We start from the raw sequence: 57,671 nt of genomic DNA, 5'->3' as shown, positions 1-57,671 counted from the left end.
CCTCTCTTTGAATAAAAGCAATTTCTTGTTGCATAATTACACCTCATCTCCAAGTTCTAGTTTATTTTTTAGAGTACGCTTTATTTAACAAAAACTCAAGTCAAATGCGCAAAGTTTTTCAAATATTCATTATTTTAGTATAAGTCGGGTTGTTTTACGTACCCTATACGGATGGAAAATGGAGTCCGAGGTAACGTAGAGAGGTTCCACGTGCCCAAAAAAGGTGGAAAATGAAGAATCCGGTCACGTAGAGCGGCGAACAGTGACTAGCGCTGTTCGCCGGAATCATTTAATGTGCATGTACACTCGTTTCTTCCAACCAATACGCTTCCCTAATATTAATCTGCTTACGAATTTTGCGGGTGATATCTATTGTGATTTCTCCCTCTTCATACAAATTCTGAATTTCATCCCGTTCTGCTTGGAAGGCTTTAGCTCGCAACTCTCTTTGTATATGGATGTATTGACTGGAATCCACACCTTTTTTCGCAAGCCTAAATTTCATCATCATTTCATTATATTCTCCGATAATGACCATATTGATATGTTCATTTTCAGAATTCATATGTTCCTTTAAATACCGAATGGCGGCTTTGGCCATGTTGACTTTTAGTTGGATGAGCTTTTTCGCCTTTACCTGGCGATCTTTAAGCCGTTCCTTATTTTTGGGCAAAAAGAGCTGAAAAAGCTTGTACAAACCTCTTTTAATCAATGTCCAAATGAACAATCTTCTAAAGTGCAATCGGTTTGTAACGGCGAGTCTCATTCTATGGATATGTTCTTCAATTAAATACGCAGTTTCTCGGTCAATCTGTCCAGCCTTTTTCAATTGTTCAATGTAGTGGACTTCTGCATCAAGGGCCTTCATACGAATTTCCGTTTCCACTAACTTCAGCCTCTGGGAGTCTTCATCACTTACGTTATTTAGGCGATTTCGGATTTGATTATATGCTGCGATAACCGACACTGCGGATTCACGGTTGTCATCATTCATCAATTCCCGGATCGATCGAATGGCAGCATCAATTGTCCGGAGCATAGCCGACCTCTCCATTTCTTCTCTCAGATCTTCCGTATTTCCTTTTTCCGTCCTTGCAAGAATTGGCAAGAAAATGCTCGCTACAATTAGCGTGACCAATATAACTCCGGCGGCAATAAAGATGATTAACGCACGGTCAGGAAATGGGCTGCCATCAGCAAGAACATATGGAATGGTAAAGGCACCGGCTAGTGTGACAGCCCCTCTTACACCAGAAATAGTAATGATGCCAATAGCTTTCTTAGAAGGCATTTGTATATTCTTTTTAAACAGCCTTCCCCACTGCCACGCTGCAGTAATCCATAGGAAGCGAAGCAGTAATAGTGCAGCCGTAATAATCATGATATATTTGCTTACTTCCCAATTATTAAACAGCGGATTTTTAAAAATTTCATTTGTGACACTTGGAACTTGCAAGCCTAACAATACAAATACTAATCCGTTCAAAATATAGATCAGTACTGTCCATGTACTTTGAGAAACTACTTGCAGCTGCATGGCAGGTGATCGATCTCGATCACGGTATATCGTATGGACAATGCCGGCAGCGACGACTGATAAAATGCCGGAGAGATGAAAATGCTCAATAATGTAAAAAATCACGAATGGGGTGAGGAGCTGAATAAGCATGTGGATTGTCACGTCCTCCATACCCAGCCGTCGAATAAAAACCTTCAAGCGAATAATTAGGAAGGCAAGAATAGCCCCGCCCGCCAAACCGCCAATAGCTATGACTAAAAAGCTCCAGCTTGCCTCTGCTAATGAAAAAACGCCAGTCACGGTTGCGGCTACGGCAAATTTAAACGCAACTAAGCCAGAGGCATCGTTCATCAACCCTTCCCCTTCAAGTAGATGCATAATCGTTTTCGGTATCTTCACCCTGCTTGAAATGGCTCCAACGGCAACGACATCTGTTGGGGAAAGAATGGCCGCCAATGCAAAAGCTGCAGGCAATGGAATTGACGGTATTAGCCAATGAATTAAATATCCGATGGCGAATACGGTAACAAACACAAGTCCAAGTGCAAGCAATAAAATCGGTTTTCGCAATTTCCATAATGCTTGTCTTGAAACATTTTTCCCATCATGAAAAAGTAAGGGGGCAATAAACAGAACGAAGAACAATTCCGGCTCCATCGGGATATGAATGCCTAGCGGGAGTGAAGCAAGCAAAACCCCCAGTGCAATTTGAATAAGCGGTACAGGTATGTAGGGTAAAAAGTGATTGATGAAGCTAGACAACCCGATAATGGCGAGCAGTAATAGTATAAGTAGAAAAAATTCCATGGCGTGTCTCCTCTCTATTGTATATTGTGTAATATCTGTATTATTTTACACGATATAAGTGTAATATTCTTTAATTTCAAATCGGAGGCCTTTTTTAAAGGGATTTTCCAAAAAGAAAAAGAATTCATAGGATGGAGTGATTTTATTAAAAAAAAGGAGTGGAAAGTTTGACGATAGATAATCAAACATTGTATGTAATTGATCAAAAAGATGGTTTGGGGCTGGAATTCAGTAAGTTAGTGTCGATGATGAACTATGCAAGAGAGACCACGATAGATGCAGTGAAGGATTTAACGGTCGAGGAGTTAGATTTTCTTTATGATGGGGAAGCCAATTCAATTGGAATGCTGTTAGCGCATATGGCTGTTGTCGAAAAGGCTTATCAGATTGAAACCTTTGAGAATCGGGATTTGACTGATGACGAAATTATCCGGTTAAGTCCAGGATTGGAATTAGGCAGCCTCGGGAGGGAACAGTTTAGAGGGAATACGATAGAGTTTTACCTCCAGGATTTATCGGAGGTTAGGAATATGACCATCGAGAAATTTAAAACACTGCCGGACAAATGGTTATTTGAACAAACCCCGTTCTGGTGGAATCGCCCTGCAAACAATTATTTTAAATGGTTTCATGTGTTCGAGGATGAACTAAGCCATAGAGGCCAAATTCGGATTATCAAAAAATTGATGAATAAGGTGTAAGGGTCCCAATATGTAAAAAAAGCTGAAAGACAAATGGGGTTTGATTGTTTTAGCTGCAAAAGAGCATGAACAGATTACAAACCATCTCGTGGAATTAGAAGAATTCCATTAATACCTACTTGACAATAACCATAAATTCTTTTATCCTTCGTATATAAAACTAAACATAATACTAATTTCTCGTATAACTCCAATGATATGGTTTGGAGGTCTCTACCAGGAACCAATAAATTCCTGATTACGAAGAAGATACATGCATTTGTATTTTCTTCGTAGTCAGGAATTTTTTTTGCATAATTTAAATAATAAATTGGAGGTTACAATCCATGAATATAGCAACATTACCTAAAATTGAACTTCACTGCCACTTAGATGGCAGTCTTAGACCTGAAACAATCATTGAGATTGCAATGAGAGAGGGAATTCCGTTACCTTCCTTTGATAAAGAAGAGATTCAAAAAGAGTTGATCGCGCCATTAGAATGTGAATCTCTAGATGAATATTTGGAGAGATTCACGATTCCGAATTTGGTCATGCAGTCCAAGGCGAATCTCAGAAGAATCACATTTGAGCTTTTTGAGGATGCAGCTCTGGAAAATGTGAAATATATGGAGGTTCGATTTGCGCCGTTACTTCACACTGCCAAGGGATTAGGTGTAGAAGAAATTATTCAAAGTGTATTAGATGGCATGAAGGATGCTGAAAATCAATATGAGATCAATGGAAACTTAATTCTGTCATGTATGAGAACGATGTCTGCTGCGAGTGCCTTTGAGGTCGTTGAAAAGGGGAAAAAATTCCTTGGAAAAGGAGTTGTAGCCATCGACTTATGTGCTTCTGAGGAAGAAGGATTTTGCGGAAGGTTCGTCGAACCAATCGCCTTAGCAAGAGAATATGGCTATAGAGTAACGATTCATGCGGGAGAAACAGGCATTGGGGAAAATGTCTTGGAAGCAGTAAAACTGTTAGGTGCTGAAAGAATAGGACATGGCGTTTTTATTAAAGACTGTGAAGAGGCCTATAACATTGTTAAGGAAAATAATGTGACCCTCGAAATGTGCCCAACAAGTAATGTACAAACAAAAGCGGTGAATCGTTTTTCCGAACATCCGATTTACCCTTTCCACAGGGATGGCATCAAGGTAACGATCAATACGGATAACAGAACGGTTTCAGATACAACAATGGCGAATGAGTGCAACATCATCTTCAATGAATTTAACCTATCCGATGAAGATTACCAACAGATTTACCTAAACAGTGTAGAAGCAAGCTTTGCCGATGCTGAGACAAAACAAAAACTGAAAAGCTATTTGGCGGCTGATAAAGGTTAACAAAAAATGGCAAAGGGTGCCTGACACCCTTTGCCATTTTTGTAACTTTTAAATGTGGTAAATGTCCTATACCGCCGGGTCTCTACCAAGTTCTGCTTAGTTTAGCCAACTGAGTGCAGCAGGAAGTTGGTTAAGAACAGGATGGATATGATAAACATTGATACGGTAAGCTGTTTTTGCTTATTTGTAAATAGCTTTACTAGCGGGTAAGCGATGAATCCGAAGGCTATTCCATCGACAATGCTGTATGTTAATGGAATCATAATAATCACGAGAAAAGCCGGAAATGCTTCGGTAAAATCCGTAAAGTCGATATTTGTTATATTTGTCAGCATTAATCCGCCTATAATAATGAGAATAGGTGCGATTGCTGTATTGGGTACTAGTTTAATAAAAGGCATAAAGAAAAGGGATGCTAGCATCAATAAACCTGTTACAACAGAAGTTAAGCCCGTTCTTCCACCTGCCGTAATACCTGCTGCTGTTTCAACCGTTGAAACAGAGGGACTTGTTCCGAAAAATCCACATACAATGGTGGAAATGGAAATGGCTTTTAATGATTTGCCGTTTTTTTCAGGTGCTTGAAGCATTCCGTTCACTTGGGAATGAAGCAGGCCGATATTCTCAAAAACGAGCACTAAAACCAGTGAAAAAGCCGCCGTCCAAAATGGAATGGTTGCCATTTTTCCAAAATCAGAACTCAGAAACACATTCTTGTAGTCCCCGAAGGAAATAAAGCTTGTATCCATTCCTGAAAAATGAACAATCCCAAAAAAGTAGGATATAATCGTGCCGGCTATTATGCTGATCAAGAAATTCCCCGGTACTTTCTTCAAAAACAAAAATAGCGTGAGGATCAGATTAATGATCGATGCCAGAACAATCGGTGACGATAAATTACCGAGCGCAACAAAGTTTGTTGGATTTCCGACAATAATTCCACTCTTTTGCAGGCCAATAAAAGCAATAAATAAACCAATTCCGACTGAGATCGATTCTTTTAATGACGATGGAATCGCGTTTGCTAGAATGCCTGATAATTTTGTAAAGGCCACAATCACAAAGAGAATCCCTGAGACGACAACGGCTGCTAAAGCTTCCATATAATTTAGCCCCATTGAACCGACAATGGTATACGTAAATAATGCATTAATCCCCATTCCCGGAACGAGAATTAAAGGTGCATTTGCCATAAACGCAACTAGTAAACAGCCAATTAGCGAAGATAGTACGGTTGCGATAATCCCAGCTTCAAGTGGTATTCCTGCATCCTTAAGGATATTGCCATTGACAGCAATAATATAGATGATGGAAAAAAACGATGTTAACCCTGCTATAACCTCCTTTTTTATGCTTGTTCCGTGTTGCTTAAGTTTGAAAACTCCCCTCATATTTGTAATCACACACTTTCGTGTTGCCCTCTCCCACCCGCATTAAGCTTATTTTTTATATTCACTTATGCCGTGAACTATTATAACACAGAAAACAGTGAAGTTTAGATTGGAAAACACAGGCAAATCCGTATTTTTGCGATTTCATATAGAAAGAAGTATCGTTTTTCAAAAGAAATTAGTGTACATTTTTATGGACGGCTTTTTTGCATTAAAAAGGATGGAATAGAAAGAGGTAATGTTTTGAAAAATACGGAACAGTGGTCATCAAAGATTGGTTTTATTTTAGCAGCAGGCGGTTCCGCCATTGGGCTTGGAGCGATTTGGAAGTTCCCATATATTGCAGGTGTAAGTGGGGGAGGGGCATTCTTTTTTATTTTTATACTGTTTACATTATTTTTGGGCCTTCCCTTGCTGATAGCTGAATTTGTAGTAGGACGGAAAACACAGAGGAACGCCATAGAAGCCTATAAAGAACTCGCACCGCATTCGATCTGGCATTGGATTGGTTACTTAGGAATTGTCACCTGTTTTATTTTGCTCTCATTTTATAGTGTGATTGGCGGGTGGATTATTAGTTACATATGGAAGGCAGTTACAGGGCAGTTGAATGGGTTGGACCAGTCTGGGTATGAACAGTTGTTTGGCGAGACAATCTCAAATCCGGTTACTAGTGTTGCCGTGCAGTTGATCTTCATGCTCCTCACGATTATCGTTGTAGCAAAAGGGGTTCAAAATGGGATCGAAAAAGCAAGTCAGATCATGATGCCGGTTCTTTTTATCCTTTTTATCATCTTGATTATCCGCTCTTTATCACTAGAAGGTGCGATGGAGGGCGTTACCTTTTTATTTAAGCCGGATTTCGGGCAAATCACACCGGAAACAATTCTGTTTGCCTTAGGACAATCGTTCTTCGCCTTGAGTGTAGGTGTTTCGGTGATGGTAACGTATAGTTCCTATTTATCAAAGGAAGAAAGTTTATTTCGTTCTGCTTTTTCAATAGTAGGAATGAACATTTTTATCATTGTCTTGTCGGGTCTTGCGATTTTCCCAGCAGTATTTTCATTTGGGTTAAAACCAGACGCCGGTCCTGTTTTATTATTTAATGTTCTGCCAAATGTGTTTAATCAAATGCCGTTTGGAATGGTCTTTTTTGTCGCATTCCTAGTGTTATTCTTATTTGCGGCTCTTACATCAGCCTTTTCAATGCTGGAAATCATTGTTTCGGTTATCGCAAAAGGTGAATCAAAGAAGAGAGCCAAATGGTCGTGGATCATTGGAATTGCTATTTTTATTTTTGGCATTCCATCCGCACTATCCTATGGTGTTTTAAGCGATGTTCTAGTGTTTGGCAAAACGATCTTCGATGCTGCGGATTACTTAGTAAGTAACGTACTAATGCCGATTGGAGCGTTATTAATTTCAATTTTTGTGCCAATGAAAATAAAAAAATCAGCACTATATGAAGAATTATCATTAGGAGGCGGACTGCCTTTAAGCTTATTCCGGATTTGGTTCTTCCTCATCCGCTACGTAGCCCCCATCGCCATTTTGTTTGTTTGCTACCATGTCATTAGGGGATAAGGTGACAGGCACCATTAATAATACAGGGGTAGGGAAAAGGGTGACAGGCACCATTAATGGTGCCTGCATGTTGTAATCTTATCCGCGGTACATTGTCCACTTTCCGATATCCTTAAATCCAAGTCTCTTATAAATACGGCCTGCTTCAGGGTTATCGTAGAATAGACAAAGTGTTTTGCCTTCGTCTAGGACATCCTTAAATAATTTTTGCATGATAGCTGTTGCCAGGCCTTGTCGGCGGTAATCTTTCCGGGTGCAGACGCCCACAATCATGGCTGACATGGAATTTTCCGCTGTGGTGGAAACACAGGAAGTAATGATACCGTGATCAACGGTATAATAGGTTCTTGCTGTGTTAGATTCCATTGCTTGAACAAATATCTCTCGTGCATCACTTCTGACATGAAATTCTTCAATCGATTCACGAAGTTTAATAATTTGATCTACATCCTCGATAGTAGCCTGGTTAATGGCGATGTCATGATCTTTGGCACCAAGAAATTCATCTGTGAGGCATTCTGCAAAGAATGTTACCTGCTTCTTACCTAGCAGCAGGTCATCGAAGGCTGCGAATTTTTCCACGATATCGGACTTTCCGGTTAATAGAACAGGCTGGTTGTACCGTTTCATAATCGAAACAAAGCCCTCTGTATCGAATTCGCCTTTTGCATATGGAATAAAAGATTGGTGAAACCTTAGAAGAACAGCTTTAATCGTGTTCTGTTCATCAAACTCTGCCCAAATTTCCTGGAATTCCGAAGTATATCCGAATACTTCTAAATCCCCTATGATAAAAAGATTAATAGACGGCTCCTCACTTAAAAAAGTGAGAACTAGTTGGTGATCCTTTTCTGTAAGCTTTCTAATCATTCGACTCATTCCCCCTCGCCTTTAAAATAGAGTATACATACAATACGGAAATTTCAAGACCTTTTTAATATTCTATTTTATTTCACTTTGGGAGAAAATGAGGGGAAATGGAATGAATTAAGAAAACAAAAAAACTTTAAATAAACCATTTTAACAAGGTTAAAAAGATATATCCTTATGACATTTGTTTTCCAGAAATCTTTCCCGCATGAAACATTATTCTCTCTAGTCTACTTTTATAAAACGATGCAATAAGGTTGCTCTAGACCCACCCATATTCGAGTTGTTATCATATGGATGTACTTTGGTGGGAGGCATTAAGGATGGAAACCGAAAAATATCAAAATCTAAAATTAGGTGAACGGGGAGCAATCATAAGCATGATTGCTTATATATGTTTATCGATCCTAAAACTAGCAATAGGATATATGAGTGATTCTGCTGCTTTGAAAGCAGATGGTCTAAACAATACAACCGATATTATTGCCTCTTTTGCTGTATTTATCGGACTCAAGCTTTCACAACGACCGCCTGATGGCGATCATGGGTATGGCCATTGGAAAAGCGAAACGATTGCCTCAATGGTTGCCTCTTTTATCATGATCGCCGTTGGAATAGAAGTGTTGATTGATGCGATAACCTCTATGTTTCAAGGAGGAAAAGAGTCTCCAGATAGGATCGCTGCTTATACAGGCCTTTTTTCCGCAATCGTCATGTATTTTGTTTATCGTTACAATAAAAAATTAGCTGCAAAAATTAATAGTAAATCCGTGATGGCAGCTGCAAAAGATAACATTTCCGATGCGTGGGTCAGTATAGGAACAGCTCTAGGGATATTTGGTTCCCAATTACATATGCCCTGGCTGGACACAGTAACGGCAATGATTGTAGGACTCTTAATCTGTAAAACAGCTTGGGATATCTTTAAGGAATCGTCTCATGAACTTTCAGACGGATTCGATGAAAATAAGATTCAACTTTATCAAGAAGTCATTACAAAAGTTGATGGAGTAAAAGGCATAAAAGAAATTAAAGGGAGAAACTATGGTAATAACGAAGTCATCGACGTAGTTATCATAGTTCAATCTACTTTAGATATTCGCGAAGCACATGATATTGCTACACACGTTGAAAAAGTCATGATTAAAGATTACGGAGTCTACGATGTACATGTTCATGTAGAGCCGAATTAGATTTACAAAAAGATCCCTTAGGCTTAACAGGGAAAAACCTCTCACATTAATTGAAACCAAATCAGTTATTATTCGTATAACTAGGACAAAGATTTTAAGGAGAGTGTGTAATGTTCCTAGCAGAACTTCACCCGGAGGAGAAAGAAGCGTTTCTTGAATTGGCTGCATTGATTGCCAATATTGATGGAAACCTATCTGTATTTGAAAATTCTATCCTTAACAAATATAAAAAGGAAATGGACCTTGAGGACTATAAAATAAAGGGTTTGGCAATAGAGGATCTTCTCAAGATATTCAAAACAGAACGTTCCAAAAATATCGTCTTAGTAGAACTCTTTCAATTAATCTATTCGGATGGGGTTTTTGCTGAACAAGAAAGCAAATCTGTTCAGCTAATAAAGGAGCACTTCGGATTTGATACAAATGAATATGGAAGTTTCAAAGATTGGATTGTTAAGATAAAGGAATTATCGGTATCTCCGGAAGAACGATAATACACATACTTTTTTTGTCTCACCCTTAGAGCTCGCCGATCGGCGGGTTTTCTTTTTTGCAAAAACTTACTTCGTTAATATTCATAATTTGTAGAATTCCTCGGTGTTAGATAAAATAGATAGAATAACTATAGGATTTTATTGGTTTTCAGAATCGTATTAGAAATATAGGAAAACAAAACGAAAAAAAGCTGGGATGTCTACATAATAATGAAAAGCAGGAGCGAAGATGATGACAAAACGAGTAGTGATTACAGGGATTGGAGCGGTCACTCCTTTAGGGAATGATGCTTATTCGACATGGGAACAGATTAAAAATGGTTTGTCAGGTATCGGTCCGGCAACAAGTTTTGATGTGGATAAAGTTGATGTCAAAATCGCAGGGGAAGTAAAAGGTTTTGCGCCCGAAGAATTTATCGATTTGAAAGAATCGCGAAGAATGGGGCGGTTTAGTCAATTTGCTGTTGCTGCAAGTAAAATGGCTGTAAACGATGCGGGCATTCAAATCGGTAAGGATATTCAACCTGAGCGTGTCGGCGTTTGGATTGGATCGGGAATTGGCGGTCTTGGTGAGTTTGAGGAACAGCATAAGAAATTTATCGAAAAAGGCCAAAGAAGGGTGAATCCATTTACCATACCGATGTTTATCCCGGACATGGCGGCAGGACGGGTTTCGATTGAACTTGGGGCAAAAGGAATCAATAATTGTTCGGTAACGGCCTGTGCTTCCGGAGCTAATTCTATCGGCGATGCCTTCCGCGTCATCCAAAAAGGGGATTGTGATATGGTTGTTGCCGGTGGAACAGAAGCCACCATCACAGAGATGACCATTGCAGGATTCTCCAATATGACCGCCCTTACGAAAAATCCAGATCCGAAAACAGCAAGCCGACCTTTTGATAAAAATCGTGATGGGTTCGTCATTGGGGAAGGGGCCGGTATTGTTATTTTAGAAGAATTGGAACATGCCTTGGCTCGTGATGCAACCATATATGGTGAATTAATCGGGTACGGAGCTACCGGAGATGCCTATCATATTACAACACCTGCACCTAATGGTGAAGGTGCCCAGAGGTCGATGAAATTAGCATTAGAAGATGCCGGAATTTCGCCAGAACAAGTGGACTATATCAATGCGCATGGCACGTCCACCCATTATAATGATTTATATGAAACACTTGCTATCAAAGAAATTTTCAAAGAACATGCCTATCAGCTATCTGTTAGTTCCACGAAATCGATGACAGGGCATTTGTTGGGAGCGGCTGGTGCCATTGAAGCTATCTTTTCTCTATTAGCGATCAAGGACGGAATCATTCCTCCAACCATTAATTATGAAACACCGGATGAAGAACTTGATTTAGATTATGTCCCGAATGTAGCAAAGAAGAAGGATGTCCAAGTGGTTTTATCCAACTCACTAGGATTTGGCGGTCATAATGCCACATTGATTTTTAAAAAGTTTATCTTATAATCTGCCAGGCAAGTTAGGGACGTTCTTATAGGGCGACAGGATTGCGAGATATGAATACTACTTCTAGGAGAGACGAATGGATACGAAAGAACAATCATTATTGAAATATTATTATGTAAAGTTGATGGACAATTCATTTGATGAGAAAGATGTCTATGCTTTTTTACAATTAATCCGCAATCGGAGCCAAGAGATTCGTAGTATTAATGAGCTTACCGATTTTGTTGTGCAGCGGGAGCAGTATACAGGTTTTATCAAGGAATACATATTTGATTCGAGAAAAAAGTTTGAGAGCCTCGGTAAGACGAACACGGCACTTAGGATTGAAGATGTTTTTTCCTTCAAGGAAATGAGAAATGGCATTAACAAAGCTTTAGAGGAATGGCAGTTACAAGGGCTAACAAACGAGCAGATGAATAATATTATCACTTGCCTTATTTCCATCCTGCAGCAGATCCCTATCATGAATGATGACAGAGAGATTGGGAAACTCTTTTTTGCCATCTCTAGTAAACAGATTATCTTGATGGCAGAAATAGAAGTTTATCAAAATATGTTCAAGAAGACCAATGCTGTCTTCCCTGTTCTGACTGCTAATAATAGTTATCTAGATATGAAAAAGCAGGACCGATTTGATACGCCATATCTATTTACAGACAAGGTAATCGAAATCATTAGTCATGAAGGAAAGCTGGATATAGTAATTCCGGATTAAATTTGCATTCATTGAGCGCGTCTTTTTATTGGAACAGCTTTGTTATTACCAAATAATTTGGGGTATTGGATTGTGATATGGTGAACTATATCATAAGCTAGGAAGGTTGATGCATCAAAGTTCCTTATTCGCAGGAATGCTTTTTGTCTACATTGTTTTAGAAGGAGGTCTCTCAATTTTCAGAGAGACCTCCTTTTTTTGAACGCTCAGCATCAGATTCGTAATTTCCAGAAAAAACTCAAAAGAAACAATATTTACCTATTATTAATATTTATATGCATCAGAATTAACATTCCGCTGAGATAATAAAATTTGTATCTCTTAATGAAAGGAGTTTAGTAAGGTACCAGAAAAAATTAATTTCTAAGTTGAGAGGAGTTTAATAGGAGTGATCAGAAAAAAAGAATCAAAATCAAAACTAATTTCAGTGCTTTTAGCAGTACTTATAGCTGTTGCTGGACTTGTAACGCCTAGGCCAGCATCGGCAGCAACACCTGCAGGAATTCCGTCACAAATTGCCATGAGTATAGGCGGGGGGGCAGAAGCAGGTAAAACGGCGATGAGTTTTAATTGGGTAACTGATCCAACGGTGAACACTTCAGAAATCATTTATGATACATCACCAAACCTGGATGATGGTGTAAAGAAAAGCGCAACAAAGACTACTCCAGTTGCCACAGATATTTTTCCAGAGAATAGGCGGACTGACTTTAAAGCTATCAATTCCTTTAATGTTGTGATTCAGGATCTTACTCCTGAAACAAAATATTATTATAAAGTTGGTAACGCTAGCGACGGATATAGCGCTATCGCTAGTTTTACGGCACCTGCGGATTCTGCTGCAAACAAGCCGTTTTCTTTTGTTATCACCCCGGATACACAGGGAACATCTGTTAGTTCGTTTGATAACACTAACAAGTTATACGACTATATTAAGGAGAATGAACAGGATGCTGCATTTCTTCTTCATATGGGTGATGTTGTAGAGGATGGGCATGTTTCAGATCAATGGCAGTTATTCTTTGATGCAGCTCAAAACCTTTTAGATAAGCTGCCAATCATGGCAACTCCAGGTAATCATGATGGTGCATCCTATGACAGAGATTTTGTGCAGTATAAAGCAAGATTTAACCATACGTCTTTACATAAACCAGACGGGTTGTCTTCAGCTGCTGATGGGACGGTCTATTCCTTTGAATATGGAGATGCCTTGTTTATTTCTCTTAATTCTTTTGCTTCTTCCACTGACAAAGATATCCAATGGGAGTTTTTGGAGAAAGAAAGTGCAAATACCTCCAAGGCATGGAAAATAGTATATTTTCATGTTCCACCCTACGATCCAGGTGCAAGTCACTATAATATGGACAATGTAATTGGTAAAAAGCTGACCGATGCAGGCATCGATTTGGTATTCCATGGACATGAACATGCCTATGCCAGAACCACTTTAAAGACAACCTCTACTACAGCAGGCACAGGAAGCATTGAAAAGGCAAAATTCGGCGAAGCACCTACCTATGTAATAGGGGGATCGGTTTATAACTACGGTTACAGCCTCGACAACCGTGACACGTCTTGGAATGATTATTTTTATGACCTTCGCATTGATAAAACAGGTACAGGCGGCGGTAAAATTTATGCACCAGGTGTGTACAGCAAGGTAGAGGTTACCAGCAATGCGATAACCTATAAAGCGTTCTATAAAGCAACAGGCTCTGAGAATCCTTTCCGAGTCATCGATAACTTTACGATTACAAAATCAGAGGAAAAGATTACCCAGCCGACAGGCGGCGGTACGGAACCAACCTCTGTAACCTTCTTGTATGATTCATTTAAACAAGAGGAAGGCAAGTATATCGCACGCTTTAACTGGGTAACACCAGTAGCAACAAAAACAACGCAGCTCTATTATGCTAAAAAATCAGACTTTGAAAGCAATGGCGGAAAGTTTACAAATTTTGTTGGAGGAACAAATAACACGGTAGACCTCTCGAACGCCATTTCAAATGCTAACTACAATGGTGCTGGGACTGCGTACTCTGTTGCGCCAGTTCAAAGCCATAAGGCAGAGACGGCCGTACTGGAGCCTGGCACGGAATATGTATATTCTGTTGGTGACGGTGGAATGAATGTTACAAACGTAGAATCACCAGCTAGTTTTAAAACACCTGACAGCAATCTTGATACATTTAACTTTAACTGGGTTACTGACGTACATGCAGCACCTGATTCTAGTCACAATGACAAAGCTCTTAAACAAGCATTTACTGATTTCCCGAATGCTGCATTTATTCTGAGCTCGGGTGACCAGGTTTCTTATGCATTCGATACCAATCAATGGGATACTTTTTTTGGGGCAAATGCTGATAAGTTTGCGCGTGTACCATTGTATCTAGGAACTGGAAATCATGAGTACGACGGTGCAGGTAATAGTTGGGCTCCGAACAGCAGCTGGGACTCGGTAGACCCGACATTGCAAAATCTGTTTGGACGCTACAATCCACCTAAAAACGGTGCGTCATTTTATGGCGGTGGAGACGGTACTGAAAGAATGGTATCCGGCGTGGACAAAAAGCAATTTGAGTCAAGCAACTACTATTATGTTTATGGCGATACACTTTTCATGATGATGGATTATCAGGATCAAAGCAGCAAAGAGCAAATAAAGGCTCAGCAGGACTGGATGAAGTCCGTCGTTAAACAAAACCCTACAAAGTGGCGTGTTGCTGTTATGCACAAATCACTTTTCGGATATCGTATGGCTAACCCTGTGGCATCCTGGACAACCGCTTTTGATGAAGCTGGAATTGATGTGGTGCTTTCAGGACACGACCATATATATGTCCGTACAAAGCTATATGCAAATGGGTCAAACATTGAACCACAAACTTATGGTAACGGAACAACCTATATCACAAGCTATTCTGGAAATAACGACAGACGCGGACCTTATTTCGAAAGTAACAAAAGGGACCCCGAAAAGGTAGCCTATGTCGATGTTAGGCCAATTGGTCTAGGATTTTCGAATATTTCTATTTCACCAAATGAAATCAGAGTAACAAGCAGAGGATACGATAAAGAAGGGAACTTGGTTACAGGGGATGGCAACGCACTGGTTACCAACAAACCACGTACCCATAATTTAGCATCATGGAATTATCCGTCAGTCCCGGAAGATGTTAACGAATTGACCATTACAGATGTAGCCATCACAGGGATTGCAAAAGAAGGTCAAACCCTGAATGCAGCTATTACTCCATCAAGCGCTACCGCTTCTTTCAGATGGGAACGATCAACGGACGGTACGACTTGGACAACCATTGCAGGAGAAACATCATCACGCTATACCATCAAAGAGGAGGATGTAGGTTCATATTTACGCACCGTAGCCACGGGAACAGGTTTTTATAATGGAGTAGCAACAAGCTCTGCTACAGCTAAAGTCACACCTCTTGCCGGTAGTGGCACAGCAACAGTAAAAATCGGAACAGCAAGTGAATTGGTTGCATTATCTGAAGGTTTTGGCACGTCCGCCTATCCGATTGACGGAAAATACGAGTTATCTGCTGATATTGATATGAAAGATGTCACATTCTCAGAAATTGGCGGAGGCACCGCGCCAGCTCCATTTTTAGGAACATTTAATGGAAATGGACATACAATTAGTAATTTGAAAATATTAAGCAGTAACAATAATACAGGATTCTTCTCTTATATAGGTACTGGCGGCAGAGTTGTAAATCTTAAGCTAGAAAATGTAGATATTACAGGAAAGAATAGTACTGGCAGTATTGCTGGGGTATCCACAGGCACTATTGAAAACAGCTATGTAGATGGAAAAGTAACCGGTGGCAGTAATACAGGAGGTATAGTAGGTTTGCTACATGCGGGTACTTTGCAAAATTCCTCCTCAACTGCAGCAGTATTTGGAACTACAGTTGGAGGTTTGATTGGAGGCACGAATTGGAACAGTTCAGGTTCGCCTATTCCTCAAAAGGATACGACAACGGGAAAAGTTATTCTTAATAACTTTGTAGCAGGTACTGTCACAGGGCCTGACGGAGGTCAATATTTCGGTGCTGTTGTAGGTGATATGGGCGGTTCATCAGGTAGTCTGCTCAAAACCTTTAATGGAAATGCTGTGTTAAATGCAGTAAATGAGGCAGCACCTGGTAAAATAGCAGGCTACTGGTCTGGCAGCAGGCCGATTATCGACACAGACCAAATGAACTACTATAACAGTGACAAGTTAAGCACAAGTGGACTGCCATCAGGAATCGTCGCTGCATTTGCCGGAAAAGCGGCATCTGATTTTACACAAAAAGCTACGTTTGAGGCCTTGGGTTGGGACCTTACAGACATATGGGAATGGGATGCAACGAACAATGTACCTGTTCCTAGAAAGATAAATATTGGCGGCGGTGAAGAAGATAACTTTGTAACTATTATTGCATCTGCAGGTTCGGGCGGGACAATTTCTCCGCAGGGATATGTTTTGGTCGAACGTGGTCAGAGCCAAAAGTTTACATTCACTCCTAACGAATATTTTGAAATTGAAACTGTAAAAGTTGACGGAGTGGAAAATCCTGAGGCTGCTGCAGCAGGCGAGTATATCTTTGACAATGTTACCGACGTACACACGATTGACGTCACCTTCAAGCTTTCGGATTCCACTTCTGGCGTTGCTCCAAGCCTTGTTTCAAAAAATGCATATTACAACAGGGCAGTTGAAAAACATATTTGGGTAACGGTAGACTTTGGTAAAGGCGCTTTGGGAATTCAACCTGCAAACTGGCGGAAAGCGGTAAAAAGCGTCAAGATCATGAAGGATAATGAATTGGTTCTTGATGCCGCCGGCTGTTATTGGTTCCCAAGCACAGGCTATGGCGCACCAGAGGATAGGCTTGAAATTGCTTATGACGACATAATGAAGCTTCCTGAGTATGATAATTTAGTTGCGGGGACATATGACCTTGTTATAACCTTTGCAGACTTAAATTCTTCTGAATACACCATACCTTTGATTGTAGAAGATGGTATTGTCTCTTCTTTGACTGTAGATGGAGGAATCATTACGGTAGACGAAAATGAGGTAAACAGTCCGGCTAAGATTAAAAAGGATTCGCAAGTTACTGTGAAGGCTGTTGTTCCAAGCGGACAAAGGTTTGTAAAATGGACTGCGAAAGGACTTGAAAATGAAAGTTATACGGCAGATCAATTTACATTTACGATGCCAGCAAATGAGGTTACATTAAAAGCTGAGTATGAAAACATACCAAGCAGTGACGATAGCGGAAAAGGCTGGGTTTCTAAAGCTGGCAAGTGGTATTATTATGATCCTCAAACAGGTATGATGAAAACCGGCTGGTTATTAGACGCTGGCAAATGGTATTACCTTGATTCAAATGGTGCGATGAAAACTGGCTGGGTTAAATCCGATTTCACTTGGTATTACATGGAAAATAGTGGTGCGATGAAGACCGGCTGGTTATTAGACGCTGGCAAATGGTATTACCTTGATTCAAGTGGTGCGATGAAAACTGGCTGGGTTAAATCTGGTTTCAATTGGTATTACATGGAAAATGGTGGTGCGATGAAGACCGGCTGGTTATTAGACGCTGGCAAATGGTATTACCTTGATTCAAGTGGTGCGATGAAAATAGGTTGGGTAAACCTTGGTTCCACTTGGTATTACTTAGAAAGAAATGGTGCGATGAAGACCGGCTGGGTATTAGACGCTGGCAAATGGTATTACCTTGATTCAACCGGTACAATGAAAACTGGCTGGGTACTGGTAGGCACAAAATGGTACTACTTGTATGCGAGCGGGCAAATGGCAGCAAACACAACGATTCAAGGATATAAGCTTGATTCAAATGGTGCTTGGATAAAATAACTTTGTGATTGAATTCTAGTGCTTGGCCCTAATGTATTAAGGTGCAAGACCCCCGACGCGTTAAAGATTTATCGCGTTGGGGGTCTTCTTTTAGGTCACGTTATCCAATCAAAAATGTATACGAAATATCCTAGTAAGTATAAAATAGGACAGTTAGCATTTTGTTAAAGTGTTTTAGGAAGGGGGGAAATTATGTTAAAAGCATATTCTTGGCTAACTTTTTGTGTAGTGGTTTGGGGAAGTAATTTTGTATTTGGAAAGATATTAGTCCAAGACTTTTCCCCAACTCTGTTAACCATGTTAAGGCTTTTGTTTATTGTACTGTTTTTAATGGGATTATCCACATACAAAAAACAAGTTAAACGTGTGAATAAAACAGATTTACTTGCGGTGTTTTTTCTTGGGGTTATTGGTGTATTTATAAACCAATGGTCTTTTTTTGTAGGATTACAAACAGCTGATCCAACTACATCTGCCTTAATTTTAGCAACGACTCCTATTTTAACTGGCCTTTTAGCAGCTATCTTTTTAAAAGAAAAATTAACCATTCGTATGTTGATGGGGTCTGTTGTGGCAATCGTAGGGATCTACTTTGTGGTAGCAAAAGGCAATATATCTTCTTTGCATATCGATAAAGGTTTATTATGGATTGTTGTAACGATGATCACCTTCGCTATTATGATTATTATGACGAGACTCCTCTCTCAAAGAATAGATCCACTCTCCATTACTTTATATTCGAATATAGTAGGCTTCCTTGTGTCGATTCCGTTTGCTTTTATCCTGGACTCGCCCTTACGAATCAGCTTTAATATCTCTGATTGGGCTTTACTGATTGGAACTGCTGTTGTTGTTCACGGTATAGCTACATTAATTTGGAATAACAACATTAGACATGTTGATGCTTCAAAGGCTTCCATATTATCAAATTTAGAACCTTTTGTAGCAATGATAATGGGATTGATTTTGCTCTCTAAACCAATAACCGGTGCAGAAATTTTAGGATCTTTATTTATTGTCGGAGGAGTAGTACTGTCTACGTATCAACGGAAAAGGCTTTATAGTGATGGTACATAACCGTTTGGGAGAACCAAGCGGTTTTTTCTATGGAATTTTTTCAAAAAGACATTTCTAAATTTTCAGTTAACGTGGTATAATCCAATTAGCTGAAGAAGTTCCTGCAACTTTTTAAAAAAGTGAAGCATTTATTACATGCGGATGGAGGGCAGTATGCAGAGTTTTGAAAGATTGATAAAGGAAAAATACGATACATTGTCTCCCGGGCAAAAAAAAGTGGCGGAGTATTTGATTCAGAAACTGGATGAATCAGCATTTAACACAGCAGCCATGATCGGCCGGAAGGTGGAAGTTAGTGAAACGACTGTGATTCGCTTGTCCTATGCCTTGGGATTTAACGGTTTTAGCGAGATGCAGCATATAATTCAGCAACAAATTTTAACCAACAGCTTGAATCCATTCGGAGCGGATTCGAAAAATGTACATCAAGATGAAGGGCACAGCTCTCCTTTTTCGGAAATCTTGGAAAAGGAGATTCTTTCCCAGCGGCAAACCTTTCGGCAGTTGAATGAAAAGGAACTGTGGAAGGTCGTTGAGGTGTTAATGAAAGCGGAGCGAATTTTTATTTTGGGAATGGGTGCCTCCTATGCCCCAGCCTATTGGTTTTCTTTCCAGCTCCATACACTTCGGGATCAAATCACTCTTTGCCCAACAACTGGGGATATTTATGAACGGCTGGTAGATTTAAATGAAAACTCCGTCCTATTTGTTATTTCGTTTCCACGATATTCGAAGGACGCACTAAAGATTGCGGAAAGTGCTAAAAAACAGGGTGTTCCATTAATCTGTGTAACAGACCGGCTATTGTCACCTGTTGGCCGCATTGCCGATTTTACACTGACAACAGAAGAAAATTCAGAATCGATGGCACATTCTATTACACCTGCCATCAGTTTACTAGATTTTATCATCGCAGGAATAACGGTGAAGGATCGTGAAAGAATCCAAGCTAGACAACAGAAGTTAGAATCACTCTACACCAATTACGGTGTTTATGTGGAATGATCGGAGGGACATCATGTGTCAACTTGATGATTATGTAAACGAGAAGGACAAAGAGATTCAACAGACATACGCTGACCTGCATCAGCTGGCCGAGCCTAGCTGGCAGGAACGAAAGACCTCTGCCTATATTCAGGAGGCCTTAACAAGAGCGGGTATCACATACAAAACCTTCAATGGTCATTTTGGCATTGTTGCTGACATTCCAGGTGAAAGTGATGAGGTAGTTGCCCTGCGTGCCGATATGGATGCCCTTGTGCAGGAAGTTAAGGGAGAGGTGCAGCCCAATCATTCATGTGGTCATGATGCCCACAGCACCATGGTATTACATACAGCATTGGCTTTTGCGGCATGCAGGCCTCGTCTAAAGAAATCGGTACGATTTATTTTTCAACCTGCGGAAGAAAAAGGGGAAGGCGCTCTAAAAATGGTAGAGGAAGGCGCCCTAGATCATTGCCGCTATTTATTTGGAGTTCACCTTCGTCCTTGGATGGAAGTACCAATGGGGAAAGCTTCCCCCGTCATCATTCATAGCTCTTGCGCAACCATATACGGGGTGATTAAGGGACAGCAAGCGCATGCCTCTCGTCCACAGGATGGCAACAATCCGATCGAAGCAGCCTCCTTCCTTATTCAAGCCTTGCAAAATATTCGTTTAAAGAGTCCTGATTCTTTTTCAATAAAGATGACGGGTTTAAAGTCAGGCGGTGACTCTTCAAACGTGATTCCCGAGAAGGCAGAATTTATTTTAGACTTGCGTGCAAGGACAAATGCAGCGATGGAAGAGTTGAAAGTCAAAACGGAGGATTTATTGGAGAAGGTTGGCCATTTGACGGGTACTGCGATAAGTGGAAATGTAACAGAATTTGTTCCTGCTGCAACAACGAACAAAGAAGCGACGAATCTAGCAGTAAAAGCCATTGCCGCTGTAATCGGTGAGGAAAATGTAGCAGATCCTTGTGTTTCACAAGGTGGAGAGGATTTTCATTTTTATACCCTTCAGAAACCGGATTTAAAAGGAACCATGATTGGATTGGGTTGTGACCTGCTGCCAGGTCTTCACCATCCGGAGATGCAGTTCAACAAAGAGGCGCTTCTTTATGGAACAAAAATTTTAGCAAATCTGCTATATCAAGCAGCTTCATTGGAAAACAAAAATGAAAAATAGAAGTGAAATAAAAATGAAAAAGTTAATGATTGGAGCAGGGTTGATCTAGCGGAACTGTTCAGTGATTCGAAAAGCGACCGGTTAAAAAGCTTCCTAAAAAGGGTCGTTTAATCAATTTTAAGGAAGGGCATGATTATTTTCTATGGAAACAATATCTATAAAAATGTTAACCAGCCCAGAGGACTTAACGCTAGTTAAAAACCTGGAGAGTCTTGTTTGGGCTGATGAAGACCCTGTACCAGTGAGCCATTCCATTGCTGTTGTGAAAAATGGCGGAATGGTCATTGGAGCATTTAGCGATGATCAATTAATAGGCTTTCAGTACAGTTTTCCAGGATTTGATGGCACCAATGTCTATCTTTGCTCCCATAGTATGGGGATTCACCCTGACTTTCGAAAAATGGGCATCGGGGAAAAATTAAAATTAAAACAGCGGGAAGAGGCCCTGAAAAAAGGGTACAATCTCATCGGGTGGACGTATGATCCTTTGGAAACCGTAAACGGATATTTGAATTTAAGCAAATTAGGAGGGGTTTGTACCCAGTACATTGAGAATTGTTACGGGGATATGCCGGACATTCTTAATGCAGGCATGCCATCCGATCGTTTCTTAGTTGAATGGCGTATTACAGAGGAACCAGTATCCGGCCATTTGGAAGTGAACGAGAATGGTGATGGTCCATTACTAATTAATGTAGCTATTGATGAACAGGGATTCCCAGTGCCGGAGTCTGTCCATCTTAATTATGGAAATGATGCAAATGTCTTATATGTACCTGTGCCGAGTCATATCCAGGCCATTAAAACCGACCGGATGTCGGCAGCATTAGAATGGAGATTAAAGACGCGGGAGGTTTTCAGCCATTACCTGAACAAAGGGTGGATGGTTACTGCATTACGGAAAAGCCAGAAACCTTACCTCTATTATTATATTTTACAAAAAAGGGATTGAGGGATAAGTAAGATGGAAATTCAGCGAATTGTGTTAAGACATATGAAAATGGACCTTTTGCATCCATTTACCACAGCTGTAGGAACAGAATATGATAAAGATTTTATTTTAGTAGAAGTGAAAACTAAGGATGGAATTTCCGGGTGGGCAGAATCGGTTGCAGCAATTGATGCTACCTATAAGGAGGAAACGGTCAAGACAAATTGGCATATGATGGAGGATTTCCTTATCCCGCTGCTTTTCAAAGAGCCAATTTCCCACCCGGATGAAGTGTTTGAACGGTTCCATCATGTTCGGGGAAACTATATGGCAAAGGCTGCCCTTGAGGGAGCCATTTGGGATGCTTATGCCAAACAGCAAGGAATAAGCCTGGCAAAGGCTTTAGGGGGAACAAGGGATAAAATCGAAGCCGGCATCAGTGTAGGAATTCAGGATTCCGTCGATGAACTGTTACATATGATTGACGGCTATTTAGAAACGGGATATAAGCGGATTAAGGTGAAAATTCAGCCTGGTTGGGATCTCCATATTTTAAGGGAGATTCGCATAAGATACCCTGATATCGCTTTAATGGCCGATGCCAATACGGCCTATACTCTTGAGGATATCGATACACTTAAGGCAATGGATGAATTTAATTTAACGATGATTGAGCAGCCTTTGGGGTTTGATGATATTGTGGACCACGCCCAGCTGCAAGCACAAATCAGAACGCCTATCTGTTTGGATGAAAGCATTCACAGTGTCGAAGATGTGAGAAAAGCCATTTACCTTGGCAGCTGTAAAGTCATCAACATCAAGATTGGCCGTGTCGGTGGATTATCGGAATCCAAAAGAATCCACGATTTATGTGAAGCGAACGGGATTCCCGTCTGGTGCGGAGGAATGCTTGAATCTGGTATCGGTAGGGCGCACAATATAGCCATTACAAGCCTGTCTAATTTTACGCTTCCGGGTGATACGGCTGCCTCATCACGTTACTGGAAGGAAGATATCATCGATCCTGAGGTAACGGTGGAAGACGGAATGATTACCGTACCAACACTGCCTGGAATCGGTTATGAACCAAACCGTGACCGAATTGACCGTTATACCCTTTACAGCCGAACCTTTCATGCGTAAACCCATAGTGCCTGACCCCCGACGCGTTAAAGCTTTACCGCATTGGAGGCCAGGCGCTATTATTCAATAGTTATGTTTAATTTTTTCATCCGGTACTGCAGGCTTTGCCGGCTTAATCCAAGTAAAATTGCTGACTTAGAAATATTGAAGTAATTCTTTCTTAATACACTCTCAATATAGGATTTTTCAAAAAGATCCATTTTCTCTTTTAGTGGGGCAGTATAAGTCCCCTGGTCTTTTAAAAATGTATCTATAGAAAAAACGGGCGTTACTCTGTCCTTTACATGCATTTTGCTTCGGTATTGAAAGGGTAAATGTGAGTACATAATGGTTGCTTCGTCGTCCATCATGATGTTCATGGCCGCCTCAATGATATGCTCGAGTTCGCGGACATTTCCGTGCCAATCATATTCCTCAAAAGATTGTTTTACTTCATCAGACAGCCCTTTTACCTCCATTTGAAACAGTTCATTATACTTACTAATAAAATACTTGACAAGTAATGGAATATCTTCCTTACGATCCCGTAGTGGAGGAATAAAAACTGTCACAACTCCAAGGCGGTAATATAAGTCTTTTCGCAGCCGGTTGTTTGTAATCGCATCGATTGGGTCCTCATTCATATTGGCTATTACCCGGACATCCACTGGCGTATCCTTAGTATCCCCGACACGGCGAATCGTTTTTTCCTGAAGAACACGCAGCAACTTTGCTTGCAGATTTAAATTTAACGAGTTAATTTCATCAAGTAACAAAGTGCCGCCATTTGCCTGTTCAAATAAACCAGGTTGATCAATCGCACCTGTAAAGGCGCCACGTTTCGTGCCGAAGAGAAGGCTTTCGATTAAATTATCAGGCAACGCCGCGCAATTTTGGGAAATATATGGACCGGAAAAACGATTGCTGCCATTATGAATACTTTGAGCAAACAGCTCTTTCCCTGTACCTGTCTCACCGACAATTAGCACATAAGAAGAGGTGCGTGTTGCCCTCTTGGCGTTTTCAATGACATCCGTTATCGCGGCACTCCCGCCAATAATGCTATCAAAAGTAAACCTCAATGCCCCATTGCGATTGATATTTCCTTTTATTAACCGTTCCAACTTTGTTACATCATGGGCAATTTCAACAGCGCCCTGAATTTGATCATTTTCAAAAATAGGAATCGTATTGTTGAGTGTCGTAATTTCTCGGCCTTTGTTATTGAAATACGTTTGCTTTACATTACTTGTTACTTTGCCTTCCTGAAGTGCTTTTACAAGCGTACTGGATTGGTCCTCCTTAAACATAAAGACGTCCAAGAGGTTTTTATTCATAACGTCCTGACTATCCATGGCCTCCATCTGCATCATTTTTTTATTATAAATAATTGTTTTTCCCGTTTCGTCTACCGCATGAACACCGACATCCACTTCGTCTAAAATTCGTTGATACATCTGGTTAACAAATTGCAAATAATCTGCCGTCTCTTTTGAATGTTCCACGCTGATTTCATGCCCCTTTTCAAATACTATATAAAACTATTTAAACATTAAAAACTTTTTAACGCAAAAAATATTTGCATGAATGTAAAAGTAAAAAATTCTGCGCAAAATTATTTTGCAGTAAGTGAAAAATACCTTGAAGAATAAGCTTTTTTATTTTGGCACGGTACTTGCATCTTAAATTAATGGAATTTAAAACAAGGGGGTTAATACGTGAAACCATATACACATGAACCATTTACTAATTTTGCAGATGAAAAAAATAAACATACATTTCAAGAAGCATTAAACTATGTTCAATCACAATTAGGTAAAGAATATCCAGTCGTTATTGGCGGGGAACCGATTACAACAGACAAAAAAATTACTTCTATTAATCCAGCGAACAAAGACGAAGTCATTGGCCGCGTTTCCATGGCAGACCAAGAGTTGGCTGAACAGGCAATGCAGGCTGCCTTAACTACCTTTGAATCTTGGAAAAAGTGGAAACCAGAACATCGTGCAAATATTATCTTCCGTGCTGCTGCAATCATGAGACGCAGGAAACATGAATTTTCTGCCTATCTTGTAAAAGAAGCTGGAAAGCCATGGAACGAAGCGGACGCCGATACAGCAGAAGCAATCGATTTTCTTGAGTATTATGGAAGACAAATGCTCCGTATTAAAGATGGTTTTCCAGTTAATAGCCGTGAAGGCGAATTTAATCAATTCCATTACATTCCACTAGGAGTCGGAATTATTATTTCACCGTTTAACTTCCCATTAGCGATTATGGCCGGAACAACTGTTGCCGCGATTGTTTCGGGAAACACGGTTCTGTTGAAACCTGCTAACTCGACACCTGTAGTGGCTGCAAAATTTGTAGAGCTTATGACAGAAGCGGGACTTCCGAAAGGTGTGCTTAATTTTGTGCCGGGAAGCGGTGCAGAAATTGGTGACTACCTTGTGGATCATCCGAAAACACGTTTCGTCTCCTTTACAGGTTCTCGCGATGTCGGCTGCCGCATTAATGAACGTGCAGCAAAGGTTCACCCAGGGCAAATTTGGATTAAGCGGGTTATTGCAGAAATGGGCGGTAAGGATACGGTTGTTGTCGACAGCGATGCCGATTTAGAGTTAGCTGCAAAAAGTATTGTTTATTCTGCTTTTGGTTTCTCCGGTCAAAAATGTTCTGCAGGCTCTCGCGCCGTTGTTCATCAAGATGTTTACGACGAAGTCATTGAAAGGGCGGTTGCCTTAACGAAGACACTCACACTTGGAAACCCGGAAGCTCTTGAAAACTATATGGGACCAGTTATTGATGACAAGGCATTTAAGAAAATCATGAATTATATCGAAGTTGGCAAACAAGAGGGCAGATTGATGACCGGCGGTGAAGGCGATGATTCGAAAGGTTACTTTATCCAGCCGACGATTTTCGCTGATCTTGATGAAAAATCACGCTTGATGCAGGAAGAAATTTTCGGACCGGTGGTGGCTATCTGTAAAGCACGTGACTTTGACCATATGATGGAAATTGCCAATAATACTGACTATGGTTTAACCGGTGCCCTTATTTCTAATAATCGTGAACATATTGAACGGGCTAGGGAAGAATTCCACGTTGGAAATCTGTATTTTAATCGTGTCTGTACCGGTGCCATTGTCGGCTATCAGCCATTTGGCGGCTTTAATATGTCTGGCACAGATTCAAAAGCCGGCGGTCCTGATTATTTGCTGCTTCATATGCAGGCAAAAACAACTTCTGAAACATTATAGGGATTTTTCCGAAAGGGGTCTTCTTCCTTGAAGTCCTTACTTTTGGGAAAAATAAAGAAGGGAGCTAACATAATGACTATGAAAACAGCAAAAACAACTGAAATCATTGAACAAACAGAAAAATTCGGTGCGAATAACTATCATCCGCTGCCAATCGTAATTGCTAAAGCAGAGGGTGTTTGGGTAGAAAGCCCGGAAGGTACCCGCTACATGGATATGCTTAGTGCCTATTCCGCTGTTAACCAAGGGCATCGTCATCCAAAAATTATTCAAGCCTTAAAAGATCAAGCGGATAAGGTGACACTTACTTCCCGTGCTTTCCATAACGACCAACTTGGTCCATGGTATGAAAAGATTTGTCAATTAACCAATAAAAACATGGCGCTCCCAATGAATACAGGGGCAGAAGCCGTTGAAACTGCCCTTAAAGCTGCCCGCCGCTGGGGTTATGATGTTAAGGGAATTGCCGATAATCAAGCAGAAATCATTGCTTGCACCGGTAACTTCCATGGCCGGACAATGGGGGCTGTTTCCTTATCGTCTGATCCAGAATATAAGCGCGGCTTTGGTCCGATGCTGCCGGGAATTAACTTAATTCCCTATGGCGATCTCGGGGCGTTAAAAGCAGCTATTACACCTAATACTGCAGCATTTTTAATCGAGCCAATCCAAGGCGAAGCGGGGATTATCATTCCATCGGCAGGATTTATTAAAGCCGCATTTGACTTATGTAATGAAAACAATGTCTTGTTTATTGCCGATGAAATTCAAGCAGGTCTGGGTCGTACGGGTAAAATGTTTGCGTATGAATGGGAAGGAATCAATCCTGACATGCTGATATTAGGAAAAGCACTTGGCGGTGGTGTATTCCCTATTTCTTGTGTCGTAGCGAATGCTGATATTTTAGGCGTATTTAACCCAGGATCACATGGTTCAACTTTTGGTGGAAATCCACTTGCCTGTGCTGTTTCGATTGCAGCACTTGAAGTGCTTGAAGATGAAAAACTAGCAGAACGCTCGCTTGAATTAGGAAACTACTTCCTTGAACAATTAAAATCAATCAATAATCCAATTATAAAAGAAGTTAGAGGCAGAGGCCTGTTTATTGGCGTTGAACTAACAGAGGAAGCAAGACCTTATTGTGAGCAGTTAAAGGATGAAGGACTGTTATGTAAAGAAACCCATGATACGGTGATTCGCTTTGCGCCGCCGCTTATAATTGCAAAGGAAGAAATTGATTGGGCTGTTGAAAAAATTAAACAGGTTTTGGCTTATAAATAAATAATCTTTGACAGTACCTGTTTTGCATGCTATTATTGCAAATAATTCAAAACATTTTTAAAAATTAAAAGCTCTTATGAAGAGAGGCGGAGGGACTGGCCCTATGAAGCCCAGCAACCATTTAACAAATTTGTTAAAAAGGTGCTAATTCCAGCAAGGCATATTGCTTTGGCAAATGAGAGGGATGACAAAGGATTCGCAAGTCTCTCTATGTACCATTAGAGAGACTTTTTGTTTTTCACGAGATAAATGGTTCCAAATCTGTTTTTAAAAACTTTATATCAAAAGCTTCAGGTGCTGTGTAAATGATTTACACGGCTTAAAAGGGAAGACCGGTGAAATACCGGCACGGTCCCGCCACTGTAATGGGGAGCGACTTATCGAACTGCCACTGTTTCATATTGAAATGGGAAGGGATAAGAAGCGATGAACCAAAGTCAGGAGACCTGCCTGTTGTATGCACTTATACTCTACGAGGATATAGGGGGGTGAGGAATACGTGTTGAGGAATCCAGAAGGTCTCAACTCTAGTTAACTATACGTATGAATCTCTCTTTTTATTTTGAAAAGAGAGATTTTTTTAGTTGAGGACCAAAACACAAAGGGGAGAAAAACCATTATGGAAAAAGTATTAAGTTCAAATTTAGGGTACCCAAGAATTGGTGAAAAACGCGAATGGAAACAAGTACTGGAACAGTTTTGGGCAGGTAAAGTAGGCAAAGAAGCCTTCTTAAAGCAAATGGAGGAGATTCGCCTGCAGCAGCTTGTGAAGCAGCAGGAGCAGGGAGTGGACTTGATCCCGGTTGGAGACTTTAGCTTATACGATCATGTGCTAGATACGGCCGTTATGTTCGGTTTAGTACCGAGACGATTTGAATACAGCGGCCGGAAGATACCACTTGAAACCTATTTTGATATTGCTCGAGGAACGAAAGATGCAGTTGCATCTGAAATGACCAAATGGTTTAATACAAACTACCATTATATAGTTCCAGAGCTTGCTGAAACAGCGCCTGCTCTTGTTGAAAACCGCCCGCTTCAATTTTACCAAGAGGCGAAACAAAAACTTGGTATTCATGGAAAACCTGTTATATTAGGACCGGTTACATTTGTAAAGCTATCAAAAGGCTATAACAAAAGTGAGTTTAAAGCAGTTGTCGAACAATTTGTCCCTCTTTATGCTGAAATTTTACGCGAACTAGAGGCAGAAGGCGTAGAATGGGTACAATTCGATGAACCGATTTTAGCTGCTAGTATTTTAAAAGAAGAGATTGCTATATTTAACGAAGTCTACCAGGCATTGCATGATGCAGCACCCAACGTAAAGGTGATCTTGCAAACTTATTTTGAAAGTATCGAGCATTACGAAGAGGTCATTTCACTTCCTGTTCAGGCAATTGGACTGGATTTTGTACATGATGAAGGTCAGAATCTTGCTGCCTTGAAAAAATACGGCTTTCCAAAAAATAAGGTCCTTGCAGCTGGAGTAATTGATGGTCGCAACATTTGGCGTACGAATCTTGAGGAGACATTTTCAATTCTTACAGAGATTACCGAGGTTGTTCCCAAAACAAGTCTAATTGTTCAGCCGTCATCAAGCTTATTGCATGTACCTGTGACAGTAAAAATCGAAGAAACGCTCGATGAGTTGCTAAGAGATACGTTATCATTTGCTGATGAAAAATTAGCGGAAACGGTGATACTTACAAAAGGCATAAACGATGGAAAAAAAGAGATCGAGAAGGAAATCGCAGAAAGTACCAGAGCGATTCAGACATTAAATCAATCATCGATTCGAAATAACACTCAAGTCCGTGAAGCTGCACTCAGCTTACAGAAGGATCAAGCAGAGCGGAGAGCCCCATTTACCGTCCGGCAGGGAATTCAAGAAAAAGCTTTTCAATTACCAGTTCTTCCTACGACAACGATAGGGAGCTTCCCGCAAACAAAAGAAGTCAGAAAACAGCGTTTAAAATGGCGGAAAGGCGAATTAACCGATAGTGATTATGGAGCCTTTATAAAGGCGGAAATAAAAAAGTGGATTGATATTCAAGAAGAACTCGGTCTGGATGTGTTGGTACATGGAGAATTTGAACGGACAGACATGGTTGAATATTTTGGTGAAAAATTAGCTGGATTTCAATTTACAAAATACGGCTGGGTTCAGTCATATGGTTCAAGATGTGTGAAGCCGCCGCTTATTTACGGTGATGTCGCATTCAAGAAACCTATGACAATTGAAGAAACTGTTTATGCCCAATCGTTAACAAGCAAACCAGTAAAAGGAATGCTGACAGGCCCGATTACGATTTTAAACTGGTCATTTGTCCGTAATGATATTTCACGTTATGCAGTGGCAAATCAAATTGCGCTTGCACTTCGAAAAGAAGTGGAAACACTTGAGGAAAATGGAATCCGTATGATTCAAGTGGATGAGCCTGCCATTCGAGAGGGACTGCCGTTAAAACGTGAAAAATGGGCCGCCTATCTTGAGGCTGCTGTTTATGCATTTAAACTGGCGACGTCCTCTGTTCAAAATGATACGCAAATTCATACCCATATGTGTTATTCAGACTTTAAACATATCATCAATGCAATCAAAGCGCTTGATGCAGATGTTATTTCGATTGAAACTTCAAGAAGCCATGGTGAACTCATTCATGCCTTTGAGGACCATACATATGATAAGGGTATTGGTCTTGGTGTATACGACATTCACAGCCCGCGTGTCCCGCAGCTTGAAGAGATGACCAGAAATATTCATCGTGCACTTCAAGTACTTGATCCAAAACTATTCTGGATTAATCCCGATTGCGGCTTGAAAACCCGAGGTATTGATGAAACGGTCGCGGCACTGCGAGTCATGGTGAAATCAGCAGAACAAACGAGAGAAGAACTCCTCGTGAAATAGGAATAATAATTAAGCATTTGAAATCTAAAAAAGGCCCAGTCCAGAAGTTTTGTTAATCGGACTAGGGCTTTTTTATTTTTTCTGTATCTGAACTATTTAATCATCTTCCGTAATAAAAGGGACAGGCTTCTTTTTAGAAAATATTTTTAAAAGATGCCTGTCCTCCAATTGGTATAAATATGTGGTCAGGCTCTGTTATTTCCAAATTCTCTAAAAGAGGTATCCGCCACACGATCAACGTGAAAATCGCCACCCGAGTAGTTGACAACGGAAACGCTGCAATTATCATGGTGGAGATATTTTTTCGTTTGCATTAATTGCATTAAATAGTTACCAATCGTTACCCCGTGAGAGAATACGAGAATATTTCCGCCTTCTCTTTCATGTTTTTTAATAATCTCTTCAATAGCTATATTTGTCCTCAAAAAAAGTTGAACATAGGATTCCCCATCGGGAGCAGATAAATGTAAATCTTCAAGACTAAATAAAGTCTCTAGTATATTTCCATATTGGGCGGAAATATCAGTGAATAATAGGGATTCTAGGATACCGAAGTTCATTTCTTTAAGCCGTGCATCGATTGATAGAGGTATTTCTCTAACACCGATAGCAAGATTTGCAGTATCTACTACCCTCTGACTCTCACTAGCATAGGCCGCTTTGAATTCAATGTCCGCTAATCCTTTGCCTACTGCTTTGGCCTGTGCTATTCCCTTTTCTGTTAGGGGAGAATCACAAAATCCTTGCATCCGTCTTTCCACATTAAATTGAGTTTCCCCATGCCGGACAAAATAAAGCGTTACTTTTTTGGGTACAGTCAACTATAAACACCTACTTTTTTAAGATTATAAATAGAATATTAACATACATTTGAGTGAGAGTAGGGCTAGTGTGTCTGATCCCCGATGAGTTTTAGCTTTAACGCACTGGGGGTTAGACGCTTTTTCAAAAATAAATTCATATTTAAGCTTGAAACATATCTGAAAATTTGATAAAGTGAAACAAATGAAAAAGGCTATGTGTGACTGGCGAACGCGGATAACCGTGAGGGAGCACATAGTGTGGGAGCCGTTCGCCTGGGCAGAGGTAAGGGATTTTGATCCCTTACCTCTTTCTGTTTATTTGGAGGAAATAGCCAATAGGTTTTCCAATATGTTAGCAGCTTCAGATATTTATAAAATCGTATTATCCTAAACAAAAAGTGAGGTATACAAGATGAGCACATTCATTACAGAAAAAGTGAAAACAATTAAAACGTTAAATCATATTGCAGAAAGCGGCCTAAAGGTATTCAATCAGGATCATTTTACGGTCGACAATAACAGTGAGGATCCTGATGCCATTGTTGTCCGCAGTTTTAATATGCATGAATTAGAATTCGGAAATAATTTAAAAGCAATTGCACGGGCAGGTGCCGGTGTCAATAATATTCCCGTCGAAAAATGTACTGAGCAAGGAATCGTTGTTTTTAATACACCTGGAGCGAATGCAAACGCGGTAAAAGAGATAGTATTAACGTCATTAATGGCTTTATCCCGTAACCTTTTTGCTGGTGTGGCATGGACAAAGACGTTAGATGGTGAGGGCGAACAAATACCAAAGCTTGTCGAAGCAGGGAAAAAGCAGTTTGTTGGAAAAGAAATTAAAGGAAAAACACTTGGCGTTATCGGTTTAGGCGCTATCGGTGCGCTAGTGGCAAATGATGCGCTAGATTTGGATATGGATGTTATTGGGTTTGACCCGTTCATCTCTGTCGATACAGCCTGGAACTTGTCCCGTAATGTACAGCGTGCGATGACGCTTGAACAACTGTTTGCTGAGTCCGATTATATTACTGTCCATGTTCCATTAACAAATGAAACAAAAGAAATGTTTAATAAACAAGCATTCAGCACCATGAAACCAGGTGTTCATATTTTGAATTTCTCACGCGGGGAGCTTGTGAATGAAATCGATATAGCTGTTGCACTGGAAGATGGAATCGTTGGGAAATATATGACAGACTTCCCGAATGAAAATGTATTGAAAATGAAAAATACAATCTGCACTCCGCATCTTGGAGCCTCAACCAGAGAATCAGAGGAAAACTGTGCAATTATGGCGGCTCGACAGGTCAAGGAATTTCTGGAAACAGGAAACATCAAAAACTCGGTGAATTTTCCAAATGCTTCCCTTCCGTTTACAGGAAAGGGACGCGTAGCAGCCTTCCACCAAAACGTACCAAACATGGTCGGACAGATCACCTCGGCTTTCTCAAGCTATCATTTAAACATCGCTGACATGGTGAACAGAAGCCGTGGGGGATACGCCTATACGATGATTGATATTGACGATCAAATAAACGGTGACATCATTCCTGGTCTAGTAGAAAAGATCAACCAAATCGAAGGCATCATAACAGCACGGATTATTTAAGACACAAGGGACGGTTTTCTTGCTTCTTTTTGCCGGGCAGCATGAGACCGTCCCTTTGTTTCAAAAATATAAGACTCTTTCACACAAGTTATTTTTCAATGTTATTCCATTCAGTCCAATCTTTAATCCGCGGCATGCTTACGTGCCGGTTATATGATTGATCCTTTAGATACACCTTTATGGATTGTCCAGATAAAGTATCCAAAATCTCTGGCTTGTCGTCAAAGTAATAATCCAAATGTAATTGTTTAATAATATTCACTTTTTCATGGTCCTTCATCCCGCAGAAGAATCGTTCATCATGAACTGGAAACCCTTGTTCAACTAACCATTTCTTCGTGCGCTCCCCATGCTCCTGATTCCTTGCCGTGATATAAAAAATTTCATGGCCCTGCTTTTCTAACTCCTGCAATAGGTCGACTGCTCCCGGAAAGGCGGGACAAGCGTTATAGTAAATATCTTCTAACGTATTGTTCCACATTTGTTTGCCTTCTTCTGCCGTCATCCCAAATGGCTCATGAATCTCGACTGTTTTTAATGCTTGGAAAATGTCGAGACCTAGCTCCTGGTCTAATTTTTGATTATAAAGATGAAAGGCATACTCTCTTAAATTAATCAGTGTATCATCAATATCAAAACCAAATCTCATCAAAACACCTCATTCGATAAAGTGAAACTTCAATCAGTGGGGATCTTACTGCCCGTTAATGCGGGATGAAAAATGGACAGCGCCACAGCGCCCTCCATATTTTAGTAAATAGGATATCCTGTAAATTTAAAGTCTTTTCCAATTGGTGTTACGGTTAAATTGGCTAACTCGACTGCATCACTCATTTTTTCAATTCCTGTACCCTCTAGAAAGGTTAGGGCATTCTCTCCGCCAACTAATTTAGGAGCGATATAGAGGACTACTTTATCTATTAAGTGATTTTCTAAAAGAGAGGCACTAATGGTTCCGCCACCTTCAATTAAAACCGAAGAAACAAGCTTTTCTCCTAGGATTTTCATTACATCAGATGCATGAACCTTATTTAAGCCGCTCGTTACAAAAATGGAAATCCCGCAATCCTCTAAGATTCTCCGTTTTTCTTTGTCATAATTTTCACTAGTGAAAATCCAAGTTTCTGCTTTTTTATCGGTAACTACCTTAGATTCTAAAGGAATTCTAAGTGTAGAGTCCAAAATCACTCTGATTGGGTTCCGCCCATTCGGTATTCTCGAAGTTAATTCAGGATCATCATGAATAACCGTATTCACCCCGACCAGGATTGCCATATTTTCACTTCGCAGCTGATGAACATCCTGCCTTGCATCCGCGGACGTAATCCATTTGCTGCTGGCAGTATGGGTCGCGATTTTGCCATCTAGGGTGGTTGCTGCTTTTAAGGTGACAAACGGTTTTTTCTCCACTATAAATGTATTAAAAACTTCATTCATCCGGCGTGATTCTTCTTCACAAACCCCTGTAATGACCTCAATTCCAGCATCTAGGAGAATCTTCACCCCGTTTCCTGCTACAACCGGATTCGGATCCAGCGTCGCGATGACCACTTTTTTAATTCCGGCCTGGGCAAGGGCAACTGCACATGGACCCGTTCTGCCATGATGGGAACAAGGCTCAAGTGTCACATAAATGGTACCGCCTTTTGCGTGTTCCCCAGCCATACGAAGCGCATGAATTTCAGCATGCGGTTCACCAGCTTTTAAATGGGCCCCAACCCCAACGATTCTGTTGTCGTTCAAAATCACGGCACCAACCAGCGGATTCGGATCCGTTTGACCTTTCATGGCTTGGGCATTTTTCAATGCCAGTTGCATATAAAATTCATCATTCATCATATAGCGCCTTAATCCTCCTGCCATTTCAGATGGTGTTTCACAACATTCTAATTGTTGCTTATCTTGATTCGCAAATAAACTGGCTGAATTCGCAAATAAACATGCCAGATTCGCAAATAAACGTCTCAGATTCGCAAATAAATTAAGATCACCCACAAATAAAGTGTAATTATACACCTTAAGGTGGTTTTTTGTGGCGATTTTATCTAGAAACACAATGTTAACGAAAACATTCTAACAATTTTACGCCATATGGCCTGATTTTCTTACTTTCGTCTGTAAGTATTTCTCGTTATACTCGGAGATATCCCCCCATAAAGGCGTCCTTCCGGATACTGATGCACCTGCTGCTTTCAAGGCTTTCAGTTTTTTCGGATTGTTGGTAATAAGTGTAACAGGCTTTAATCGTAATGCTTTAAGAACTTCGATTGCGTCTTCGTAGTTTCTACTGTCATCCGCAAAACCTAGTCCCTCATTCGCCTCAACTGTATCGTATCCATTTTCTTGAAGAATATAGGCCATTGCCTTGCTAAATAAGCCGATTCCTCTGCCTTCATGATTGGCTAAATAAAATAATGCGCCTGTTCCGTGCTCGGCAATCATTTTCATGGATTGTTTAAGCTGAAACCCGCAATCACAGCGTTTGCTTCCAAAGATATCACCAGTATGACAGATGGAGTGCATTCTAATCAATGCATCCTCTCCAAATTCAAAATCCCCATAGACTAGGACACTTGATTGTTGGAAGTCTGCTAGATTTGCAGACGATAATTTATTAATGACTTGCTGGAAATCCTCCGATACATTTTCGCTCTTCAACCAGCTATACCACTTAAATTCAACTGTTTTACCGTATAAATTGACTGGCAGCTTAATTGGTCCTACAAGGTAAATGGCTCCTTCGCCTTTTTTTATTAACTTTATTTTATCCTCTAATAAAGAGAGAACATCTGATTTTAATTGAACTTGTACCATAATTCATTCCTCCAAAACAATATTTTAATAGATTTCAAGTATGTTCGAAACATCTTCGTTATGATAGAACGGCAACGTTAAAATTGTCTTGATAGGATGCTTCTTTTACTAACTGCTGTTTTTGTAATTTCTCGATGTCTGCTCGCCTAATATGTTCTACTTTTCTTAATTGGGCTGCACTCAAATCTTGTTTGTCTAGTGCCTCGATAATGACATCTGCCAAAACATCTGCATCTAAAAGTGCACAATTGATGCCAAAGGCACCTGTTGGACTCATCGTATGGGCGGCATCCCCGAAAATGACGACCCCGTCCTTCGCCCATGTTGGGCATTGACAGCTTTGCACTTTTAATAAAATAAAATCGTTCCAAGATTGAATGTGCTGACGAACGGTTTCAGTTAATTCCGGATAAGCCTCGATTACTTGCTCAATAAAAGGCGCAAAGGATTGCTTTTTCAATGTTGGAAAGGAATCTTCTTCAATATTCCAGCCAATCTGTATAAAACCGCCTGCCTGGGTAAATAAAGCAAGCTGCTTACCGGCGACCAATGCATTTTTAATGGTTGGCTCCCAATCTTTCGGGCTTGGAATCTTTGCCCACAGCAAGTCATATCCATGTTTTATGGTTTTGAATGACATCTCCGCAAGCTTTCTGACTGTTGAAAAACGGCCATCTGCACCAACAACAATCTTGCATGTAATGATCATTTCTTCATCGCCCTTTATAGCCTTTAGACCATTAACACTGCCATTTTTCGAGAATAAAAGCTCAGTCACCTTTGTCCCCATCATAAGCTTGTAATCCTTATATGGTGTAGATTGCTGAATCAACACACTTAATAAATTCCTTTGCGGGACATGGATGCCGACATGCTGTTCACCATCTGCAGGTGTGACTGTCTTTATGATGTTTCCGTGATGCCAATATTCGATTCGTTCCATTAATAGCAGCCCGGCTTGTTTTACTTGATCAAACAAATTATATTTTTTTAAAACCTGCTCTCCGTCTTGATTGAGATGTTCACCGCGAAATTCTTTGTCGATTCCCGCGTGACGTTCGAGAACAATCGTTGATATGCCATTTTTCGCAAGCAAATATCCTAGTAATGCGCCGCCTGGACCGGCACCAACAATACAAACATCTGCTTCAAGATTCATGTTTTAGGACCACCTTATTGGATCTCGTCATATCCGAGAATGTCTTTTGATTAATAATAAACGAAATTTATAGTTACTTACTTTATGTAACTAATTATATTTTTAAAACTTACTTGTGTCAAACAATTTTATTGTGTATTGTAATTATATTGGTATTTGTAATTTGAAAATATCCTGATAGGGGGGAGAACCATGAACCAGCCTGAAATATGCCCGCGATTCGAAAAAGCGATGGTGATGATGAGCCAGCGCTGGACAGGTCTTGTCATTTATCAGCTGCTCACAGGGGCGAAACGATTCTGTACCTTAGAATCCTCAATAGGAATAAGTGGAAGGGTTCTTTCGGAGCGGCTAAAAGAATTAGAAAATCAAGGAATCGTTAAACGCGAGGTATTCCCGGAAACGCCGGTACGCATTGAATATTCCTTAACAGAAAAAGGGCTGTCCTTAAAACCAATCATAAAAGAAATAGAAAATTGGTCTCAAACCTGGGTGCCAGTTGAATCGGATCAATAATGGAGCAAGGGGACGGTTCCCCTTGCTTTTCTTTATTAGGAGACAAAAGTCTGAAAATATACGATGATGAAGATGTAAAAATGGGATAAAGAAAGTGTAGGATGCCAGACATAATTCATTTCCTACTAGAAAAAGGATAGTATTTCAGTGATAGTAAAATAATATTTATGTTGTCAGTTATTATTCTCTTTTTAATAGTTTGTTGTATCCTATGTTGAAAAAAACAACATTAAATTCCTTTGTATATCAACATTATTTATAAATTCATAATGTAAGCGCTATCGATTTTTCTAAAAAATATAAGGTTCAGAAATATTAAATAATATACTAGACGAAAAGAAAAAATTGTTTTACTATACTAATAGTTAATTAATTTTGTTGCTATACAAATTAATTTCTATTAGATTATACTAATTTTCGGATGTTGATGTCAGAAAAATTAGAGAATTATAGAAGGGGGATTATTTTATGAAAAAGAAATTTAGTAAGGTGGTTATGGCGTCAGCATTAGTTGCTGGCATACTTGCTGGGTGTTCAGGACCGAAGGACAGTGCAAGCGGAGGAGCAGCTTCAGATTCTTTCAAACTGGGAGTGAACTTGGAACTATCCGGTAATGTTGCATCTTACGGCGAGTCAATGGCTAGTGGTGTGGAATTAGCTGTTAATGAGATTAACAAAGCTGGTGGCGTAGAGGGTAAAAAGATTGAAATCATAAAAGTTGATAATAAGTCAGAGACAGCAGAAGCTGCAAACGGCATTATTAAGTTAACAAGCCAAGATAAAGTAAATGCAGTGATTGGAGCAGCAACGAGCGGAAATACTGTAGCTCAAGCACAAGTTGCCAATGATACGAAAACAGTTCTAATCGCTCCTGGAGGAACAAGCCCAAGTGTTACGGTTGATGATAAAGGGAAAGTAAGACCCTTCGTATTCCGTACTTCTTTTATTGATCCATTTCAAGGTACGGTAGCTGCAAATTTTGCAGCGAATAATTTAAAAATAAAGGATGCAGCCATTTTTGCTGACAGCTCAAGTGATTATGCAAAAGGTCTTTCAAAAGCCTTTGAGGAAACCTTTAAAGCTTCGGGTGGTAAGATTGTAGCTAAAGAGGCATATGTAGCCAAGGATACTGATTTCCGTGCAACCTTAACTCGAATCAAAGCGAAAAACCCATCCTTCATCTTTATTCCTGGTTATTATGAGGAAGTAGGGTTAATTGTAAAACAAGCACGTGAATTAGGTATTACAGCGCCATTAATGGGAGCTGACGGCTGGGATTCTCCAAAGTTAGTAGAATTAGCAGGACCTGACGCGTTAAATAATACATTCTTAATCAACCATTACTCTTCTGAAGACCCAGATGAAAAGGTACAAAAGTTTGTAACGGCATTTAAAGACAAGAACAATGGCGAAGCTCCTAACGCCTTCAATGCTCTTGGCTATGATACAGTTTATTTCTTAGCGGATGCAATTAAGCGTGCCGGAAGTTCAGATTCAAGCAAAATTCAGGAAGCATTAGCAAAAACCAAAGATTTAAGCCTTATTACTGGGGTATTATCGATTGATAAAAATCACCATCCTATTAAAACAGCAACTGTTTTAGAGTATAAAGATGGTAAACAAGTGTTCAACACGAAAGTTAATCCTTAATAAACAACCTAGTAAAATGGAAGGATAATCCTTCCATTTTACTTTTGTATAGCTAACCTAGAAGGAGTGTCAACACATGGAGTGGTTACAACAAATAATAAACGGAATTTCACTCGGCAGCATCTATGCCTTAATCGCATTAGGCTACACAATGGTATACGGAATCATTAAATTGATTAATTTTGCACATGGTGATGTTTTTATGGTTGGTGCCTTTGTTGGGTTTTATGCGATTACGGGATGGGGATTAAGCTTCTTTCCAGCACTTGTATTATCAATGGCTTTCTGTGCTGTATTTGGTGTCTTAATTGAACGAATTGCCTATAAACGGCTTCGAAATGCTACGAGAATTGCTGCTTTAATTACGGCGATTGGGATGTCCCTTTTAATTGAATACGGAGTTATCTACTTCCGTGGGGCACAGCCAGAGGCCTATCCAAGTGACGTTCTGCCAAACAACACGATTAATCTGTTTGGTATCCAAATTAACAGCCAATCACTTTTCATCTTAGGAGTATCCATCGTATTGATGATTATTTTACAATTTATTGTTCACCGTACGAAAATGGGTAAGGCGATGCGGGCGGTATCACATGATATGGATGCGGCTAGATTAATGGGGATTAATGTCGACCGTACGATTTCCTTTACGTTTGCGATTGGGTCCGCTTTAGCAGGAGCAGCAGGCGTGATTTTTGGAGTCTACTATACAAAGATTGAACCGTTGATGGGAGTGATCCCTGGATTAAAGGCCTTTGTTGCTGCCGTTTTAGGTGGGATCGGCAGTATTCCTGGTGCGATGGTTGGAGGAATTATCCTTGGTGTGGTGGAATCCGTTGTCAGTGCCGTGGGATTTTCTTTATGGAGGGACGCAGCCGCGTTTATCATTTTGATTCTCATTCTAATCTTTAGACCTTCTGGCATCTTTGGTAAAAATACAAGAGAGAAAGTATAGGTGATTATAAATGAAGAAATCAAAACGATTTTGGCTATTTCTGATTCTATCCGTCATTCTTTATGGAATCATTAACTATTTAATAAATGTTGGGATTGTAAATCCTTTCTATAGTAATATGCTCATTTTAATATCCATTAATATTATCTTAGCTGTCAGCCTCCACCTCGTCATTGGGATTACCGGACAGTTCTCCATTGGTCATGCTGGTTTCTTGGCAGTTGGTGCTTATGTATCAGCTATTTTCACGATGAGATTAGAATTGCCTTTCGTAATCGCAATCGTTGCAGGGGGAATCATAGCGACTCTGGCAGGTCTTGTTGTCGGCATACCGACATTAAGGTTAAGAGGTGACTATTTGGCGATTGCCACCCTTGGTTTTGCTGAAATTATTCGAATTATATTCTTGAATTTTGATTATGTTGGTGGTGCTGCTGGGATGCAGGTTTCCCATTTGACCACTTGGACAACTACTTTTGTTTGTCTCATCATTACAATTGTAGTCATCACTAACTTTACCAATTCTAGACATGGACGGGCATGTATTGCGATACGGGAAAATGAAATTGCCGCAGATGCGATGGGGATCAATACCACTTTTTATAAAGTTATCGCCTTTGCCCTTGGATCCTTTTTTGCCGGAATTGCAGGCGGTTTATATTCTCATAACTTTTTTATTATCCAGCCCACCAATTTTGGCTTCTTAAAATCATTTGATATTTTAATCTTTGTTGTTTTAGGTGGGCTTGGAAGCTTATCAGGTTCGGTTATATCAGCGATTCTGTTAACTGTCATCTCCACTTTCTTGCAGGAGTATCCAGAAACCCGAATGATTATCTATAGTTTGGTGTTGGTCGTCGTGATGTTATACCGTCCTCAGGGATTGATGGGTACACGAGAAATAACCGATTTATTCAAGTGGAAACCGGTGAAAGGGAGGAACTAATGTGGGAAGTAAGTCTTTACTGCAGGTTAAAAATGCGGGGATTCACTTTGGTGGATTAAAAGCTGTTTCTGACTTAAATATGGAGCTCAATCAAGGAGAACTTGTTGGTTTGATTGGACCGAATGGTGCCGGAAAGACGACAAGCTTTAATTTGCTAACGGGTGTATATGTACCGACTGAGGGTGAAATTTTGTTTAACGGCAAACGCCTTAATGGACTTGCACCATACCAAGTGACACGGAATGGAATCAGTCGTACCTTCCAAAATATTCGCCTATTCAGCGAATTATCGGTATTGGATAATGTAAAAGTGGCCTATCATTCTTTAGCCAAACACTCGATTTTGAGCTCAATTCTTCGGCTGCCTTCCCATTTTTCCGAAGAAAAGGTAATGGAAGAAAAATCTCTTGAATTTTTAAAGATTTTTCAATTGGATCGCTTTAAAGATGAAAAGGCAAAAAATTTACCTTATGGGCAGCAGCGCCGATTAGAAATTGCCAGGGCCTTAGCAGCAGGTCCGAAGCTATTACTGCTGGATGAGCCGGCAGCTGGGATGAATCCACAAGAAACACACGAATTGATGGAATTAATTGCTTTTATCCGAAAACAGTTTGATTTAACGATTCTCTTAATTGAACATGATATGCAGCTCGTCATGGGAATCTGTGAACGTATTTATGTTTTAGACCATGGGCAGCTGATTGCAGATGGAACACCAAATGAGATTCGTAACCATCCCAAAGTAATAGAGGCATACTTAGGAGAGGAGGCGCCGGGCGACCATGCTTAATGTGAGCAATATTGATGTATTTTATGGTAATATTCAGGCACTTAAAGGGGTTTCGTTAGAGGTAAAGGACGGAGAAATTGTAACCTTAATTGGAGCGAACGGAGCAGGAAAAAGTACGCTTTTAAAGACCTTGTCCGGGCTGCTCAAGCCGAAATCAGGGAAAATCGAGTATGTAGGCGGTTCGATTGCTGGTAATCAGCCACAATCGATTGTGAAGGCTGGGATCTCTCATGTTCCTGAAGGGCGACGCGTTTTCGCGAACATGACCGTAGAAGAAAATCTTGAGCTTGGTGCATATTTAAGAAAGAACTCCGGTGAAATTCGCAAAGATATCCAAAAGGTATATGAACTGTTTCCCAGACTGCTTGAGCGAAGGAAGCAGTTATCTGGAACACTATCCGGTGGAGAACAACAAATGCTGGCCATGGGGAGAGCCATTATGGCAAAACCGAAATTGCTTTTACTGGATGAGCCTTCGATGGGCTTGGCGCCACTTATGGTCAAAACGATTTTTAGCATTATTGAACAAATTAATCGCGATGGAACAACCATCTTACTTGTTGAACAAAATGCCAATATGGCATTGGCGATTGCAAACAGGGCATATGTGATTGAAACCGGACGTGTAGTCGTTTCCGGTACAGCTGCTGAGCTTCAAGCAAGTGAAGAAATAAAAAAAGCTTACCTAGGTGGTTTATAGAGTTACTAAAGGAGGTGCCAGACCCCCGATGTGTTGCTTTACCACACAGGGGGTCTGGCACCATTTTTGAGGACAGCTAGATCTTTACCTATTTTACAACCTTAATATAAAAATAAATGTCCTGTCCAACCTTTTTCGGTTCAGTGATGAGTTGGTAGCCATGCTTGACTGCCTCTTCCGGGACACTTCTAAATGATTGCGGACAGTCAGCAATGACTTGTAAGACTTCGCCGATTTTCATCGTTTTTAGCGCATCCAGCGCATAAATAACAGGATATGGTCAAGGCTCTCCGCGAATGTCTAAGGTGTAATTTACATCTATTACTTGTGACATTATTTATGCCTCCTTTGTTCGATGTGCAAGTTGTTCATTACTTTTGTGTTTAATCCCAGCTCCATAACGGAACCTTTTTTCCCACCAGTTGGAAAGGAAGAACCAAGCAATCAGCATGGCAATCGTTCCAATCAGGGCTCCAGCAGGTCCCCATAATTCCATCAAGTTTACTTTTGGCCAATTTTCAGTTAATGCATGATAGATTCCAAGGTGATCCCACCAATAGGCTAAAACGGTGGCTCCAACGATATTTCCTGCGCCTACAACCCAGTATAACAATTGTCCTTCCATCGCACGATACATCATGCCAGTTTCACAGCCGCCGGCAAGAACGATACCAAATCCGAATAACAGTCCGCCAATAGCGGTGCTTGGGGCAGCCATTTTAATGATGGCGATGGAACCGTTTTGAATATAGAAAAACGTAACCACTACACTAATCATCATACCAACTGCGATTGCTTTAGACATCACTGCACGTCCGCTAATCCATAAATCGCGGAAAGCGGAAGTAAAACAGATTTGACCTCGTTCAATGAGAATGCCAAAGAGAGCGCCAGCGATACAAGCAACTGCTAAGAGAGGCTTGCCTGCGATGAAAAAGTAAATAACAATCCCAGTATAAACACAAGCGAAAAGCAAACCTAAAATTGGTTGGATTTTAGATTTTTGTGCATGCTCCGACACAACCGGATTAACAGATCCTTTGCGCAAGTTGGGCTTACCACGCCACCATCTTGTATTAACGACTTTAACACCAAAAAAGGTTCCGATCGCTGTCGTAAGCATAAAAATCCATGAGTGAAAGGAAAACTGTGGTACACCAGTAAAAAAGGCAGCTAAATTACACCCAAGAGCAAGGCGTGCACCAAATCCCGCGATAATTCCGCCAATAAATCCTTGGGCTAAGCGGCGTTTTTGCTTTGGAACACGAATCTTGAAGCTGTTGCTAAGCAAAATCGTAATGAGGGCACCAAATAGCATCCCGATAACAATCCACCCATCTGTACGGGTAATGGGGGTTCCTTCGATACCAACTAGTTTGAAATAAGCCCACTGTGAAACATCTACCCCAAACCACTGTAGGATGTGACCTCCGAATCTAGTAAATTCACCTGTTACAGCCCATACTGTCCCGGTAATGCCAAAATATAACGCACTAACCAATCCCGCAATACTGATGGCTATGTAGGGATTCCAATATTCATTTAAGATTTTCTGATACAGCTTCATTGAAATCCACAACTCCTCTATAATATAAATTTATATATTCCATAAATATTTATTATAAATGTTTTAAAGTAATCATCAATAGCTGTTAATAAAGTTGGAAAATTTGTCACTAAATTGGAAGAGGTTTGTAAAAAATGATTTTACAAATGGTAAAGGTTAATATGGTAAGAGTATGTACATTTTTTACTCATTGAAAGTGAGCGAAAGAAGGGTATTATTTATGGAAAAAGTGTGGGCAAACGTAGAGGCGCTATTACTAGCAGATACTCCAGAGACATTTGTGACGAGGCAGATTTCAGAAGTGAATCTTGAATTCGGGGGCATTAGAGGGGATCGTCATTTTGGAATTACCAGTAAGGCTGATTCAAGACAGCCTATGTATCCAAGAGGAACTGAGATCCTAAACCGCCGCCAAATAACGATTGTGTCAGTGGAAGAATTAGACAGGATTGCTGAAGAATTAGGAGTTGAATCAGTAAGGCCAGAGTGGTTAGGGGCTAATCTCCTAGTAAAAGGATTTCCTGAATTAACTAAACTCACGATGGGATCACGAATCCTGTTTCCAAGTGGTGCAGGTTTAATTTGTATGGGGGAAAATCAGCCGTGCACCTTACCAGGGGAGGAAATTCAAAAGCATTATGAAGATCACGAAAAGCTGGCCTTCCGTTTTGTGCGTGCCGGTTACAAGCGACGGGGAATTGTCTGTGCAGTTGAAAGGCCAGGACCCATTCACGAAAGGGACGAAGTTCAGATTCTGATCAATGATTTTAACAATCCTATGCAATAATAGGTGCTTGACACGTATTATCTCACAACCTCAAACAGGACGGCGATGCCGATTCCACCGCCGCTTCCAATGGCTGCGAGGGCGTATTTTACCTCTTTTCGCCGTTGCACTTCGTAGAAAATTCTTGTGACTATGATGGCGCCGGATGCTCCGTACGGGTGTCCGATTGTTAAGGCTCCGCCGCTAACGTTAAGCTTGTCATAGGGAATCGAAAGTTCCTTAGCACAGGCGACGATTTTTGAGGCAAAGGCCTCATTGATTTCAATCAAATCAATGTTTTCGATCGTTAGCGCATTTCTTTCCAATATAGCTTGGATGGCTGGAATAGGTGCTGCTCCCGGATAGTAGGGATGGACTCCGGCAACCTCACTGTCGACAAAGCGAAGAACTGGCTGAAAGCCGAGACGATGAGCGGTTTCCTCCTCCATCACAAGCACTGCTGCGGCACCATCATGAATGCCGCAGCTGTTGGCGGCTGTAACGGTGCCGTTTTCTTTAGAAACAATTGGTTTTGCCCGTTTTATTAATGCTTCCATGTTTCTCTTTTTAAAAAGCTCTTCGTCCTTGTCCCAATCAGAAACAGGAATGATCTCTTCAGCATATAAACCTTTTTCAAACGCTTCCCAGCTCCGTTCATAGCTCAGAAGGGCAAATTCATCTTGTTGCCATTTACTGATTCCGTATTTTTTGGCGACATATTCAGCTCCCTCCAGCATATCCGGGTCACCGATATTGTCTGGAGAAAAGCGGGCTCGCTTATGAAAAGGCGAGGTGCTTGAACTTTCGACCCCACCGGCGATATAGCATAGTCCCGCACCACCCTGAATGAAATAGCACGCCAACCGGATCGCTTCGAGACCGGCGCTGCATTGACGGTCGAGCATTAAACCGGGCACGGAAAGAGGCAGCCCTGCTTCTAAAGCTGATAACCGTCCGATGTTTCCGCCCGGTCCCGTTACATTTCCTAAAATCACATCTGCCACTTTTTCTTCGATTCCGGCTGCCAGCTGGTGGAGAACAGGAGCTGCTAGTTCATGGGGCTGTAGTGTGTGCAGCATGCCATTCTTTTTACCAATCGGCGTGCGTTTCGCTTGGACGATTACGGCTCTTTTAATGGTTCGTCACCTTGCTTTCAATAAATTCTTTCACTTGCGGACGGGCAATTTTACCGCTTGTTGTATACGGCATTTCCTCAATGAAAAACCATAGGCGCGGGATTTTAAAGGAGGATAAATGCTGTCTGCAAAATCGTTTTAGCTCGATTTTTGAAGTAGTTCCTTTCACGACTGCCGCGGCAACCTGGCCCCAGTAAGGATCGTCAATACCGATAACTGCTACTTCTTCGACATTCGGGTGGGCACTAATGACTTTTTCAATTTCTTCAGGAAAAATATTGATTGCTCCGTATAAAATCATATTTTTTTCCCGACCGGAGAGATAGAGAAAACCATCCTCATCTAAATATCCCATATCATCGACCGTTATCCAGCCATTTTCATCATAAATATAATGGATTCGCCGATGACCGGTATGATCGCTCGCTTCATTTTTATCTAAATATCCAAGGAAAACCATCTTACTTTTTACAAAAATTTTCCCAGGTTCATTCGGTTGTGCAAGCTCTGAGTTAGAACGACGAATTTCAATTTCTACTTGATGACAGGGCCTGCCAACTGACCCTGGTTTCCGGATATTATCCTTGTCGGTTAACACTGTAACAAAACTCAGTTCACTCGCCCCATAGAATTCATACATCGAAAAACGTGGAAACATCCGCTGTATCTGCTGCTTGGAATGCTCCTCCCACTTTGCCCCGGAGGAAAGAATTTTAATCGGTTTATCAACGCTCTGTCCTTTCGCAAGTAAGGCGGCGATCATGGTCGGCACGACATAGACAGCGGTGATAGACTGTGATTCGATTAATGATAGGGTTTTGGCAGGAGAGAATTTTTCGGGAAGATAGATGCTCCCTCCCAAATATAAGGTACTAATGGCTCCATACAGGAAATGGGAATGAATGAGCGCACCTGGAATGACAACATGATCGTCTTCGTTCAGCTGAAAATCAATTCGGCTGCAGTCAAAGCTTGCCACCCATGAGTTATGCGATCGAATGAATGCTTTCGGCTGCCCAGTTGTGCCCGAGGTAAATCCCATATAAAATGGGAGATTTCCCTCCGCAACCGTACTCCTATTTATGGAGGCATGTTTGATTTCTTGAAGACAATCTTCCCATAACAGGACGGCTGGATGGAGGTGCTTGACTTTTGGGTACAGCTCGCTCGTTGTAACGAGAATGGAAGGGCCGGATAGTGTTAATCGGTTTTGCAGTTCTACTTCCGTCCATTTCATATCGAAGAGGACAGAGGTCCAGCCAGCGGTGGCCGCCCCCGTGAAAAGCTGAAGGAAGGAGGCGCCGTTTGGCAGCAACATACCCAATGTTTGATTAGAAAGCTTAAGCGAGTCAAGCCAATTGGCAGTCTGGTTTACCAGATTAGACCACAGGCGATAGCTAATTTTTTCAGTTCCCGTTTCAATCGCGATTTTATCTGGAAAAAGCTGAGCGGATTTTATGTAAGTTTCCGTAATGGCAGGCAAAGGATATACCTCTCTTTATCATATTCTATTAAAAGTCTAAACCAAAAGCTGATAAAAAACTATCTTGAGCCTCAACTCCCAACCCTGCTATGGAAATAAATTTAGATAACAAGCCGTAGTCACCTAATAAAGGCGGTGAGAGCAGGGCTAGACTTCACATCTTTCGTCTAGTGAAATGGGTATTTCACGTTAACTGGTTAATGTGATTCATTTTTGCGGCGCTCCGCCCCTTTTTCACAGAAAAAGAGACACATTAAAGTGTCTCAGCGTTTTTATGCACGTTCCGTTTAATGACAGGGGATTTCAACAGCCTGTGAACAAGGAAGGATGCAAGGGTTGCCTTTATAAGATCTCCGGGAACGTAAGCCAGACTAGTTAGGATTGCCTTATTAACAGGAATATGCAAAATAAAAGCCTGTACAGGAATACCGATTAAATAGAGCAAAAATATTCCTACTGTCAGGTTTATCAGTAATATGTAGCCCAATTTTAATTTGCTAAAACGAGATATTAAATAACCGACGCAAAAAGCGGTAAGAGGGTAGGCAAATAAGTAGCCTGCGCTCGGTCCGACAAATACAGCTGGGCCGCCGCGGCCGCCAGATAAAAGCGGTGCACCGGCTGCCACAACCAATAAGAAAACCGTCATGCTCATGGCTCCAAGGCGCCCGCCCAACACTCCACCAGCTAGCAGTACACCTAATGTCTGGATGGTAATCGGTACAGGTGTAAATGAAAGCATGATGGGAGGAATAAATCCTAAAACTCCCATAAAAGCCGCTAGTAAAGCAACATATGTAATATCTAAAATCTTCATCGTCCATCTCCCAATGCATATTATATATTTTCAATTTCATTTTATAAGGGAGATATAAACATTGTCAACTTAATTTTTAATTTGGTTAACATTTTAAATATGGACACCAAAATCACCAATTGGCAAAGGGAAACCTTCACGAATGGAAGGTCTATTTGCATTAGGGGAGAAACTCCTGATGGACAAAGAGAAAAGCGGCGGCTGGTGAAAGATTCCCTGCCGCTTACTTTGACAAAATTCGGGTGATTCTATGCACGAAAATCTATTTAATTATTGGAGGAACCTATGGGATCGAAGCTAATTTTTGATATAGATCCATTAAACAGAGAAATCAGTATTCTTTCTTCATTAAATAGAAAAGAATGATTTAGCATTATAAAAAACGTGATGATAAACCTCATCTATTGAAAGCTTCTTGATTTGGGAGATGATTTTAATAGATTCTTTCATCATGGAAGGATGAGTCATTTTTCCAGTGAAAGGTCCTTCAAAAGGCCATGGACCATCTGTTTCGACCATGATTTGTTGAAGAGGATAGAATTGAACGAGCTGTTGAATCTCCTCTTCATACAAAACATCGGGCGTGACAGAAATGTAGTACCCGTTTTCTGCCATTCGCTTTATCGTTTTGGAATCACCTTTGAACCAATGGAAATGGGCTTTTGGAAGGGAGTATCTTTCCAAAAGGTCACAAACGATGGGGGCGTCTTCATAAACAGCATGAAGGATAATAGGTTTTTCTAATTCTTTACTTAGTTTTATAAATGCTTCTAATAGTTCAATGTATGGGCCTCGTTGAAGAGTCGTTAGTTTTTGTTCTTTTCCTAAATAATATGGAAGACCCACTTCACCAATTGCGACCATGTTCTTTTGATTGCTCTTTATCCAATTGAAAAGTTCATCCATTTGTTCCTCTGTAGGAGGCGTTTGTTCAGGATGATAACCGTAAGCAGGCTTAACTTTTGAGTATATCTTAGCAAGATCCATATTTTTTTTACTGGATTCCAAATCAAAAGAAACGGATATGAGTGCTTCTAAAGAAGGGTCCCTTTCAATGATATCCTTTATTTCTTGATTGTTATAATGATCTAAATGAATATGTGCATCAATCATTTTTAGCAACTTAATCACTCTCCTGTTTTTTTGAGAGAATAGTAAATTTTCCTTTTCCATTCTAAGAACTTGTCTTCTAGAAATAGACTTTCCTCTCTTGGGCGTGAAAAAGGAACGTGAAATTCGGCTGCTACTTGAGAAGGTTTATTGGATAAAACAATAATTCGGTCTGATAGAAATAATGCTTCTTCAATATTATGGGTCACAAAAAGGATGGTTCTGCGATGTTCTTCCCAAATCGATAAAAGCCATTTTTGCATATCAAGTCTTGTTAATTCATCCAAGGCAGAAAAAGGTTCGTCCAAACAAATAATGGATTGAGGACTTAATAAAGCTCGAATAAAGGATGCCCTTTGTTTCATCCCACCTGATAATTCATGAGGATACGCATTTTCGTAACCAGATAATCCAGCGATAGCGATCATTTCTAATGCTGCTTCTTTCTCTTTTTTTCCTTGAAGCTCTTGCCCTAGCAAAACATTTTCAAGAATCGTTCTCCAAGGAAGGAGAGAAGTGGTTTGTGGCATATAACTAATAAATCCCCGTTTTCCGTTAATGACTTGATGATCTAAATGAATGGTTCCGTGATCTGGTGAGAGAATTCCTCCGATCAGACTAAAAATCGTACTTTTTCCACTACCTGATGGCCCAAGAATGGAAACAAACTCATTCTTTTCAACTGTGAATGCGAGATTCTTGATCACTTCATTCTTGTCAAATTGCTTAGAAATATTGGAAACCTTAAGATGACTCACTTTCATTTCGCCCCTTTCAACTGCCACCGAACGAGCCAGCGCTCAATAAGAGCAATGATTGAAAAAAATAATAAACTTAATGTCACAATCGCAAATATGGCCACAAAAACTCGATCTGTTCGGAAGGATGAGGATGCAAGGGTCATATACACACCGATACCATCCTTCGCTCCAAGCCATTCAGAAATAACTGCACCCATAACACTGTAGGTAGCGGATATTTTTAAACCTGAAAAAAGGGAAGGAAGGGCATAGGGCAGCTCCAGCTTCCAAAATAATTGCTTATTCGATGCTCCTGCCATAATCATGTAATGCTTTAACTCATTGGAAGTTTGCTTAAATCCATCTAAAGCGGCAACCGTGATGGGAAAAAAGCAAACGAGCGTGATGACGATCATTTTGGGTAATAATCCAAAGCCAAACCAAATCACTAAAAGAGGAGCTAGGACGATAATCGGAATGTTTTGCGATATGATGAGCAACGGATAAATCGATTCCCGAATGAAAGGAAGTAAGTGTAATAGAATAGCCGTAAGTAGACCGATTAGTAAACCTAGTGCAAATCCGAGTAAAGATAGTTTGATTGTTGATAATAAATGTGGGTAAAAGTTAGACCAACCATCAAAACCCTCATAAAATATTTTTGTCGGAGTGGGTAAAAGCCAATTTGGAATTTCGGATATAATTGCAACCGTTTCCCATACAATGAATAAAAGGAGGAGAACCAGTAATGGTCTCCACCCTTTCGATATGATTTTTATCATTATCTATATTTCTCCGTAAGTTGACCCATGGAGATGCCAGATGGTTGGTACAAAACTTTTATTTGGGAGATAACGTTACTGCTGCCCATCTCAATCATGCGATCGTTCATTTTCGTGATAACCTGCAGTAATTGCTGTAAATCGCCTTCCATTGTTGTTTCAAGAGGATGTACCTCGAATTTTACCCCTGACTCTTGAATCACTCGGATTGCTTCATCTACATAAGGAATAACACTTTCGCCATTTTTTGTTTTTGGTATGATTTGAATACTGATCAGTGAATTTGTCATTTCATAACCCCCTTATTGTGGTAAAAATTGATTTGTAAATGCTTCTTTGGAATCAAGCTTTTTCTCAAGAAGTCCATTGTCAAACATCCATGAAGCATAATTTTCCCATACTTTTTGTTTTTGCTCGCCCCATCTCGGTGCATCATCTTGATATTTAGAGGCTAACCATTCTTGACTTTTCTTAACAAGCTTTGGATCCAAGTCAGGCACTGCTTTAATTAAAATGTCAGCAGCATCGGATGGATGTTTAATAGCAAATTCATATCCTTTAGAAACAGCTTTTACAACAGCTTTTACTGTATCTGGGTTTTCTTTAATCATGTTTTCATTCGTTGCGAGAACTGGCGTGTAATAATCGAGTTTATCGGAATAGTCTGTTAAGTACACCATATTGAGCGTTTCTCCACGCAGCTCTGCCTCTACACCAGTCCAGCCATAATAAATCCATGCGAAATCGATGTCTCGTTTCACAGCTGTAAAGAAATCAGTATCTCCCATATTTACAATCGAAACTTTATTCACATCGGCATTTTCTTTTTTCATTAATGAAGAAATAACAGATTCTTCAACAGGTGAGCCCCAGCCACCGTATGTTTTACCTACAAAGTCCTTTGGTGTAACAATGTTCTTCGAAACTGGTGAGGCAAAACCAGATGTATTATGTTGAATGATCGCTGCTATAGAAACAAGAGGAACGCCTTGTATACGGGCCTGTGTGATCGATTCTTGATAACTTACGCCAAACTCTGATTTACCTGAAGCCACAAGCTGATCTGCTCCAGCATCACCTGGCATAATGATGTTCACATCTAATCCTTCGTCTTTAAAATAGCCTTTTTCTTTTGCAACATATAAACCGGTATGATTCGTGTTTGGTGTCCAATCTAGTACAACAGATACCTTTTTCAGAGAGTGTTTGTCTTTCTTTTTCGTTTCTGATCCTGAATTCTGATTGCTACAGCCCGCAATCATTAATAATGAACATAATACGATTAACCACTTTTTCATTCCTCTTCCTCCTATGTACATAATTAGAAAAGCGCAAGCGCCCTGGTCAGCGGCGTATGACCTCCTCGAAAAAGCTAACGCTTTTTCTTCGTGCGGTGCTTATGCTGCCGAAGCTTTCCTTGTGGAGCTAGACAATAAAAAAGCACCCTAGTGGAGAACCTAGGGCGCATATAAGCAAACAATTTCAATTGTTCAAGAATATGTTCCCTCCGCTGGTATCAACCAGATCAGGTACTAAGAGTCAACATCTTAAGGATGTAATCTCAACCGGCAACACCGGTTCCCCTACAATTCTAGCTATTAAATTATATTCCCAACTCATTATAACAGAAACCTTTATTTTGACTAGTACAAAATATGGTGATTTGGTAGAAAGGAGTGAAACCAAGAACAAATAAACAATTAACTAGTAAAGAAAATCCAGTCACAATAGCCAAAAAATTAACATCGTCTAATATCACTTCGGAAGGATTCACAATATTTTTGGAACTTTTTGATTAAGGATGCTAATGACAAGAAAGATATTAGAAAATGAAACTAAAATAAATTCAAAACGTATGGAAGGATAAGATTCCCATAAAATATGAAAGGTATTTTGTTGATTTTAGTATAGGAAGATATTTTTTAGGGGGAGAACATATGGACGTTAGTGAAATTATCGTGTCGATAACACCTAAAGAAGCAAGTGAGAAGATAGAAGAAGCAATTGTAAATGGAAGTATTTCAGGTACATTAATTGACCGCTATCATCGTTCAATCGGGAATTTCGAATTCATAGTATTAGTGTTTGAAAAATATTATTTTCGCTCAGGTAATCGTGGTTCCATGACCATTACCATCGATAACTTGGAAGGGGCTGCAAAAGTACATGCAGCAGCATCAGGCACTGCCCAAGGAGCAATCTTCCGGTTTGATTGGGGGGCGGGGAACAGTTTTATTAATAGTGTCATAGATACTTTAGAACCGTTTAGAGCAAAATAAACTATATTGTAGCAAAAAATGTATGCCGGCTGTTGTTCCAAAGGAATTACAGCTTTTTTTGTTGGCCGTTGTCAAATCAATCATTTAAAGGTTTCGCATTACACTCTATTCTCTAATTAATCATGTATCACATTAGAAATTGCTTGGAGTCAGAATCTCAAAAAAATATCCGGCAATAGGCCGGATAAAAAAATATATATTAAAAGGGGGTTGAAAGGCTATGAAAAGATCATGTCCGATTCATGTATTCATCATAATCTCTAGAAATGAACAAATTATGAATAAACCATTAAAAGTGTTTAAAATCATTAAAAACAAAATATATTGACAAATCAGAATTTAGAAATAATAATATAGGTTATTACTAAAATTTGCTAAACACTTCTTCATTAATCTCTATAAAATGTAAACGCTTAATCTAGAAAGGGAGTTAATTAATCATTATTCTTTAATGGTAATTTCTAATTTAAGGGAGGGCAACATGCAGGCAATATATAAGGAAATAATTCGATGTAAGAGCCTTGGTTTAGAGGGTGTTCTTGGAACAATTATTTCTACACAAGGTTCCACTTATCAAAAGACCGGCGCAAAATGCTTTATAGCAGGAGATGGACAGTTTACTGGACTGGTAAGCGGAGGGTGCGTTGAGGGTGATTTAAAAGAGATCGCTTTTCAAGTAATCGAAAATGGACAGCCTAAAATCGTAAATTATAATTTTCAAGGTGAAGGAGATCTTTTATGGGGGCTGGGCTTGGGATGTAATGGCAAAATGAATATTTTGCTAGAACCATATTCTCCAATTCGAGACTTGGCGAAATCAGAACAAATTGAAAACTGGTTTAAACTTGGCTTATGCAAAACGATTCACAGTATTACCATCACGAAAGCAGAGAATCCAAATTTGGTTGGTAGTAAATGGTTAGTTGACCCGGAAAACCAGGAATATTATCACATTCCATTTAAAGGAATTATTAATGATTTTTTAGACACAATGGATTCACGCCCGAACTGTACATTAGCACAAATTGGTGGGGAAGAAGAGTTTCAAGTTTTTTATGATACAATTGCTCCATCTCCACGAATTGTCATATTTGGTGCCGGGCCGGATGCCATACCATTAGTACAGATGGCAAAGAACATAAAATGGCATGTCACTGTAATGGACCATCGCCCTGCTTTTATAAATCAGAAGAACTTTCCCGAAGCAGATGATTTAATTTGTTATAATCCCGGAACAATACCTAATGTAAGACTTGATGAAAATACGTATGTTGTTATTATGTCGCATCATTTTTCACAAGATCAGATGATGTTAAAAGAAGTTTTAAATTCAGAAGCAGCCTATATTGGTTTGTTGGGACCAAGAAAAAGAACATATGAATTAGGTAATGGTTTGGGATTAAATAATCATCCTAATCAACATAGAATCCATAGTCCCATTGGTTTGGATATCGGATCGGTAACCCCGGAGGAAATTGCATTGAGCATAATAGCGGAAATTTCAATGGTTTATCGCGGTGGAACGGGTAATAAGCTAACAAAAGGGGCTTTTCATTTCCCTAGCAAGGAGGACGAACAATTATTGAAAGTGTAAATGGCCATGTATGGGCAATCATTTTAGCTGCTGGATTTTCGACAAGAATGGGAAAGCCTAAATTGCTATTGCCTTATAAAGGAAAATCACTACTACGACATGCGATTGAAGAATGTCTAAAATCCCATTTGGAAGGGATCATTGTTGTAGTGAATCCACTTATAAAAAATCTTGTCAATGAGGCACGAATAGAAGGGGTCAGTAAAATAATATTGAATGATCAGTCAGAAAAAGGAATGTCAACTTCCGTCAAAATAGGACTCAGATCTTTACCAGAAACTGTACAATCGGTTATTTTTTTGTTGGGAGATCAGCCATTAATGTCATCAGCAGAAATTAATACAATTATTAAAGATCACAATCGTAACCAGGGCTTCTCGATAATTCAAGCTAAATATCAAGGGATCAAAGGGCATCCTGTCTTATTCAAAAAAAACCTGTTTCCGCATTTAATGAAAATTAATGGGGATGAAGGGGGAAAATCAGTAATAAAAAAATTCGAACATCAAGTTTATTATTCTGAGATGAATAGAAAAGCGATACCCGATGTAGACACCCCTAGAGACTATCAGTTATTAATGGAAGGTGAAACTGATTAACGAACGGTAATGAGGCATGATCTTCCACTTGAATTATTATTAAAGAAATTATTGAAGATTCAGAATTATATTGACAACGTTCTTTGCTATATATTATCATGGTCATAGTGGTAATATTTTTAAATACACCTATATAGTTAGCACCAACTAACGTTGTTTTTAAGTAGAATGATATTTTTGTTCTGCTTATAAATTTAATTTTAATGTTAGTTTGTACTAACTACCAAAGGGAGGTAAAGTATGTTCGAGGAATTAATCCTTAAAAATGAATTTGCTCACGTTTCTGTAAAAGTAGATCTTTCTTCCAACGGCATTAGACTTATGATCAAGGATATACGAACGCAAAGGGTTATCTATCTTGATCCACTTGAACTAGAAGCCTTGGCATGGTGTGATCATAAAGATCTTCATCCTATACTTGACCCATCAATCAGCCATTGGAAGGGGAAGGGTCATTCTACTAATGAGCCGGTTTTAAGTTATAAATCATAATTAAGAAAATGAGCAGGATTTCTCCCACTTGATAGAAAAGTTACCTCCAAAAAAATGTTCTACAAAATATGTAAAGCAGGTGAAGGATTAATGTTAAATACGATAAACATTAGTGATTATGTTAAAGAGGGTGCTGTTCACGGCAAGATTTACACGGATCCAGCCATTTTTAAAATGGAAATAGATCGGATTTTCAGTAAAACGTGGGTATATGTTGGGCATGAAAGTGAGATCGCAAACGCAGGTGATTATAAAACAACCAAAATTGGTTCACAGCCGGTCATCGTTACACGAAGTGCAGATAGCGAGCAGATTAATGTTGTCTTTAATCGGTGCAGGCATCGGGGCGCATCGGTGTGTCAAGATGAATGCGGCAACGCTCATGTACTTAGGTGCGCCTATCATGGCTGGACCTATTCAAACAGCGGTAAACTTCTTGGTGCTCCTTTTCAGGATGGATATGGGGAGGATTTCAACAGGGAGGAAATGGGGTTGATTCAAGTTCCTAGAGTGGAAAGTTACCGTGGATTTATTTTTGCTAGCTTAGACGAGAATGTCAAACCATTGACAGAGCATTTAGGAAATGCCATGCCATACATTGACTTTGTTGCTGATTCTGGTCCTGAAGGAATCGAATTATCTGCAGGTAAGCACAAGTATTTCCTTAATGCTAACTGGAAGTTCCAAGTAGAAAATACAATCGATCCCTATCACCTAAGTTTTGTACACAAAACGTTTTTTGATATTATTGCGAAGCGGACAGGTGAGAAGATGAAGTTCGCTAAGATGCATAAGGAAGAAAAGGTATCAGATCTAGGGAATGGGCATTCATTATACGAATTGGGGGGGGATTTAAATATCGGCGCTCTTCCATTTAATTTAATTATCTTCCCAAATCTTAGTCTATTGGGCTCGCAAGTCCGGGTCATACAACCTGTATCAGTTGAACGGACAGAAGTGATGCTCTATCCGATTATGTTAAAGGGTGCATCAAAAGAAGTTAACGCGCAACGTCTGCGAACTCACGAAGGTTTTTATGGGCCAGCAGGATTTGGCAGCCCGGATGATGTCGAAGTTGCCTTTGAACGGGTAAAAGAGGGACTGAAGGCTGAAGGAAATGAATGGTTAGTAATCAGCCGCGGGTTGAATAGGGAACAGATCGATGAAAATGGAGTTATTACCGCTAATTCGAGTGATGAAGTATCGACTCGGGCGATTTATAAGGAATGGAAGCGTCTAATGGAAGTGTAACTGTTTCGACAATGTACGGAAAAAAATCTGATTAAGAAGGGAAGGGGAAAAGCTTTGATCAAAACAAGAATTGATTTACAACAAATAGAGGCTTTTTTATACAAAGAAGCAAGATATATTAATGAAAATAAGTTTGAAGAGTGGCTGGCATTATTTACACAAGACTGCCGATACTGGATTCCCTGCAACGACAACGACATTGACCCTGAAACACACGTATCGATTATCTACGACGATAGGATACGGCTGGAAGAAAGAGTGTGGAGGCTTCAAACAGGTCTGGCGTACGGTCAGCAGCCTCAATCGAAAACACGTCATCTCATTACAAATGTGGAAATACTTGAAGAGTTTGGAGAAAAAATAATTGTATCATCTAA

Annotated in this window: 50 protein-coding genes and 5 riboswitches (2 of these 55 cut by a window edge); of the genes, 30 read left to right on the top strand and 20 right to left on the bottom strand. The window is 40.2% G+C overall.

Annotated features, from left to right (window positions below):
• Both ACIQXV_RS23830 and ACIQXV_RS23825 read right to left on the bottom strand, forming a co-directional pair.
• Positions 1–34, bottom strand: the 5' end (the start) of a protein-coding gene (locus ACIQXV_RS23830; RefSeq protein WP_402962907.1) for a branched-chain amino acid aminotransferase. Its footprint begins 1,049 nt before the window's first position; only the first 34 of its 1,083 coding nucleotides appear in the window; its start codon is at positions 32–34; its stop codon lies beyond the left edge, outside the window.
• A 255-nt stretch (positions 35–289) separates the two neighbouring features.
• Positions 290–2,326: a Na+/H+ antiporter gene (locus ACIQXV_RS23825; RefSeq protein WP_402962904.1), complete on the bottom strand. Its 2,037-nt coding sequence runs from the start codon at positions 2,324–2,326 to the stop codon at positions 290–292.
• A gap of 245 nt (positions 2,327–2,571) precedes the next feature.
• On the opposite strand from ACIQXV_RS23825, the gene ACIQXV_RS23820 reads away from it, so the two are divergent.
• On the top strand, positions 2,572–3,027 hold the full coding sequence (locus ACIQXV_RS23820) for a DinB family protein (RefSeq protein WP_402962968.1): 456 nt from the start codon (positions 2,572–2,574) through the stop codon (positions 3,025–3,027).
• Positions 3,028–3,187: 160 nt separating this feature from the next.
• Positions 3,188–3,288: riboswitch (purine riboswitch) on the top strand.
• Positions 3,289–3,353: 65 nt separating this feature from the next.
• A complete protein-coding gene (add, locus tag ACIQXV_RS23815) occupies positions 3,354–4,361 on the top strand; it encodes an adenosine deaminase (protein ID WP_402962901.1) in 1,008 nt (335 codons plus the stop codon).
• A 101-nt stretch (positions 4,362–4,462) separates the two neighbouring features.
• On the opposite strand, the gene ACIQXV_RS23810 is transcribed toward add, so the two are convergent.
• Complete coding sequence (locus ACIQXV_RS23810; protein ID WP_402962965.1) at positions 4,463–5,752, bottom strand: NCS2 family permease; 1,290 nt, start codon at positions 5,750–5,752, stop codon at positions 4,463–4,465.
• Positions 5,753–5,995: 243 nt separating this feature from the next.
• Between ACIQXV_RS23810 and ACIQXV_RS23805 the strand changes: the two genes are divergently transcribed.
• Positions 5,996–7,336, top strand: coding sequence for a sodium-dependent transporter (locus ACIQXV_RS23805; protein WP_402962899.1), 1,341 nt, complete (start codon positions 5,996–5,998; stop codon positions 7,334–7,336).
• 78 nt (positions 7,337–7,414) lie between these two features.
• On the opposite strand, the gene ACIQXV_RS23800 is transcribed toward ACIQXV_RS23805, so the two are convergent.
• Positions 7,415–8,206 carry a GNAT family N-acetyltransferase gene (locus tag ACIQXV_RS23800; RefSeq protein ID WP_402962896.1) on the bottom strand — a complete coding sequence of 264 codons (792 nt, stop codon included), beginning with the start codon at positions 8,204–8,206 and terminating at the stop codon, positions 7,415–7,417.
• 323 nt (positions 8,207–8,529) lie between these two features.
• Here ACIQXV_RS23800 and ACIQXV_RS23795 point away from each other — a divergent pair, with 323 nt between their 5' ends.
• The 10 genes from ACIQXV_RS23795 (at position 8,530) to menC (ending at position 23,299) form a co-directional block, all read left to right on the top strand.
• Entirely contained in the window at positions 8,530–9,399 is an 870-nt protein-coding gene (locus ACIQXV_RS23795; RefSeq protein ID WP_402962893.1) for a cation diffusion facilitator family transporter, read from the top strand.
• Between the two features lie 110 nt (positions 9,400–9,509).
• Positions 9,510–9,893, top strand: coding sequence for a hypothetical protein (locus ACIQXV_RS23790; RefSeq protein WP_402962891.1), 384 nt, complete (start codon positions 9,510–9,512; stop codon positions 9,891–9,893).
• Positions 9,894–10,122: 229 nt separating this feature from the next.
• The gene (gene fabF / locus ACIQXV_RS23785) at positions 10,123–11,367 is read left to right on the top strand and encodes a beta-ketoacyl-ACP synthase II (protein WP_402962888.1); all 1,245 of its coding nucleotides are present in this window, start codon (positions 10,123–10,125) and stop codon (positions 11,365–11,367) included.
• A 76-nt stretch (positions 11,368–11,443) separates the two neighbouring features.
• Positions 11,444–12,082: a hypothetical protein gene (locus ACIQXV_RS23780; RefSeq protein WP_402962885.1), complete on the top strand. Its 639-nt coding sequence runs from the start codon at positions 11,444–11,446 to the stop codon at positions 12,080–12,082.
• Between the two features lie 388 nt (positions 12,083–12,470).
• Positions 12,471–17,978, top strand: coding sequence for a metallophosphoesterase (locus ACIQXV_RS23775; RefSeq protein ID WP_402962883.1), 5,508 nt, complete (start codon positions 12,471–12,473; stop codon positions 17,976–17,978).
• Positions 17,979–18,170: 192 nt separating this feature from the next.
• On the top strand, positions 18,171–19,055 hold the full coding sequence (locus ACIQXV_RS23770) for a DMT family transporter (RefSeq protein WP_402962880.1): 885 nt from the start codon (positions 18,171–18,173) through the stop codon (positions 19,053–19,055).
• A 153-nt stretch (positions 19,056–19,208) separates the two neighbouring features.
• Entirely contained in the window at positions 19,209–20,060 is an 852-nt protein-coding gene (locus tag ACIQXV_RS23765; RefSeq protein WP_402962877.1) for a MurR/RpiR family transcriptional regulator, read from the top strand.
• Between the two features lie 13 nt (positions 20,061–20,073).
• Complete coding sequence (locus ACIQXV_RS23760; RefSeq protein ID WP_402962875.1) at positions 20,074–21,225, top strand: amidohydrolase; 1,152 nt, start codon at positions 20,074–20,076, stop codon at positions 21,223–21,225.
• A gap of 142 nt (positions 21,226–21,367) precedes the next feature.
• Positions 21,368–22,177, top strand: a complete 810-nt coding sequence (locus ACIQXV_RS23755) for a GNAT family N-acetyltransferase (RefSeq protein WP_402962872.1) — start codon at positions 21,368–21,370, stop codon at positions 22,175–22,177.
• Between the two features lie 12 nt (positions 22,178–22,189).
• Positions 22,190–23,299 (top strand): o-succinylbenzoate synthase, encoded by a 1,110-nt coding sequence (gene menC, locus ACIQXV_RS23750; RefSeq protein WP_402962869.1) that lies wholly within the window; start codon positions 22,190–22,192, stop codon positions 23,297–23,299.
• A gap of 59 nt (positions 23,300–23,358) precedes the next feature.
• Here menC and ACIQXV_RS23745 read toward each other — a convergent pair whose 3' ends face one another.
• Positions 23,359–24,735, bottom strand: coding sequence for a sigma-54 interaction domain-containing protein (locus ACIQXV_RS23745; RefSeq protein ID WP_402962962.1), 1,377 nt, complete (start codon positions 24,733–24,735; stop codon positions 23,359–23,361).
• A gap of 261 nt (positions 24,736–24,996) precedes the next feature.
• Here ACIQXV_RS23745 and pruA point away from each other — a divergent pair, with 261 nt between their 5' ends.
• From pruA to metE, 3 genes are all read left to right on the top strand, one after another.
• Positions 24,997–26,541 carry an L-glutamate gamma-semialdehyde dehydrogenase gene (pruA, locus tag ACIQXV_RS23740; protein WP_402962866.1) on the top strand — a complete coding sequence of 515 codons (1,545 nt, stop codon included), beginning with the start codon at positions 24,997–24,999 and terminating at the stop codon, positions 26,539–26,541.
• A gap of 72 nt (positions 26,542–26,613) precedes the next feature.
• On the top strand, positions 26,614–27,822 hold the full coding sequence (locus ACIQXV_RS23735; RefSeq protein WP_402962864.1) for an ornithine--oxo-acid transaminase: 1,209 nt from the start codon (positions 26,614–26,616) through the stop codon (positions 27,820–27,822).
• A gap of 71 nt (positions 27,823–27,893) precedes the next feature.
• Positions 27,894–28,004: riboswitch (SAM riboswitch) on the top strand.
• A gap of 93 nt (positions 28,005–28,097) precedes the next feature.
• A riboswitch (cobalamin riboswitch) is annotated at positions 28,098–28,290 on the top strand.
• Between the two features lie 151 nt (positions 28,291–28,441).
• The gene (gene metE / locus ACIQXV_RS23730; RefSeq protein ID WP_402962861.1) at positions 28,442–30,733 is read left to right on the top strand and encodes a 5-methyltetrahydropteroyltriglutamate--homocysteine S-methyltransferase; all 2,292 of its coding nucleotides are present in this window, start codon (positions 28,442–28,444) and stop codon (positions 30,731–30,733) included.
• Between the two features lie 185 nt (positions 30,734–30,918).
• Here metE and ACIQXV_RS23725 read toward each other — a convergent pair whose 3' ends face one another.
• Positions 30,919–31,554 (bottom strand): histidine phosphatase family protein, encoded by a 636-nt coding sequence (locus tag ACIQXV_RS23725; RefSeq protein WP_402962858.1) that lies wholly within the window; start codon positions 31,552–31,554, stop codon positions 30,919–30,921.
• 190 nt (positions 31,555–31,744) lie between these two features.
• A riboswitch (ZMP/ZTP riboswitch) is annotated at positions 31,745–31,822 on the top strand.
• Positions 31,823–31,948: 126 nt separating this feature from the next.
• Between ACIQXV_RS23725 and ACIQXV_RS23720 the strand changes: the two genes are divergently transcribed.
• Entirely contained in the window at positions 31,949–33,148 is a 1,200-nt protein-coding gene (locus ACIQXV_RS23720) for a phosphoglycerate dehydrogenase (RefSeq protein WP_402962856.1), read from the top strand.
• Positions 33,149–33,236: 88 nt separating this feature from the next.
• Here ACIQXV_RS23720 and ACIQXV_RS23715 read toward each other — a convergent pair whose 3' ends face one another.
• The 4 genes from ACIQXV_RS23715 to ACIQXV_RS23700 form a co-directional block, all read right to left on the bottom strand.
• The gene (locus ACIQXV_RS23715) at positions 33,237–33,797 is read right to left on the bottom strand and encodes a 5' nucleotidase, NT5C type (protein ID WP_402962853.1); all 561 of its coding nucleotides are present in this window, start codon (positions 33,795–33,797) and stop codon (positions 33,237–33,239) included.
• Positions 33,798–33,898: 101 nt separating this feature from the next.
• Positions 33,899–34,987 carry a bifunctional diaminohydroxyphosphoribosylaminopyrimidine deaminase/5-amino-6-(5-phosphoribosylamino)uracil reductase RibD gene (gene ribD, locus ACIQXV_RS23710; RefSeq protein ID WP_402962849.1) on the bottom strand — a complete coding sequence of 363 codons (1,089 nt, stop codon included), beginning with the start codon at positions 34,985–34,987 and terminating at the stop codon, positions 33,899–33,901.
• A gap of 243 nt (positions 34,988–35,230) precedes the next feature.
• Positions 35,231–35,962: a GTP cyclohydrolase II gene (locus tag ACIQXV_RS23705; protein ID WP_402962846.1), complete on the bottom strand. Its 732-nt coding sequence runs from the start codon at positions 35,960–35,962 to the stop codon at positions 35,231–35,233.
• 58 nt (positions 35,963–36,020) lie between these two features.
• Positions 36,021–37,121, bottom strand: a complete 1,101-nt coding sequence (locus ACIQXV_RS23700) for an FAD-dependent monooxygenase (RefSeq protein WP_402962843.1) — start codon at positions 37,119–37,121, stop codon at positions 36,021–36,023.
• 192 nt (positions 37,122–37,313) lie between these two features.
• Here ACIQXV_RS23700 and ACIQXV_RS23695 point away from each other — a divergent pair, with 192 nt between their 5' ends.
• From ACIQXV_RS23695 to ACIQXV_RS23670, 6 genes are all read left to right on the top strand, one after another.
• Positions 37,314–37,637 carry a winged helix-turn-helix transcriptional regulator gene (locus ACIQXV_RS23695; RefSeq protein ID WP_402962839.1) on the top strand — a complete coding sequence of 108 codons (324 nt, stop codon included), beginning with the start codon at positions 37,314–37,316 and terminating at the stop codon, positions 37,635–37,637.
• A gap of 468 nt (positions 37,638–38,105) precedes the next feature.
• Positions 38,106–39,287, top strand: coding sequence for an ABC transporter substrate-binding protein (locus ACIQXV_RS23690; protein WP_402962836.1), 1,182 nt, complete (start codon positions 38,106–38,108; stop codon positions 39,285–39,287).
• A 76-nt stretch (positions 39,288–39,363) separates the two neighbouring features.
• Positions 39,364–40,242: a branched-chain amino acid ABC transporter permease gene (locus ACIQXV_RS23685; RefSeq protein ID WP_402962834.1), complete on the top strand. Its 879-nt coding sequence runs from the start codon at positions 39,364–39,366 to the stop codon at positions 40,240–40,242.
• 10 nt (positions 40,243–40,252) lie between these two features.
• Positions 40,253–41,188, top strand: coding sequence for a branched-chain amino acid ABC transporter permease (locus tag ACIQXV_RS23680; protein WP_402962831.1), 936 nt, complete (start codon positions 40,253–40,255; stop codon positions 41,186–41,188).
• A 1-nt stretch (position 41,189) separates the two neighbouring features.
• Positions 41,190–41,978, top strand: coding sequence for an ABC transporter ATP-binding protein (locus tag ACIQXV_RS23675; RefSeq protein ID WP_402962828.1), 789 nt, complete (start codon positions 41,190–41,192; stop codon positions 41,976–41,978).
• Positions 41,971–42,678, top strand: a complete 708-nt coding sequence (locus tag ACIQXV_RS23670; RefSeq protein WP_402962826.1) for an ABC transporter ATP-binding protein — start codon at positions 41,971–41,973, stop codon at positions 42,676–42,678. Before ACIQXV_RS23675 ends, ACIQXV_RS23670 begins: the two co-directional genes overlap by 8 nt.
• A gap of 88 nt (positions 42,679–42,766) precedes the next feature.
• On the opposite strand, the gene ACIQXV_RS23665 is transcribed toward ACIQXV_RS23670, so the two are convergent.
• Both ACIQXV_RS23665 and yedE read right to left on the bottom strand, forming a co-directional pair.
• Positions 42,767–42,946, bottom strand: coding sequence for a sulfurtransferase TusA family protein (locus ACIQXV_RS23665; protein ID WP_335513559.1), 180 nt, complete (start codon positions 42,944–42,946; stop codon positions 42,767–42,769).
• 69 nt (positions 42,947–43,015) lie between these two features.
• Positions 43,016–44,245 carry a selenium metabolism membrane protein YedE/FdhT gene (gene yedE / locus ACIQXV_RS23660; protein ID WP_402962823.1) on the bottom strand — a complete coding sequence of 410 codons (1,230 nt, stop codon included), beginning with the start codon at positions 44,243–44,245 and terminating at the stop codon, positions 43,016–43,018.
• Positions 44,246–44,465: 220 nt separating this feature from the next.
• On the opposite strand from yedE, the gene ACIQXV_RS23655 reads away from it, so the two are divergent.
• A complete protein-coding gene (locus ACIQXV_RS23655) occupies positions 44,466–45,032 on the top strand; it encodes an MOSC domain-containing protein (RefSeq protein ID WP_402962820.1) in 567 nt (188 codons plus the stop codon).
• A 17-nt stretch (positions 45,033–45,049) separates the two neighbouring features.
• On the opposite strand, the gene ACIQXV_RS23650 is transcribed toward ACIQXV_RS23655, so the two are convergent.
• From ACIQXV_RS23650 to ACIQXV_RS23615, 8 genes are all read right to left on the bottom strand, one after another.
• A complete protein-coding gene (locus tag ACIQXV_RS23650) occupies positions 45,050–46,147 on the bottom strand; it encodes an acetyl-CoA C-acyltransferase (RefSeq protein ID WP_402962958.1) in 1,098 nt (365 codons plus the stop codon).
• Entirely contained in the window at positions 46,143–47,630 is a 1,488-nt protein-coding gene (locus ACIQXV_RS23645; protein WP_402962818.1) for an AMP-binding protein, read from the bottom strand. The genes ACIQXV_RS23650 and ACIQXV_RS23645 overlap by 5 nt, the downstream gene beginning before the upstream one ends.
• A 253-nt stretch (positions 47,631–47,883) precedes the next feature.
• Positions 47,884–48,447 (bottom strand): biotin transporter BioY, encoded by a 564-nt coding sequence (locus tag ACIQXV_RS23640; RefSeq protein ID WP_402962815.1) that lies wholly within the window; start codon positions 48,445–48,447, stop codon positions 47,884–47,886.
• 348 nt (positions 48,448–48,795) lie between these two features.
• On the bottom strand, positions 48,796–49,560 hold the full coding sequence (locus ACIQXV_RS23635) for a TatD family hydrolase (protein ID WP_402962955.1): 765 nt from the start codon (positions 49,558–49,560) through the stop codon (positions 48,796–48,798).
• Positions 49,561–49,574: 14 nt separating this feature from the next.
• Positions 49,575–50,315, bottom strand: coding sequence for an ABC transporter ATP-binding protein (locus ACIQXV_RS23630; protein ID WP_402962812.1), 741 nt, complete (start codon positions 50,313–50,315; stop codon positions 49,575–49,577).
• Positions 50,316–50,317: 2 nt separating this feature from the next.
• Positions 50,318–51,079, bottom strand: a complete 762-nt coding sequence (locus tag ACIQXV_RS23625) for an ABC transporter permease (RefSeq protein ID WP_402962809.1) — start codon at positions 51,077–51,079, stop codon at positions 50,318–50,320.
• Complete coding sequence (locus tag ACIQXV_RS23620; RefSeq protein WP_402962807.1) at positions 51,079–51,369, bottom strand: thiamine-binding protein; 291 nt, start codon at positions 51,367–51,369, stop codon at positions 51,079–51,081. Before ACIQXV_RS23620 ends, ACIQXV_RS23625 begins: the two co-directional genes overlap by 1 nt.
• 12 nt (positions 51,370–51,381) lie before the next feature.
• Positions 51,382–52,377: an ABC transporter substrate-binding protein gene (locus ACIQXV_RS23615; protein WP_402962804.1), complete on the bottom strand. Its 996-nt coding sequence runs from the start codon at positions 52,375–52,377 to the stop codon at positions 51,382–51,384.
• A 187-nt stretch (positions 52,378–52,564) separates the two neighbouring features.
• Positions 52,565–52,674, bottom strand: a riboswitch (TPP riboswitch).
• Between the two features lie 342 nt (positions 52,675–53,016).
• Here ACIQXV_RS23615 and ACIQXV_RS23610 point away from each other — a divergent pair.
• The 6 genes from ACIQXV_RS23610 to ACIQXV_RS23585 form a co-directional block, all read left to right on the top strand.
• Entirely contained in the window at positions 53,017–53,358 is a 342-nt protein-coding gene (locus ACIQXV_RS23610) for a DUF6054 family protein (protein WP_402962802.1), read from the top strand.
• 481 nt (positions 53,359–53,839) lie between these two features.
• Positions 53,840–54,952: an XdhC family protein gene (locus ACIQXV_RS23605; RefSeq protein ID WP_402962799.1), complete on the top strand. Its 1,113-nt coding sequence runs from the start codon at positions 53,840–53,842 to the stop codon at positions 54,950–54,952.
• A complete protein-coding gene (locus tag ACIQXV_RS23600) occupies positions 54,937–55,551 on the top strand; it encodes a nucleotidyltransferase family protein (RefSeq protein WP_402962952.1) in 615 nt (204 codons plus the stop codon). The genes ACIQXV_RS23605 and ACIQXV_RS23600 overlap by 16 nt, the downstream gene beginning before the upstream one ends.
• 240 nt (positions 55,552–55,791) lie before the next feature.
• The gene (locus tag ACIQXV_RS23595; protein WP_402962796.1) at positions 55,792–56,043 is read left to right on the top strand and encodes a hypothetical protein; all 252 of its coding nucleotides are present in this window, start codon (positions 55,792–55,794) and stop codon (positions 56,041–56,043) included.
• Between the two features lie 90 nt (positions 56,044–56,133).
• Positions 56,134–57,294: an aromatic ring-hydroxylating oxygenase subunit alpha gene (locus ACIQXV_RS23590; protein WP_402962794.1), complete on the top strand. Its 1,161-nt coding sequence runs from the start codon at positions 56,134–56,136 to the stop codon at positions 57,292–57,294.
• A gap of 54 nt (positions 57,295–57,348) precedes the next feature.
• Positions 57,349–57,671, top strand: partial view of an aromatic-ring-hydroxylating dioxygenase subunit beta gene (locus tag ACIQXV_RS23585; protein WP_402962791.1) — the 5' portion only. The gene runs 160 nt beyond the window's last position; 323 of the gene's 483 nt are visible here — the first part of the coding sequence; its start codon is at positions 57,349–57,351; its stop codon lies beyond the right edge, outside the window.

This window comes from Neobacillus sp. NPDC097160 (assembly GCF_044762155.1).
Classification (GTDB): domain Bacteria; phylum Bacillota; class Bacilli; order Bacillales; family Cytobacillaceae; genus Neobacillus.
Note: the sequence above shows the minus strand (reverse complement) of the source record. Positions and strands in the feature narration are given on the sequence as shown.

Excerpts from the sequence above, each read along its gene's own strand:
- ACIQXV_RS23825 (WP_402962904.1), bottom strand. The coding sequence starts at position 2,326 with ATGGAATTTTTTCTACTTATACTATTACTGCTCGCCATTATCGGGTTG.
- ACIQXV_RS23820 (WP_402962968.1), top strand. The coding sequence starts at position 2,572 with ATGATGAACTATGCAAGAGAGACCACGATAGATGCAGTGAAGGATTTA.
- add (WP_402962901.1), top strand. The coding sequence starts at position 3,354 with ATGAATATAGCAACATTACCTAAAATTGAACTTCACTGCCACTTAGAT.
- ACIQXV_RS23810 (WP_402962965.1), bottom strand. The coding sequence starts at position 5,752 with ATGAGGGGAGTTTTCAAACTTAAGCAACACGGAACAAGCATAAAAAAG.
- ACIQXV_RS23800 (WP_402962896.1), bottom strand. The coding sequence starts at position 8,206 with ATGATTAGAAAGCTTACAGAAAAGGATCACCAACTAGTTCTCACTTTT.
- ACIQXV_RS23795 (WP_402962893.1), top strand. The coding sequence starts at position 8,530 with ATGGAAACCGAAAAATATCAAAATCTAAAATTAGGTGAACGGGGAGCA.
- ACIQXV_RS23790 (WP_402962891.1), top strand. The coding sequence starts at position 9,510 with ATGTTCCTAGCAGAACTTCACCCGGAGGAGAAAGAAGCGTTTCTTGAA.
- fabF (WP_402962888.1), top strand. The coding sequence starts at position 10,123 with ATGATGACAAAACGAGTAGTGATTACAGGGATTGGAGCGGTCACTCCT.
- ACIQXV_RS23780 (WP_402962885.1), top strand. The coding sequence starts at position 11,444 with ATGGATACGAAAGAACAATCATTATTGAAATATTATTATGTAAAGTTG.
- ACIQXV_RS23770 (WP_402962880.1), top strand. The coding sequence starts at position 18,171 with ATGTTAAAAGCATATTCTTGGCTAACTTTTTGTGTAGTGGTTTGGGGA.
- ACIQXV_RS23765 (WP_402962877.1), top strand. The coding sequence starts at position 19,209 with ATGCAGAGTTTTGAAAGATTGATAAAGGAAAAATACGATACATTGTCT.
- ACIQXV_RS23760 (WP_402962875.1), top strand. The coding sequence starts at position 20,074 with ATGTGTCAACTTGATGATTATGTAAACGAGAAGGACAAAGAGATTCAA.
- ACIQXV_RS23755 (WP_402962872.1), top strand. The coding sequence starts at position 21,368 with ATGGAAACAATATCTATAAAAATGTTAACCAGCCCAGAGGACTTAACG.
- menC (WP_402962869.1), top strand. The coding sequence starts at position 22,190 with ATGGAAATTCAGCGAATTGTGTTAAGACATATGAAAATGGACCTTTTG.
- ACIQXV_RS23745 (WP_402962962.1), bottom strand. The coding sequence starts at position 24,735 with ATGTATCAACGAATTTTAGACGAAGTGGATGTCGGTGTTCATGCGGTA.
- ACIQXV_RS23735 (WP_402962864.1), top strand. The coding sequence starts at position 26,614 with ATGACTATGAAAACAGCAAAAACAACTGAAATCATTGAACAAACAGAA.
- metE (WP_402962861.1), top strand. The coding sequence starts at position 28,442 with ATGGAAAAAGTATTAAGTTCAAATTTAGGGTACCCAAGAATTGGTGAA.
- ACIQXV_RS23720 (WP_402962856.1), top strand. The coding sequence starts at position 31,949 with ATGAGCACATTCATTACAGAAAAAGTGAAAACAATTAAAACGTTAAAT.
- ACIQXV_RS23715 (WP_402962853.1), bottom strand. The coding sequence starts at position 33,797 with ATGAGATTTGGTTTTGATATTGATGATACACTGATTAATTTAAGAGAG.
- ribD (WP_402962849.1), bottom strand. The coding sequence starts at position 34,987 with ATGATGAATGATGAATTTTATATGCAACTGGCATTGAAAAATGCCCAA.
- ACIQXV_RS23705 (WP_402962846.1), bottom strand. The coding sequence starts at position 35,962 with ATGGTACAAGTTCAATTAAAATCAGATGTTCTCTCTTTATTAGAGGAT.
- ACIQXV_RS23700 (WP_402962843.1), bottom strand. The coding sequence starts at position 37,121 with ATGAATCTTGAAGCAGATGTTTGTATTGTTGGTGCCGGTCCAGGCGGC.
- ACIQXV_RS23695 (WP_402962839.1), top strand. The coding sequence starts at position 37,314 with ATGAACCAGCCTGAAATATGCCCGCGATTCGAAAAAGCGATGGTGATG.
- ACIQXV_RS23690 (WP_402962836.1), top strand. The coding sequence starts at position 38,106 with ATGAAAAAGAAATTTAGTAAGGTGGTTATGGCGTCAGCATTAGTTGCT.
- ACIQXV_RS23685 (WP_402962834.1), top strand. The coding sequence starts at position 39,364 with ATGGAGTGGTTACAACAAATAATAAACGGAATTTCACTCGGCAGCATC.
- ACIQXV_RS23680 (WP_402962831.1), top strand. The coding sequence starts at position 40,253 with ATGAAGAAATCAAAACGATTTTGGCTATTTCTGATTCTATCCGTCATT.
- ACIQXV_RS23670 (WP_402962826.1), top strand. The coding sequence starts at position 41,971 with ATGCTTAATGTGAGCAATATTGATGTATTTTATGGTAATATTCAGGCA.
- yedE (WP_402962823.1), bottom strand. The coding sequence starts at position 44,245 with ATGAAGCTGTATCAGAAAATCTTAAATGAATATTGGAATCCCTACATA.
- ACIQXV_RS23655 (WP_402962820.1), top strand. The coding sequence starts at position 44,466 with ATGGAAAAAGTGTGGGCAAACGTAGAGGCGCTATTACTAGCAGATACT.
- ACIQXV_RS23640 (WP_402962815.1), bottom strand. The coding sequence starts at position 48,447 with ATGAAGATTTTAGATATTACATATGTTGCTTTACTAGCGGCTTTTATG.
- ACIQXV_RS23635 (WP_402962955.1), bottom strand. The coding sequence starts at position 49,560 with ATGATTGATGCACATATTCATTTAGATCATTATAACAATCAAGAAATA.
- ACIQXV_RS23625 (WP_402962809.1), bottom strand. The coding sequence starts at position 51,079 with ATGATAAAAATCATATCGAAAGGGTGGAGACCATTACTGGTTCTCCTC.
- ACIQXV_RS23620 (WP_402962807.1), bottom strand. The coding sequence starts at position 51,369 with ATGACAAATTCACTGATCAGTATTCAAATCATACCAAAAACAAAAAAT.
- ACIQXV_RS23615 (WP_402962804.1), bottom strand. The coding sequence starts at position 52,377 with ATGAAAAAGTGGTTAATCGTATTATGTTCATTATTAATGATTGCGGGC.
- ACIQXV_RS23610 (WP_402962802.1), top strand. The coding sequence starts at position 53,017 with ATGGACGTTAGTGAAATTATCGTGTCGATAACACCTAAAGAAGCAAGT.
- ACIQXV_RS23605 (WP_402962799.1), top strand. The coding sequence starts at position 53,840 with ATGCAGGCAATATATAAGGAAATAATTCGATGTAAGAGCCTTGGTTTA.
- ACIQXV_RS23595 (WP_402962796.1), top strand. The coding sequence starts at position 55,792 with ATGTTCGAGGAATTAATCCTTAAAAATGAATTTGCTCACGTTTCTGTA.
- ACIQXV_RS23590 (WP_402962794.1), top strand. The coding sequence starts at position 56,134 with ATGTTAAATACGATAAACATTAGTGATTATGTTAAAGAGGGTGCTGTT.